Origin of the sequence: Agrobacterium sp. LR_9 (assembly GCF_041954855.1) — a bacterium.
Taxonomy (GTDB): domain Bacteria; phylum Pseudomonadota; class Alphaproteobacteria; order Rhizobiales; family Rhizobiaceae; genus Agrobacterium; species Agrobacterium leguminum.
Genome location: NZ_JAVAYA010000022.1, coordinates 1 through 57,671 on the forward strand (window position 1 = coordinate 1; position 57,671 = coordinate 57,671).

The window sequence follows — 57,671 nt, forward strand, 5'->3', positions numbered from 1 at the left end:
CATCCGGCCGGGCCGAACCCGCCTCCCACCACAGGGGCAGGGCGTCCTCATCCAGCCATTTGCGTAATCTTCCGATCTCTTCGGCAAGCGTCTGCGCGATGCTCGGAAATTGCAATGTCATGAGTCAACTCTCTGTTTTTACAGTTGAATAAAAAGCGGACCAATAAAAATACGTCATTATGGAGGCAAGTAGACCATGGGACATATTGCGCTGCAACCGTAAAATTATGGACCTGACAGAAAGCCAACCCCCAGCAGCGCGATTGGTTCCACCTTGTTCCATGGCGAACATGGGCGGAAATGGTGATTCGCTAGCCATAAAGTGTCAGAAATTACAACGCAAATTTGAGATTGCTTATTCGTAGTCCTCACGTATTTCGTAACAATGGTCTGCTCATTAGTGATTCGGTCTCCTTGTAACCTGGGCGGCGTTGGGGAAATAAAGGGGCGTAAGGCAGTGAATTTTTCTGCCTATACTTTATTGCTGTTCTCCATTGCGGTTCTGTCGGGCTGCAATACTCCCGCGGGCGTTCGGTCCTTCGGGGGATCCCAGATGCTGTCTCCTTCCGAGGCGCTGGTTTTCCCGCCGCCCGGTGGTCCTGAAATCGTGACCGTGGTCAACCGCACCTATTCCAATGCCGTGGCGCAGCAGGTCATCTTGCGCTCCGAGGCCACCACCCCCGGGCAGAACTACATCAAGGCGGAGTTTTTCGGCCCGCAACAGGCCGGCGATACCGATGGCGACGCTTTGGCTTTTTCCGGTTTCAGGGCATCTTCCGTCGCGCGGGAAATCCGCGCCGAGTTTCCGGGCGAAAATATCGCCATGTCGGCAAATTACCTGCAAAACGGTTATGGCGCGTTCTCCTATGCCGCCGGCAGCGGCCGTGGCGACGATACCTGCCTTTATGGCTGGCAGGACATACGCTCGCCGGAAAGCATGCGGCAGGATTTCCGCAATCTCGGGCGCATCAAAGTGCGGCTGCGCCTTTGCCAGTCGGGCGCCAGCGTCGAGCGGCTGCTGGCGGTCATGTATAATTACACGATCACCGGCACCTATGCCTCGCCCAGCTGGAACCCTTACGGCACGCCGCAGGCGGTGGATAAAAATCTCGGGCGTCCGGGCCACCCGGTCTATCCCATAAAGGCGGATGAGGTGCCGATGCGGCCCGGCAGCGAGGTGACCGCGAGCGTGCCGCCCCGGCCCGTTCGTCGCACGGCTGCCGTTGCACCGCCCGCCCAGCCGGAACCGCAGCCGCTTCCACCCGTTGCTGCAGTCAGTATCCCGTCGCCCGCATCGGCTGGCGCACCCCTCCAGCCTGCAAGGCCCACGGTGGCGGGCAGGCGCCTGGATGGTGTGCCGGCAGATAGTGGCCGGCAACCGTCGCAGGTCCCGCAGGTTTCCATTCCGTCGCCCGCATGTCTGTCCGGTTCGGGGGTGGCGTCAGGATGCAGGTGATCGCCGGAACCAGCGGGAAAGAGCACGCCAAGGCGCAGATCGCAAAAATTCCGGACCGAAATTCCGGGTGGGGAAGACAACGGAAAGTTTCTGGATGAGCAAGGCCATCACAATCATTGTCTGGTTACTTGTGTCGCTTTGCGTTCTGGCCATCGTCACGATGCCGGTCAGCCTGCAGACGCATCTGGTCGCCACGGCGATTTCGCTCATCCTGCTGGCGACGATCAAGAGCTTCAATGGGCAGGGGGCCTGGCGTCTGGTAGCGCTCGGTTTCGGCACGGCCATCGTGCTGCGCTATGTCTACTGGCGCACCACCAGCACGTTGCCGCCCGTCAACCAGCTCGAGAACTTCATTCCCGGTTTTCTGCTCTATCTGGCGGAAATGTACAGCGTTGTGATGCTGGCGCTCAGTCTCGTCATCGTCTCGATGCCGCTGCCGTCGCGCAAGACGAGGCCCGGTTCACCCGACTACCGGCCGACGGTCGACGTCTTCGTGCCGAGCTATAACGAGGACGCTGAGCTTCTCGCCAATACGCTCGCAGCGGCCAAGAACATGGATTATCCGGCCGACCGGTTCACCGTCTGGCTGCTGGACGATGGCGGCTCGGTGCAGAAGCGCAACGCCAGCAATATCGTCGAGGCGCAGGCGGCGCAGCGCCGCCACGAGGAGTTGAAGAAGCTCTGCGAGGACCTCGACGTGCGCTATCTGACGCGCGAGCGCAACGTCCACGCCAAGGCCGGAAATCTCAATAACGGTCTTGCCCATTCGACCGGCGAGCTCGTGACCGTGTTCGACGCCGACCACGCGCCCGCCCGCGACTTCCTTCTGGAAACGGTTGGTTATTTCGAAGAGGATCCACGGCTCTTTCTGGTGCAGACACCACATTTCTTCGTCAATCCCGATCCCATCGAGCGCAATTTGCGCACCTTCGAGACGATGCCGAGCGAAAACGAGATGTTTTACGGCATCATCCAGCGCGGCCTCGACAAGTGGAACGGTGCATTCTTCTGCGGTTCGGCCGCCGTGCTGCGGCGTGAGGCATTGCAGGATACCGAAGGTTTCAGTGGCGTCAGCATCACGGAAGATTGCGAAACGGCGCTGGCGCTGCATTCGCGCGGCTGGAACAGTATCTATGTCGACAAGCCGCTGATCGCCGGGTTGCAGCCGGCCACCTTCGCAAGCTTCATCGGCCAGCGCAGCCGTTGGGCGCAGGGCATGATGCAGATCCTGATCTTCCGCCAGCCCCTTTTCCGGCGCGGTCTCTCGTTTACGCAGCGTCTCTGCTACATGTCGTCGACGCTGTTCTGGCTGTTTCCGTTCCCGCGCACCATCTTCCTGTTCGCACCGCTGTTCTACCTGTTCTTCGACCTTCAGATTTTCGTGGCCTCGGGCGGCGAGTTTTTGGCCTATACGGCGGCCTATATGCTCGTGAACCTGATGATGCAGAACTATCTCTATGGCAGCTTCCGCTGGCCGTGGATTTCGGAACTTTACGAATATGTGCAGACGGTTCACCTCCTGCCTGCCGTCGTTTCGGTGATTTTCAATCCCGGCAAGCCCACCTTCAAGGTGACGGCGAAGGATGAATCCATTGCCGAGGCGCGGCTTTCGGAAATCAGCCGGCCGTTCTTCGTCATTTTCGCGCTGCTGCTGGTGGCGATGGCCTTTGCCGCCTGGCGCATCTACAGCGAGCCTTACAAGGCGGATGTCACGCTTGTGGTCGGCGGCTGGAACCTGCTCAATCTCATCTTTGCAGGCTGTGCGCTCGGCGTCGTTTCCGAGCGCGGCGACAAGTCGGCGTCGCGGCGCATCACGGTCAAACGGCGTTGCGAAGTCAAGCTCGAGGGTAGCGACGCCTGGGTGCCGGCTTCCATCGATAACGTGTCGGTGCATGGCCTGCTGATCAATCTCTTCGACAGCGCGACAACCATCGAAAAAGGCGCGACTGCCATCGTCAAGGTCAAGCCGCATAGCGAGGGCGTGCCGGAAACCATGCCTGTCAACGTGGTGCGAACGGTGAAGGGCGAGGGTTTCGTCTCGATCGGCTGCACCTTTTCGCCGCAACGCGCCGTCGATCACCGCCTGATTGCGGACCTGATCTTCGCCAATTCGGAACAATGGAGCGAATTCCAGCGGGTGCGCCGCAAGAACCCCGGCCTTATCCGTGGTACGGCCATCTTCCTGGCCATATCGCTCTTCCAGACGCAGCGCGGCCTTTATTATCTGGTCCGAACGCTTCGGCCTGCTCCCAGAGACGCCAAACCTGTCGGAGCGGTAAAATGATCGGCCGTAAACCCATCCGGGATTCTCTGGCAATGTTGGTATGGGGGGCCGTCGCCACGGGCGCGATGGCGCAGTCCTCGCCCTTCGACATGTCGCCGGAACGGCCCGCCCAGACGGCTCCGACACCCGTGCCGCCGTCCGCCGTCGCGCCTGCCGCGCCGCGTCAGCAGCCACCTGCCCAGATTCCGGCCCAAATTCCGGCCCAGACGCCGTCTCAGCCATCCGCCCCGCCGCCATTTGCGGTTCAGCCCGCGCCGCAGTCGCAACAGCGCCCAGCCGTTCCGTTGCCGCCGCTGGTTGCGGCTCCTCCGCGTCAGGAAGGCGCAAGACCTGTTCCTGCAACGGCCCCGTCGCTCAATGCCGACAGCCGCCGCCGATACATTCTGCCCTATGAAAAGCTCAGTCTTTCCGGGGAGATGGACCGGCGGCAATGGAGCATCTATCTGACGCCGGAGCAGGTAAACGCCGCCGTTTCGCTCAATATCGGGTATCAAAACGCCATCGTGGTCGCGCCGGAAAGCTCGAATTTTCAGGTCAGCCTGAACAATGTCGCGCTGGATCCGGCGCGTATCGAAGCGCCCGACAGCGAGGGCAATGTCTCCTTGAAGATACCGCCCGGCGTCTTGCAGGTCGGCTCAAATGTCGTGAGACTGGGCGTGCAGCAGCGCCACAGAACCGATTGCACGATCCAGTCCACCTACGATCTGTGGACCGATGTAGACCCTGCCAATACCTATATCGGCTTTAATGCGGATGTCGCCGGAAGCTTTGCCAATATCGACGATATTCAGGCAACGGGGCCGGATGGCAAGGCGATGACGTCTATCGAGATTGTCGCACCGGCGCTCGGCAATCCGGCATTTGCGGATTCTCTCCTGCGTCTTTCACAGGCGCTGGCGCTCAGAACCCAGATGCCGAACCAGACGATCCGTTTCGTGGCCGCTCCTTCCGCTGAACGCAAGGCGGGCACGCTGACGGTCTTCGTCGGAACGGCCCGCGAGATTGCCGGAATTGCCGGAACGCTGCCACCCGAGGCTTCGGCGGGGGCTTTTGCCGGCTTTGGCGCCGCCGCGCCGGGCGGTCTTTCGCCGCTTTTCGTCAGCGGCCCCACCCCGCAGGCGGTTCAGGCGGCAATTGAGACGCTATTTTCGTCGATATCGCGCACACCCGGTGCGCAGAGAACGACTTTTTCGACCCGAAGCTGGCATGCGCCGGATGTGCCGCTCGTCATGTCGGATCGCCGTATCGCGCTTTCCGAACTTGGTTTCGAAAGCACCGAATTTGGCGGCCGGCGTTTCCGCAACGAATTTTACGTCGGCATGCCAGCCGATTTTTATGCGTCGGCTTATGGTGAGGCGTCGCTTCTTCTCGATGCCGCCTATTCGTCGCAGGTATTGCCGGGCAGCCATGTCGATATCTACGTCAATGACCAGATCGCCTCGACCGTACCGATTTCCAACAATGGCGGCGGTATTTTCCGGCATCTGCCGATCAATGTGACGATGCGTCATTTCAAGCCAGGGCCGAACAAGGTGACCATCGAGGCAGTTTTGATGACGGCGCAGGATCAGGCCTGCGCGCCGGGCGCCCCTGCCAGCACAACGCCGCGTTTTGCATTGTTCGACACGTCGGAACTTCATATTCCGGACTATGCGCAGATCGGCCGCAAGCCGGATCTTGCCGCGATGGCGGGGGCCGGACAGCCCTATCGGACCGGCGGAGCGCCTGTTGCCCTGTCGCTCGACCGTTTCGATACCGATACCATGTCTGCGGCAGCCACGCTGATCAGCCGGCTGGCAAGCGTGGCGGGGCATCCCATCGACATCGAGACTGTCGCCTCGCCGCTGGTGATCGGCGATCGCGACGCGCTGTTCGTCGGTACGATTTCGCAATTCCCGCAGGCATTGATCGGCCAGTTCAATCTTGTTCCCTCCAGCCAGATATCCTGGAAAATGGGAACCGGCGTCCAGCCGCCCGCCCAGAGCAGCGAAACCCTTTTCAACGACTGGCGAGAGCGGGTGGACGGCGGTGTATGGGAGGGGCAGGTGTCTTCTCTCGAGGAATGGATGAAGCGGAATTTCGACCTGAGTTCGGATACGCTACGCTTCCTGCCGGCAGCCGAACAGCTCTATGCGCCGCCAAGCAATGTTTCTTTCATGCTGGCCCAGGGACTGAGCCCCTCCGGCGAAGGGGTGTGGACGCTTGCCACTGCACCAACGTCCGCGGAACTTCTTGACGGGATGGCGGCGATGACGCGGGAAAACCGCTGGCGTGGTGTCACTGGACGTGTTGCCGCTTACGATGCCGCTGCCGAAAAACTTGAAACGGTGGAGGTGGAACGGCCGTATTTTTACGTCACGCGGGCGTTTTCCTTTTCCAACTGGAGGCTGGTCGCGGCCAACTGGCTTTCTTCCAACGTTCTTTCCTATTCGCTGGCGTTCATCGGCTTCGTATCTCTCCTCGGCCTCGCCACTTTCACGATGCTGCGCATGATGGGACGGCATCGATGAAGAACGGGATCTCGAAACTGGCCGGCATTTTCTTCCTGTCCATGATGACGGTGATTGCAGGTATTTCCGTCAGCCGCGCCGCTTCGGTTTCGCCGGAGGCGTGGTCTGCCTATAAAGGCGCGTTTCTCGATCCCGGCGGCCGCGTCATCGATACCGGCAACGGCAATATCAGCCATAGCGAAGGCCAGGGCTACGGCATGTGGCTTGCCGTGCTTGCCGACAACCTGTCCGACTTCGAGCTGATCTGGAGTTTCACGCGCACCGAGCTTTTGGTGCGTGACGACGGGCTTTCCGCCTGGAAATGGGATCCGCGCACCAGACCGCATGTAACCGATATCAACAACGCTACGGATGGCGATATTCTGATCGCCTATGCGCTGGCGCTGGCGGCCGGGCAATGGAACCGGCAGGATTATGCCGAAGCATCCGCGGCCATCGCATCCGCCATTCTCAGGAAGACGGTGGTGCAACGCGGCGGGCGAACGCTGCTTCTGCCGGCGGCCAGCGGTTTCGACGAGGATGACCGGGAGGATGGGCCAGTGGTCAATCCTTCCTATCTGATTTTCGAGGCCTTTCCGGTGCTCAATCTTGTTGCGCCATCGCCGCTTTGGAAAGCGCTTGCCGATGACGGTTTGGCGCAAATCGGGACATTCGCTTTCAGCGATAGAAAACTGCCGGCCGACTGGGTATCGGTGAAGACGAAGCCGCAGCCGGCATCGGGCTTCCCGCCGGAATTCGGCTATAATGCGGTGCGCATACCACTTTATCTCGCAAGGGCGAATATGGGGTCGCCGGAGCTGCTCGCCCGGCTGAAAGGCGGCATGACGCTGGAAAGCGGCGCTGCCGGAACCTTCGACCTGAAGAGCGGAGCGGTCAAGGATGTCCTGTCCGATCCCGGCTATCGCATCATTCCGGCGCTCGCGGCCTGTGTCGGCGGCGGGCCGGCCGTTTCCGCCGAACTCAAAAACTTCCAGCCAACACTTTATTATCCTTCCACATTGCATCTTCTGGCATTGTCCTTTCTGGCAAGGAATAACGGGGAATGCCGATGAACAAGCCACTGTCGACCTCGGCTCTCATTCTGCTTCTGATAGCGCTCGCCGCCTTCCACTGGCGCGACAGCATTCTCGGGCGGGTGTCGGACGTGCATACCTCGGCGGTCGGCGACAACCGGGCGGTACAGCGTGTTTTGCCGACGGCGGCCAATCCGGCGCAGATCAACGCTTTCGTCAAGAACCGTGAAATGGCGCAGGTAACGCAGCCCGCTACACCGCCGGTCACGGTGCCCGCGACCGACCCGTTGCCGGTGACACAGGCTGGCGGGCAGGCGCCGCAAACACAGACGGTGCAGGCGCCGGACCCTCGCGCCACCCAGCCTGCATCGGCCGATATGCCCGAGGTCGATCTGAGTGCGTTGCGCTATTTCGCGGCGAGGGGCGATACGCAGCGTCTTGAGGCCGAAATCGCGCGCCTGCGCGCGCTTTATCCCAACTGGACGCCGCCTGCCGATCCTCTCGCCATTCCGGAAAACGGCGATCCACGGCTCGACGCCATGTGGCAGCTTTATACCGACGGCCGTTATGCCGAAGTGAGGAAGGCGATTGCCGACCGCCAGCAGGCGGAGCCCGGCTGGCAGCCACCCGACAATCTGACGGGCATGCTTTCCCTTGCCGAAGCGCGCCAGCGGCTCGTCAATGCTTCCGATCTCAAGCAATATACGACAGTGGTGGATACGGCCGCCAATAACCCCAGCCTGCTGACATGCGGCGAGGTCGATGTGCTGTGGCGGGTTGCCGATGCTTTCGCCAATACCGACCGGATGGGACGGGCGCGCGACGCCTATCTCTACATCCTCAACAATTGCACGGTCGCCAGCGACAGGCTCGCCACCGTGCAGAAGGCATCCGCGCTTTTGCCGGCGGAAATGATGGACGAACTGCTGGCCAAGGAAAAACCGGGCGCCGACGGTCAGCTGGAATTTGAACCGGTCAAGAACGATCTCGCCCGCCAGTTCGTGGCCAAGGCAGGGGAGAAGGAGGGCGTTGCCGTTCCTTCGGCCTATGTGATGCGGCTTCAGCGGCTTGCCGAGACCGATAAGCTTGCAAGCGACGCCCTGCTGCTCGGCTGGTACAATATCCGGCAGAAGAACATGGCGGAGGCGGAAAAATGGTTCCGCAAGGCGCGGGAAGAGGAAGACAGCGCATCGGCTTCGCAGGGGCTGGCGCTGGCGCTGATCGACCGTAACGAGCCGCTTGAGGCCGAGGACGTCATGTATAAATGGCGCAAGGCATCCGACGATGCGCTTGCGACCTATCTCGCCGCAACGGCCAATCTTCTGGCGCTGGAGCCGCCGGTCGTCCTGCCGCCGGAGGTGCTGCAACGTATCGCCGCCGAAACGGTGGCGCAGAAGGATGCGGCGACGGCGCAGCAATTCGGCTGGTATTCGCTTGCCTTCCGGCAGACGCCGCTTGCTTTGCAATGGTTCAGCACGGCCCTTGGCTGGAAACCCGATGATGAGCCGTCAGCCTACGGCATGGCGGTCAGCTATCACGATCTTCGCAATCTCGCCGGCCTGCGTGGCATCCAGCAGCAATGGGGAGGCCGTTCGCAACGTATCGCCGATGTCGGAACGGCGCGCATGGTGGACCAGCCCGGGCAGGCGGTTGCTCCCATAACCGCGCCGCCGGTTGTCGCACAGGTAACGGCGCCGCCCGTGCAGACCAGTGCACCGCAGGGTGAGACGGCGGTGGTTTATAACCCGCCTGTCGTCCAGCAGCCTGAGCCTTCGCGCAAGCAGGCGCGCCGCCCCGCGCAGGTGCAAAGGGAAGCCGGTGCTGCATCGCGCCCGCGTTCCTGCGCGGCCTATCCCGATCCGCAACGTCTGCCGCCACAGCAGGCGCTCGATCTCGGCTGGTGCCTGATGGAGACGAACCGTCCGGCGGAGGCTCTGAAAGCTTTCGAATCCGCGATTGAAAGCGGTCAGTCCAATGTCAAAAGCGATGCAGCCTACGGCCAGAGCCTTGCCTATCTGCGCATGGGCTTGACGGACCATGCAGCCGTCTCGGCGACGAAATCGCGTATGGATCGCCCACGCGCGACGGAGCTGCAGGTTTCGATCCTTGCCGATCGAGCGGTCTCTGCATTCGGGTCGAAGCGATATGCCGAAACGCTTCTCCTGCTCGACCAGCGGGCGCGGCTGGCGGATGAGCGAACGGACCTGATGGTGCTGCGCGGTTATTCCTACCTCGCCATGCGCCGTTATGGTGAGGCCGTCCAGATTTTCGAAAGCCTTACAGCTATCGGAAACAAGGATGGCATCCGGGGGCTGGCTGCGGTGCGCGCCGCCCGGCCGAGCAACGGTCCCCAGGGCGGCTGACGGGCGGCTGATCGCGGCTGGATATAGCAGCAGTCGCTGCTATCTCGCGTCGGTGAGGTTGCGCATGATGCGCATGAAGATGCTCGCGCCGGTGCCGATCAGCGCATCGGGAAAGTCGTAATCCGGATTGTGCAGGTTGGGATAGTCCCGGCCTGCGCCGAGAAAGAACATCGCCGATGACGAAACGGCGCGAAAGCGGCCGAAATCCTCCGAAGCCCGCATGGGCAGCCCCTCCGAACCGTGGGAGATTTTTTCCTCGTCCAGCGCGCGCCGGATATGCCCGACCGCGTCAGGCGCATTTTCGCAATGCAGGAAAATATCGTCATAGGTGATGTCGAGGGTCAGCTGCTGTTCGTCCGCCACCTTTTTAGCCAGAGTTTCCGCAGCCTCGCAGAGTTTTTCCATCCGGTCGTCGGTCAGTGTCCGCAGTGTCGCCCAGATTTCAGCATCGGCCGGGGAAATTCCGAAGGCGGCTTCGCCCATTACGGCATGGGTGATCGTCACCATCGAAAAATCGGGCTCTGGCGGAAAACCGGAGCCCAGTTCGGCCAAGGCCGGCATCAGCCGGGATATTGCCCGCATCGGGGAAATGCCATGTTCAGGTGAAGACGCATGCGCCGTCTTGCCGGAAAGGTGGATTTTGACCCCGCGCGACGCGCAGTTGACCGGTCCTTCCACCACGCTGACATGGCCGAAAGGCAGGCCGGGCAGGTTATGGAGCGAAAAGGAATAATCCGGCTTTATCTGCCCAAAACGCGGGTCGGCGAGGACGGCGGCGGCGCCCGCGCCGGTTTCTTCCGCCGGCTGGTACAGAAGGATGACGCGACCTGTCGCGGGCCGCTGCCGGGAAAGGCCGAGCGCCAGCGCCGTCAGAATGGTGGAGTGGCCGTCATGGCCGCAAAGATGGCCTTTGCCATCAGTGCCGGAGCGGTATTCGGCGTCACTCTTTTCGTGAATGGGCAGGGCATCGAGTTCCGAACGGATGAGGATCGCCGGGCCGCTTTTACCGCTGTCATAGACCGCAGCCACGCCATGGCCGCCGAGATCGGCGAAAAGCCGGTCGGGCTGCGCCTGCTCGAGGAAAGCGCGGATGCGCCGCGCCGTTTCCTTCTCCTCGCGGGAAATTTCCGGATGACGGTGAAGATCATGGCGAAGCTCAATGAGATCGAGCATGTCCTTGTTGGTCAAAAACATCAAAAATCCTTGCAAGTCGTCCGGCCGGTTTTTCCTGCCGCAACTTACAGGGCGTTGCCTTTAATGCAAAACCTTTGGCGGGTGCCAGCGTTTGCCCGTCGCTTTCGGCTTGATGGCGAGCGTGACGACATCGGGTGGCAGCGGAACCTTGGCTTTTGCCAGTTCCAGCCGGGCAAGAGCTGCACGGGCCTTTTCCGCATATTCCAGATGTGCCGCATCGTCCGAATGATAGTGCTGCAGCCTGTCGAGGATTTCCGCACCTTCCATCGTTCTTTCGGCGGCAATCAGCGCCACGGCGCATTTGTAAAGCGCTTCCCGGTGGAAGGGCGCGCGATTGGTCACCTGGCGGAAGGCCTCGGACGCCTCGTGGTAGTGCTGCTGCGCCAGCCGGGCCTCGCCGATACGCAGCCAAAGGACGACGGGTTCCTGCCCGGCGGCCAGAAGGCTGAGAAAGGCGATTTCGGCCTCGCGGAATTCACCCCGGTCGAACAACAGATTGGCGAGCCCGAATTGCGCGCCGAGATGGTCCGGTGCCGCAGTCAGCACCTGGGCGAAGGCAATATTGGCGGCCGCCTTCTGGCCGGTCTTATAGAGTTTGAGGGCCTGTTCGTAGACAAAACGGATGCTGCGCGGGTGCAGCGTGCCGCCGAGATTTTCGCCCGAGCGGGTGCGGAACAGCGTGCAGCTCAGCTTCTGCTCCTCCGGCCCAAAGAAATATTTGTAAGGCTCGTTGCCGCGCAGGAAATCATAGGTTTTGAAACCCTGCTCGATTGCCCTGCGAATGCAATGGCCATGCAGCACGAGCCCGGGGGAAGGGGTCTTCCAGTTCTCGTCGCGGCCGGTAATGTAGAACAGGACCGATTTCTTCTGGCGGTCGATGATATTGGCGAGCGCGCCGAGCGGCTGGTCGTCGAACCACAGCACCGGCACTTCCAGGTCGCCACGGATATAGACGTCCATCAGCATCTGCCGTGTCGCACCGATCAGGAGTTCCGTGCGTTCCTTGCCTTTGTGCGGCGCCCAGCGGATACGCCAGAAATCGAACAGGATGTCCATGTCCCGCTTGATTGTTTCCCTCGTTGCAAAGGTGATGCGATATTCGTCGCCGCCCTCCACTTTTCTCAGGAAACGCCTGAGCTTCTGCCGGGTCTGGCTGCTCATATGACTGTCGAGATAGCCGTCGAACGTGTCCGGCAGCGTCACCACCGGGCAGATGCAATTGTTGATGTTGTAGGGGTTGGTCGGCATGTTGTCGCGAAACATGACGAGCGGGCCCTGAAGTGCCCGGATCATCGCGTCGCGGCGTTCCGGCGGGCCGGAAAGATAATCGAGCTTCAGCTCGGTCCAGTTCTGCTTGCGGATATAGGAACAGAAACCGGCGACTGCGTGATTTTCATAGTCCGGCAGGGTGATGAAACCGGTGTAATCGGCCGCAGCATTGCCGGCCATGACGATGCTGTCGTGGAAGCGTCCGGTTTTTTTGTCCGGTTCGGTGACGATGCGCAGCGGGAAAAACGCCACATAGGGCGAGCCTTCCGCCCGTTCGCGCAGCGCAAGAATGAACCAGCGCCTGCGGCGCGGCATATAGTCCCTCAGCCACCCCCAGGAGAGGAAATGCCGGGCATGGGGATCGGCCATGAACACCGCATCCCAGTTTTCGCGGATCGCCTCGAAGCCGGCGTCCGTGTCGATGATATCGATACGCATTCGTCCCCCTCCCAATACTGATCACACATTCGGGAGGCTTCATTTTATGGGTAAACGGTCGGCTTCAAATATTCCCTTCGGGTGAAAGCCGTGCATCAAATGGGATTAGCCCGTCGCCGATCCGCCATCGCTGCGCCGCGACAAAAAAGACCTTGTCAGCCGGTGGCAGCGCTCTAACATGCGGGGCTGAATGCGCGGCCGGCTCAACGGTCCGCATGGCACAGGAGTTCTCATATGGCTGTTCCTTATATGCTTCTTACCGGCGCAAGCCGTGGAATAGGGCACGCCACCGTCAAGCTGTTTCAGGAAAAGGGCTGGAGGATTCTCACCGTATCGCGGCAACCTTTCTCCGAGGAATGCCGTTGGCCGTCGGCGCGGGAGAGCCATATTCAGGCCGATCTGGAGGACCTGTCCCGCATTGACGATCTGGCGGACGAGGTGCGTTCACGCCTGCCGGAGGGAAAGCTTGCGGCGCTTGTCAACAATGCCGGAATTTCGCCGAAGGGCGAGGGCGGAAGCCGTCTCGGTGTCATGGATACGACGGCGGAAATCTGGACGCGGGTGCTGAACGTCAATCTCGTTTCGACGGCGCTGCTCGCCCGCACGCTTTTGCCGGAACTGGAAGCGGCAAAAGGCTCCATCGTCAACGTCACATCGATTGTCGGCTCACGGGTGCATCCTTTTGCTGGCGTGGCCTATGCCACGTCGAAGGCGGCGCTTGCGGCGCTGACGCGGGAACTTGCGCATGAGTTCGGCCCGCGCGGCGTGCGCGCCAATGCGATTGCGCCGGGCGAGATCAACACCGCCATCCTCTCCCCCGGAACGGCCGAGCTGGTGGAAGCCCAGGTACCTCTTGGGCGGCTCGGCACCACGGCCGAGGTGGCGCAGACCATCTATTTCCTCTGCTCGGAGCAGTCGAGCTACATCAACGGCGCGGAAATTCACATCAATGGCGGCCAGCACGTCTGACACGCCGAGCATCAACCGAAAATGGAGCCTTCATCGATGACCATCCTGCCGAATTCCGTCGAGGCACGCGATATCGCCTATCAGATGCATCCGAACGTCAATCTGCGCAAATTCGAAAAGACCGGCGGTCTGGTGATCGAGAGCGGCGAAGGCATCTATGTAACCGACAGCAGCGGCAAGCGCTATATCGAGGCGATGGCGGGGCTGTGGTCGGTGGCGCTCGGCTTTGGTGAACAGCGGCTGGTGGACGCGGCGACGAAGCAGATGCAGAAGCTGCCCTATTACCACACCTTTTCCTACAAGACGCATGGCCCGTCGGTTGATCTCGCCGAGCTGCTGATCGAGCTTTCACCGGTACCGATGTCCAAGGTGCATTTCACCTCCTCCGGCTCCGAGGCCAACGATCTGGTCGCCAAGATGGTCTGGTATCGCTCCAATGCGCTGGGCAGACGAGACAAGAAGAAGATCATCGGCCGCATCAAGGGGTATCATGGTGTGACGATTGCCTCGGCCTCAATCACCGGCCTGCCGCGTAACCATGAAAGCTTCGACCTGCCGCTGGACCGCATGTTGCATACGGCCTGCCCCTCCTATGTGCATTTTGGAAAGGAAGGGGAAAGCGAGGCGGATTTCACCGCGCGTATCCTGAAAGAGCTGGAGGATTTGATTCTTCGCGAAGGCCCGGAAACCATTGCCGCTTTCTGGGGCGAGCCGGTAATGGGCGCCGGCGGCGTTCTTTTGCCGCCGGAAGGTTATTGGGCTGGCGTACAGGCGATCCTGAAGAAATACGATATTCTGCTTGTGGTGGATGAGGTGATCTGCGGTTTCGGCCGAACCGGCAAGATGTTCGCCTGCGAGACCTATGGCATCAAGCCGGATGTGCTTGTCGTCTCCAAGCAGATTTCGTCGTCCTATATGCCGCTTTCGGCTATCATCATGAATGACAGTTTCTACCAGCCGATTGCCGATGAATCCGACCGTATCGGCTCCTTCGGCCATGGTTACACCGCCTCCGGCCATCCCGTCGCAACAGCTGTGGGACTGGAAAACCTAAAGATCATTCAGGAGCGCGATCTGGTCGGTAACGTCGCCCGGCTGGAAGGCAAGTTTATCGATCATCTTAAGGCGCTCGCCGATCACACGCTCATTCATTCCTCGCGCGGTATCGGCCTGATCGGCGCGCTGGAGGTGAAGCCATGGGAGGGCATGAAGCCCGGCGATACGACGCTGGCTCTTGCTGCGGCCATCGAGGAGGAGGGTGTCATCACGCGGCCTATCGGCGAGTCCATCTGCTTTTGCCCGCCGCTCATCATTACGGCCGAACAGCTGGACGAGCTGTTTGCCGGTGTGAAGCGTGGTCTCGACAAGGTTGCGGCTGCCCGAGGCTGATAACTTCAGCGATTGTGCCGGCCGGTTTATCCGGCTGGCCTATCCCCGATAGGCCACAAGCACCGCGCCGCAGGCGATCAGCACCACGCCGAGCCAGTTGGGCAAAGACAGCCTTTCGCCCAGAAACAGCACCGCAAAGATGGCGACAAACACGACGCTTAGCTTGTCTATGGGCGCGACGCGGGCGGCGTCTCCGAGTTTCAGCGCCCGGAAATAACATATCCACGATGCGCCGGTGGCCAGTCCCGAAAGCACGAGGAACAGCCAGGTTTTACCCGAGATGGTGGAAGGCTGCTGCCAGTTGCCGGTGATGTAAACCATCAGGCCGGCGGCGGCGAGAATGACGACGGTGCGGATGAGAGTGGCGAAATCGGAATTGACGTTCTCGATGCCGACCTTCGCAAAGATGGCGGTGAGCGCCGCAAAGGCTGCCGATAGCAGCGCCCAGAATTGCCAGGCCAGAAACAGGTTCTTCATGCCGCCACTCCGCTTATCGCATTTGTTCCGCTTCGGCTCTACCGCATCTTCCGGCCGATAAAAACCCCGTTTAGTGGGCGCGAGCCTGAACAAAGAAAGCCCGGCGCATCCTGTCGATGCGCCGGGCTCTCCATATGTGCCTGCCCGGAGAAACCGGGACAGGCCGGACCTTGGGAGGTCTTATTATTCGGCGGGCTGCACCGAAGCCGGAAGCTGATCCACATCGGCGATGCCGGTGAATTCTTCCTGGCCGCTCAGAACGCGGGCAAGCTGATCCTGATCCAGTTCGCCTTCCCAGCGGGCGACGACGATGGTGGCAACTGCGTTGCCGACGAAGTTGGTGAGGGCGCGGCATTCCGACATGAAACGGTCGATGCCGAGGATCAGCGCCATGCCGGCGACGGGAACCGAAGGCACAACGGAGAGGGTTGCCGCGAGCGTGATGAAGCCCGCGCCGGTGATGCCGGCCGCACCCTTGGAGGAGAGCATGGCCACGAGCAGCAGCAGAATCTGTTCGCCGAAGGAGAGGTGAATGCCGGTCGCCTGCGCGATGAAGAGGGCCGCCAGCGTCATGTAGATGTTGGTGCCGTCAAGGTTGAAGGAATAACCGGTGGGGATGACGAGACCGACGACGGAGCGCTTGCAGCCCGCCTTTTCCATCTTGCTCATCAGGCCCGGCAGGGCGGCTTCGGAAGAGGAGGTGCCGAGAACCAGCAGCAGCTCTTCCTTGATGTAGCGGATGAGCGCGACGATGGAGAAACCGTTGTAACGGCATACCGCGCCGAGAACCACGAACACGAACAGGAAGGACGTGACGTAGAAGGTGCCGATCAGCATTGCGAGGTTGGTGACGGACGAGATGCCGTATTTGCCGATGGTGAAGGCCATGGCGCCGAAAGCGCCGATGGGGGCGGCCTTCATCAGGATCGCGACCAGTTTGAAGATCGGATACATCAGGGCGTGCATGAAATCGGTGACGGGCTTGCCCTTTTCGCCGACGATGCCGAGCGCGATACCGAACAGAACCGAGAAGAACAGCACCTGCAGAATGTCACCGCTGGCGAAAGCGCCGACGATGGTGGTCGGGATGATGTTCATCAGGAAGCCGGTGATGGTCTGCTCATGGGCCTTGTCGGCGTAGGTCGCGACTGCCTTTGCATCCAGCGTGGCGGGATCGATATTCATGCCCGCGCCCGGCTGCACGGTGTTGGCGACGATGAGGCCAACGATGAGCGCGAGCGTGGAGAATACGAGGAAGTAGATCATGGCCTTGCCGGCCACGCGACCCACCTTTTTCATGTCGTTCATGCCGGCGATGCCGGTTGCGACGGTGAGGAAGATGACGGGAGCGATGATCATCTTGACGAGGCGGATGAAGCCGTCGCCGAGTGGCTTCAGCTGTTCGCCGAAGGCCGGATAGAAATGGCCGAGCGCGATACCGGCGATGATGGCCACCAGAACCTGGAAATACAGGTGCTTGTAGAATGGCTGCTTGGCGTGGCCTGCGGCCACGGCTGTCGTATCGATCATGTTTTTTCCTCCTCGGCCTCACCCTGCCTTTATTGGCCTCCCGGGATCGCCGTGACGTTGACGGCTTCGCGCCGATTGCGGAGTCATGTGCAATACGCATGCCAGACTTGCTTATTTGGTGTAACTGGCTGATTTCAAAAGTAGTTTTTATTGGCGCTTCATTGGCCCACATGCATTTGTGTGGAATTCCGGACAAAATCTCTTGCGGTCTGTGCGTAAATCCGCACAATTGTCGCATGACCTATCAGGATCTGGCATCTCATTCCCATGCGAAGCGGCGGGCCCAATGGCTGGCGCTGGCGGGGCTGTGGCTGCTCGTCAGTCTTGGCGTTCTGCTGGTGGCCGATGAGTTCGCCCGCAATCAGGCGATGCGCATGGCCGGTTCCGAGGCCGCCACGGATGCCGAACTGAAGATCGCGCTCCTGAATGTCGCGCTGGAGCGGCCGCGCGCCATTCCGCTTGTCCTCTCCGGGGATCCCGATCTTGCTGCTGCGCTGGATGGCGGCGGTGCTCCTGCCCTCGACCGGTTGAACCGCAAGCTGGAGGGGCTGATCGAAGGCACACAATCCTCGGTGATTTATGTGACCGGGCCGACCGGATTGACCATCGCGTCGAGCAACTGGCGGCAGGATGACAGCTTTGTCGGCTCCAATTATGCTTTCCGCGAATATTTCCAGGCGGCGATGAAGACCGGCATGTCCGAACATTATGCTCTCGGCAATGTCAGCCGTCGCCCGGGTCTTTATATCTCCCGCCGCATCGATGCCGCCGATGGGCGGCCGCTTGGCGTCGTCATTGCCAAGGTCGAGTTCAACCGGCTGGAGACAGACTGGAACATCGGCGGCAAGCCGGTCTATGTGGTCGACAGAAACGGCGTTGTGCTGATGACCAGCGTGCCGGAGTGGCGCTTCAAGACCGTTGCGCCGATCGATGAGGCGCGGCGGAAAATCATTTCCGAGAGCCTGCAATTCGGCAATGAGGCGCTTTCAACGCTGCCGTTTCGCGCGGCGCGGCGCGCGAGCGAGGGTGTTCCGCTCATTCATGTCGATGAGCCGGGGAGGGAACGCGGCGATTATCTGCGGCTGGAAGTGCCGGTGCCGACCACGTCATGGACGCTGCACTATCTCCAACCGGTCGCGCCGGCGCTGAATGCCGCCATCCGCGAGGGCAGGGTGGTGGCGCTGGCGACGCTGATGCCGCTGATGGCGCTTTCGGCCCTGTGGCTGTGGCGCAGGCACAAGGCGCTCAAGGAAAAGGAAGAGGAGCAGCGTGCCCGCGCCGAGCTGGAGATGAAGGTGCAGGAGCGGACCCGCGACCTGACGAAGACCCGCGATCATCTGCAGGCCGAAATCGCCCTGCATGAAAAGACCTCGGGCGAGTTGCGCAATGTGCAGCACGAACTGGTGCAGGCCAACCGCCTTTCCATTCTGGGGCAGGTGGCGGCGGGCGTGGCGCACGAAATCAACCAGCCGGTCGCGACCATCCGCGCCTTTGCCGACAATGCCCGCACCCTGCTGAAACGCGACCGCATGTCCGAGGCGAACGAAAATCTCGAAAACATCGCGGCACTGACCGAGCGTATCGGCACCATTACCGGCGACCTGAAAATATTGGCGCGCAAGGGCCGCACCGCCGCCGAACCTGTCAGCGTTCGACTGGTCATCGAAGGTGCGGTCATGCTGTTGCGCAGCCGTTTTTCCGGGCAGATGGATGCGCTGGATATCGTGTTGCCCGATCAGGACCTGAAAGTGCTCGGCAGCCGTATCCGGCTCGAGCAAATTCTCATCAACCTTCTGCAAAACGCGCTGGAAGCCACTGAAGAGACTGGGGCGGCGCGTGTCGAAGTTCGTGTGCGCGAGGAAGGCGACATGGTCGTGCTTTCCGTCAGCGACAATGGCACGGGCATTCCTGAAGCCATCCGCGCCCAGCTTTTTTCGCCCTTCAACACCTCAAAGGAAAGCGGCCTCGGCCTCGGTCTCGTTATCTCCAACGATATTGCCTCGGATTATGGCGGGCGCATCGAGGTGGCGAGCAGCAAGGCGGGCACATGTTTTTCCGTATTTCTGAAGCGAGCATGACATGACGGTGGACGGAACCATATTCCTGGTGGACGACGACTCCCAGCTGCGCAAGGCGATGGTGCAGACGCTGGAACTCGATGGATTGCCGGTCACCTCCTTTTCCCGTGCCGAGCAGGCGCTGGCGGCCCTGAACGAGGATTTCGACGGCGTCGTCATCACCGATGTACGTATGCCCGGCATGACCGGGCTCGAATTTTTCGACCATGTTCGCAAGATCGATGCCGATCTGCCGGTCATTCTCATCACCGGCCATGGCGATGTGCCGATGGCGGTCGATGCGCTTCACAATGGAGCTTATGATTTCATCGCCAAGCCGTTTCCCGCTGAACGCATGGTGGAAAGCGCCCGCCGGGCGCTGGAAAAGCGCCGCCTCGTGCTGGAAAACCGGGCGCTTCGCCGGGCGGCGGGACAGGCTGAGGATGATTTACCGCTGATCGGCCAGACGCCCGCCATGGAGCGCCTGCGCACCACGCTCAGGCACATTGCCGATACGGATGTGGATGTGCTGGTGGCGGGCGAGACCGGCAGCGGCAAGGAAGTGGTGGCGACGGCCCTTCACCGCTGGAGCAAGAAACGCTCAAAGGGCAATTTCGTGGCCCTGAATTGCGGGGCGCTGCCGGAAACGGTGATCGAGAGCGAGCTCTTCGGCCATGAGCCGGGGGCTTTCACCGGCGCGCAGAAAAAGCGCGTGGGCCGTATAGAACATTCGAGCGGCGGCACCCTGTTTCTGGACGAAATCGAAAGCATGCCGCTTGCCGTACAGGTAAAGATGCTACGCGTTCTGGAAATGCGCGAGGTCTCGCCGCTGGGGTCGAATGAAGAGCGGCCGGTCGATATTCGTGTTGTCGCGGCGGCCAAGGTCGATCTTGGCGATCCGTCCGAGCGCGGCACGTTTCGTGAGGATCTCTATTACCGGCTGAATGTGGTGACGCTGTCCATTCCGCCGCTGCGCGAACGCAAGGCGGATATTCCGCTGTTGTTTTCCCATTTCGTCACCAAGGCCGCCAACCGTTTCAACATGGCGGTGCCGCAGATCAGCGCCGGCATTTCCCGCCGCCTCAATGACCATGACTGGCCCGGTAATGTGCGCGAACTCGGACATTTCGCCGAAAGGGTGGTGCTGGGGCTGGAGGCGGATCCGGCGACGGCGCCTGCGTTGCAATCCACAATCCCCGCTTCCGGAACGCTGCCGGAACGCATGGACGAGATCGAGGCGCGCATCATCCGCGAAACGCTGGAACAATCGAATGGCGATGTGGCGGAGACCATCGCCACACTCGGCATCGCCCGCAAGACCTTTTACGACAAGCTGCAACGCCATGGTATCTACCGGGCGGATTATGTGAGGAGCGGCACGGCGTAAGATGGCGCAAAGCGAGCATGAAAAAGCCGCGGACGTTTCCGTCCGCGGCCTGGCAATAACGGTAACCGTGTTGAAGGTTTTCCCGATCAACCCGCGACGCAGAAATGGCGCTGGCCGTCATAATCCGTATAGGTGCCGGTGCGGGTGTTGAAGCTCCGGTAACGCTGCGAGCAATAATCGTACCAGGCGTTGGTCCAGGGCTCGATGGTGCGATAGGTGCGGCGCTGGTTGTAGACCGGGCGGCTGTCGTAAACCGGCTGGGCGCGATAGACGGGGGCCGGGCGGTAAACCGGCTGAGGTGCTGCGCGATAATAGCGGTAATCCGGCTCTTCATCGATATAGCTCGGCTCGTCGACATAGACGCGCTCTTCGTAAGCTGGCGCCGGACGCGACATTGCGGAGCCCACGGCGACACCGGCGGCAAGGCCGAGCACGCCACCAAGAATGGCGGCATCGCGACGGTCGCGGCGGTCCCAGTCGCCAGCGGATGCGCTGCTCAAGGGAACAATGGTGGCGGCGGCGACGGCGACGGCCAGAACGGTTTTAGCTGCAAAGGACGACATGGTGTGTTCTTCCATACAGGTGGCAGGGCGCTGCCAGTTGCAAATTCGATGGTTAAGGAAATACAGCCCGGCTGCTGAACGGGCGCTGAATGAATTGTGGCAGACTGGCGGCGGCCCGCAATTCCTGTTTGCGCGCGACGCACTTCGCGCTAGAACTCAAGAACAAACAGGACGCACCGATGAGCCTTTCCCAGATAACCGTCAATTCCGACACCTCGCATGAAGACCGTGCCCAGGCCATTCGCGATACGCTGCGTGACGCCATTGTCGACCGGCGGCTGGCGCCGGGAACCAAACTGTCGGAATCGGAAGTGGGAACGCTGTTCGATGTCAGCCGCACGGTGGTGCGCGCCGCACTTCAGATGCTGGCCTATGAGGGGCTGGTGAAGGCCGAGCGCAACCGGGGCGCCTTCGTCTCCAATCCAACGCCGGATGAAGCGCGGCAGGTGTTCGCGTCGCGACGGTTGATCGAACCCGGCGTCGTGGATGCCGCGATCGAAAAAATCACGCCTGCGGCGGTGAAGCGGCTGCGTGAGCATCTGGTGCAGGAAAGCCGCCACCAGCATGAGCGCGGCCCGAGCGCCAGACGCGCGGAAATCAAGGCATCGGGCGATTTCCACCTGATGCTGGCCTCGCTTGCCGGCAACGCCATTCTGGAAAAATTTATGGACGAGCTGGTCGCCCGCTCGTCGCTGGTCATTGCGCTTTATGGGCGCTCTGGTGTTTCAAGCTGCGGCCACAATGATCACGCCGATCTCCTTGATGCGCTTGAGGCGAAGGATACGGCAAAGGCCCGCGCGCTCATGTTGCAGCATCTCGACCACATCGAGGCCGATCTCGACCTGCGCATGATGGAAGGTCTGGCGCTGAAGGATGCGCTGGCGCTCTGATTGACCGCCATCCCCGTCGCGGGACGGGAATGGCGGGTTGATTGCGCGTCAGGCGGCGTAACGGCTGATCGCCAGATCGTGCGTGTCGATCTCCGGCTTGTTGCCGCTGATGAGATCGGCAAGCACCCGGGCGGAGCCGCAGGACATGGTCCAGCCAAGCGTGCCGTGGCCGGTATTGAGATAAAGATTACTGTAGCGGGTGGCGCCGATGACAGGCGTGCCGTCCGGCGTCATCGGACGCAGGCCGCACCAGAATTTCGCCTGGGTGTGGTCGCCCGCGCCGCCGAACAGGTCTTCCACCGAGTGGGCCAGCGTTTCCTGCCGGGCCGCTGGCAAATCCTTGCTGAAACCGGCGATTTCCGCCATGCCGCCGGCACGGATGCGTGAGCCGAGGCGGGTAATCGCCACCTTGAACGTCTCGTCCATGACCGTGGAAACGGGCGCGCGCTCCTCATTTACGATCGGAACTGTGATGGAGTAACCCTTGACCGGGTAAACCGGCAGGGTAAGGCCAAGCTGGCGCACGAACTGCGGCGAATAGCTGCCCAGTGCCGCCACGAAAATATCGGCCTCCACCAGCCCGCGGGTGGTCTCCACAGCCTTGACGCGCCCTGCCTCGACGATGGGGCGCATGATGCCGGTATCGTAAAGGAAGGTAACGCCCGCCGCTTCGGCCATGCGGGCAAGTTCTGTCGTGAACATGAAGCAATCGCCGGTCTCGTCGCCGGGCAGGCGCAGGCCGCCGACGATCTTCTCCTTCGAAGGGGAAAGACCGGGTTCGATGGCGGCGCAGCCGTCGCGATCGAGAATCTCGAAAGGCACGCCGCCTGCCGTCAGCACGTCGACATCCTTGCCGATGGCATCGAACTGCTTCTGGGTGCGGAACACCTCCAGCGTGCCCTGCATGCGCTGGTCATATTCGATGCCGGTCTCTTCGCGCAGCGCCATCAGACAATCGCGGCTATATTCGGCAACGCGCACCATGCGGCTCTTGTTGATGGCGTAACGCGCCGAGGTGCAGTTGCGCAGCATCTGGCTCATCCAGCGCCATGCGGCCGGATCGGCAGTTGGGCGGATGATGAGAGGCGCGTGTTTCATGAACAGCCATTTCATCGCCTTCACCGGAATGCCGGGCGCAGCCCAGGGCGAGGAATAGCCGGGCGAAACCTCGCCGGCATTGGCGAAGCTGGTTTCGAGCGCTGCGGCCGGCTGGCGGTCGATCACCGTCACCTTGTGTCCGGCTTTGGCCAGATACCAGGCGGATGTCACGCCGACAACGCCGGCTCCGAGGATAGTGACGTTCATGATCGTCTCACTTGTGATTGACTGATGTTGAAGCGGCTGCCGGGGTTTCTCCCGGCTGAATATAAAGGCGTCGATAGCGGCGTCCGAGGCCGGTCAGGATTTCATAGGCGATCGTGCCCGCATCCTCGGCAATGTCTTCCAGCGTCTGGTCCGGACCGATCATCTGCACAAGGCTGCCCTGGGTCAATGTTCCTTCGGGCAGGGCGGATATGTCGAGAATGATGCTGTCCATGGAAACGCGTCCCGCAATCGGCAGTCGCACGCCGTTATACCACGCCGTGCCGCGATTGCTGAGCGAACGCGGCAGGCCGTCAGCGTATCCGGCGGCGATGGTTGCCAGACGCGTCGGCCCGGCCGCTTCGAAGGAGCCACCGTAACCGACCAGCGAACCGGCGGGAACGGTGCGGGTCTGGATGACGGCCAGATCGAGGCGAACGACCGGCTTCATCGGGTTGGGGCGTGCAACGGAGGGCGCGCCGCCATAAAGCGCGATGCCGGGGCGCAGCAGGTGGTTGTGGTAATCATTGCCCAGAAAGATGCCGCCGGAATTCGAAAAGCAGACGGGCGCTGCGGGAAAGGCAATGGCGGCTTTGCGCATCACCGCAAGCTGCGCGGCATTGGAGGCATGGTCCGGTTCGTCGGCGCAGGCGAGGTGGCTCATGACGAAGGTGATGTCGATACCATTCAGCAATTGCGGCCGGGAGGCTAGGATTTCAAGTTCTTCGGGAGAGAGGCCGAGACGGCACATGCCGGTATCGATCTGCACCGCGGCGGTGAGCGTCTTGCCAAGCTTCCTGGCGTGGGCCGACCATTGGGCGATCTGCTCCAGCGAATTCAGAACCGGAGTGATGGCCATGGCGGCGCAGGAAGTCTCGTTGCCGGGCTGAAGACCGTTGAGAACAAAAATCCGCGCTTCTGCCGAAAGCCGCAGTCGCAACGCCAACGCTTCATCGATATGGGCGACGAAGAAATTGCGGCAACCCGCCTCGAACAGGACCTGCGAGACGATATCCGCGCCGAGACCATATGCATCGGCCTTGACCACCGCTGCCGTCTGCGACGCAGGCGCCATGGCCGCAAGGGTCAGATAATTGTCGCGCAATGCGCCGAGATCGATGGTCAGATGACCGCTTGCACCACCGGCGGCCTGCTGGCGGCTGATCTGCATGTCCATGGTCGTTCACCCTCATTTTTATCCCATGAGGGTATTGCAACGATTGTCGAATTTCTTGGCGATTGTTCGAAGAAAATGCGATAGAATTCACAATGGCGCAATTTTCTTTTGCTGATTGGAATCTTCTATGTCGTCACTCGATGCGACCGACCGCCACATCATTCGCCTGCTTCGGCTCAATGCCCGCATCAGCAATGCGAAACTGGCGGCCGAAGTCGGGCTTTCCGCATCCGCTTGTCTGCGCCGGGTCGATATTCTCGAGCGGGAAGGGATTATCCGCGGATATACGGCGCTGACCAGCGGCCTTGCCGGCGGCGAGGTGATTTCGGTTATCGTCCAGATCACGCTCGACCGCCAGACGGAGGATTTTCTCAACCGTTTCGAAAATGCGGTGCGGCGCTATCCGGAAATCCGCGAATGTTATCTGATGACGGGCGGTTCGGATTATTTCCTGCGCTGCGAGGCGGAAAGTGCTGGGGATTTCGAGCGAATTCATAAGGAGATCCTGTCGAAGCTGCCCGGGGTTTCGCGCATTCATTCGAGTTTTGCGATCCGGAATGTGTTAGCGACGCCGAAGGCGCGGTAGCGTCGGAGCTCGCGGCCACCCCCCTCTGTCCTGCCGGACATCTCCCCCTCAAGGGGGGAGATCGACAAGTGGCTTGCCCACCACATTCAGCAACGTCACTTTATTGATAAGATGGCTGCGAGGGGACGAGCGGGCGCTCCATCCAATATCCCCCCTTAAGGGGGAGATGTCCGGCAGGACAGAGGGGGTAAGCCCCACGCTCCGCCCCTTCAAGTCACCCCCACCACCGATAAAAATGATGCACCGGCCCCCGCCCATGCCCAACAGCAAGACCTCGCCCGGCATCGAGCGCCCCATTCAGATAATCCTTCGCAAGCCCCACCGCCTCCCGCAACTCACGACCCTGTGCAAGATGAGCCGTAATCGCCGCCGCCAGCGTGCAGCCGGTGCCGTGGTCGTTCTTCGTCTCCACCCGTGCCGCGGAAAGCGCCTGCATGGCGCCATCCGCAAACAGATAATCCGTGCTCTCCGGCCCATCGCCATGGCCGCCCTTGACGAGCACGGCTTTTGCGCCCGCCTTCAGGATCGCCTCGGCCTGGCGAGCGATCTCCGTCTCCGTTTTCGCCATCGAAGACCCGGTCAGCAGCGCCGCTTCCGGCAGGTTCGGCGTAACGATGGTCGCGAGCGGCAGCAAGTCGCGCCGCAATGTCTCGATGGCGTCTTCATGCAGCAGCCTGTCACCGGAGGTCGCTACCATGACCGGGTCCAGCACCACCGGCTGCGATTGCCGCCGAAGCCGTTCCGCGATGGCGGCGATGGTTTCGATCCGCGAGACCATGCCGATCTTCACCGCATTGACAGCGAGATCGGAGAATACCGCATCCATTTGCGCGATAATGGTGGCGACCGAAATATCCTCAACCGCCGTCACACCCTTGGTGTTCTGGGCGGTGATGGCGGTGATGACGCTGGCGGCATAGGCGCCGAGCGCGGAGAAGGTCTTGATATCCGCCTGAATACCCGCGCCGCCGCCGCTGTCGGAGCCGGCAATGGTCAATGCAATGGCTGTCATGGCTGTCTCGCTTTCAGCGCGGCGTCAATCTTGGAGCGGAAGTCCTTAGTCGCACTGGCAATATCGCCCGCGCGGAAAATGGCGGAAATGACCGCGACACCATCCGCACCGGCGGCAATGACGGGTGGCACGCGGACAAGATCGATGCCGGCGATAGCGCCGACCGGCATATCCGGTTTCCACTCCTTCAGAAGGGCGCGCAGCGTGGTAAAACCGTCGATACCGACCGGCTTGTCCGGATTGATCTTGGAAACGGTTTCGAACACGCCACCAATACAGGCATAGTCGGCGGGCATGGAAGCTGCCCGTTCGGCATCGGACCGGTTCTTGACGGTAAGGCCGATGATCGCCTTTTCGCCGAGAATGCGCCTTGCGGTTTTGGCGTCCATGTCATCGACGCCGAGATGCACGCCATCCGCGCCCGAGGCGAGGGCCACATCCACCCGGTCGTTGATGACCAGCGGCACGCCTGTGCCGGCGATAGCCTCGTGAATGGCGCGGGCGTTTTCGATCATCTCGCGCGTCGAGCCGTGCTTGTCGCGATATTGCAGAATGGTCGCGCCATTCAGCGCAGCGGCGAGAGCAAGCTCCGGCAGCGGCGCGACATCGCCAAGGCTCGCATCGACCAGCGCGTTGAGGCGGTAATCAACCTTGTTCATGCTCTATCCTTGCGTGATTTGTGATGTCTTCACCGGAAATTTCGGAAAGCGCATCCAAAAATGCCGGTTCGAAGCTGCCGGGGCCTCTGGCGTGCTTGGCCGCAAGTTCGGCGGAAACGCCGGTGACGGCAAGGGCGGAGGCCGCCGCCGTCAGCGCGTCTTTTTCGACAGCCATGAAGGCGGCGATGACGCCGCCCGAAAGGCACCCCGTTCCCGTCACCTTCGCCATCCACGGATGACCGTTGACGATCCTGACGCTGCGGGCGGCATCGCGCAGATGATCGACCGGCCCGGTCTCAATCCGCACAGCATCCGGCACATCGCCGATCAGGCTCATTTCGGCGCGATTGCCGCGTACGACGGTGGGGGAAAGTGCAATCAGTTCGCGCGCGAATTCCAGCCGCGACGGGGAATAATCGCAATGCACGGGGTCGACGATCCATGGCTTGCCGGATGCATTGGCGATTTTGATCGCCAGCCGGATGACCTTTCGCCGCTCGGCGTCCAGCGTGCCGAGATTGACGGTCAGCGCATCCGCCTTGGTGACAAAACTCTCGATTTCCTCGAGCGAGGTGGTCATGGAGGGGATGCCGCCGACCACGGTGATGCCGTCTGCGGTGAATTTCTGCACCACCGTGTTCATCAGGCAATGCACGCGCGGGCGCGTCTGCCGCACGCGCTCCAGAATCTCGGCGGCCTTTGCCGCTGTCGGAAAAGTCGTCGTCATGGCTGCTGCAGCTCCACGGCGATGTCGTCCGCCGCCGGCGCCTGCTTGATCAGTTGCATTTCCTGCATGAAAGCGCCGAAACGGGCGTAGCGCGCGCGGTCGAGCGCGGCTGGGCGTTTGGCGAAACGCGGCAGCGTGTCGAAGAAGGCCTGCTTGTTCAGCGCATCGTCAAGGTTCGGATAGGCCTTGATGAAAAGCTGCCAGGATTCCTGCGGATGGTTGGTAATGAAGATAGCGGCCTGTTCAACGGCGGAGAGGAAACGCGGCAGGCGGTTGTCTTTTGCGAGATCGCGGTGCGTGACGAAGATCAGCTCGTCATAGGCCGGCACGCCGTGTTCCTCCGGGAAGAAGGAGCGGCCTTCATGTCCCTCGAGCTTCATCTGCGTCAGCTCGAAATTGCGGAAGCCGCCAAGCGTCGCATCCACCTTGCCGGCGATCAGCGACGGCGAGAGCGAGAAGTTGACGTTGATGAGTTCGACATCGTCCTTCGTCAGGCCGTCCTTTTCCAGCATGCGCTTCAGCATGGCATCCTCGAAGCCGGAAACGGAGAAGCCGACCTTCTTGCCCTTCAGGTCCTTCAGGCTCTTGATAGGCCCATCGGCCAGAACGGTGACGGTGTTGAGCGGGGTTTCGACCAGCGTGCCGAAACGCACGAGCGGCAGGCCGGCATCGTGATCGAGATAGAGGTTCGGCTGGTAGTGCACGCCTATATCGGCCTGTTTGGCCGAGACGAGACGCGGCACGGCGGTGGGGTCTGCGGGCGGAACCAGTTCCACCTCTAGCCCCGCATCGGCAAACAGGCCGCGTTCCTTGGCGATCACCATCGGCGCATGATCGGGGTTCACGAACCATTCGAGCAACACGGTCAGCTTGTCTGCCGCATGCGATTGCATGGGTGAAAGCACGCTTGCTGCCGCGACGACGAGGGAAAGAAGAGTTCGTTTCATGGTGCCGAAAGTCTCCGTAAAGATCTGAAAGGAATGGTGTGTTCTGTTTCCTTGGCCCAGGGGGCCAGATTGGCGGTCGCCCGGTCGACAATGAGCCGCAGCAGCACCGCCATGATGGCGAGAATGGCCATGGCGGCGAACATGGTGTCAGTCTGCATGCGGGCATTGGACTGGATCATCACGAACCCAAGCCCTGCCGAAGCGCCCACCCATTCGCCGATGACGGCGCCGAGCGGGGCAAGCGGCGCCGCGACCCTCAAGCCCGAAATCAACGATGGCAACGCCAGCGGCACGCGCAACCGGGTGAGGATCTGCCAGTGGCTCGCCTCAGTCAGCGAGGCGGCGTCGAGGATGGCACGATCGGTGCGGTTGAGCCCGTCAGTGAAAGCGGAGGCAACGGGGAAGAAGATGATGATCGCCGTCATGACCACTTTCGAAGCCATGCCGAAACCGAACCAGAGGACGAGGATGGGGGCGAGCACGAAGACCGGAAAGGCCTGCAACACCAGAACCATGGGCCAGACGAGGCGGCCGAGGCGCGGGATGGCGGCAATGGTGAAAGCGACGAGAATGCCGGCGGTGATGCCCGCCGCAAGCCCGAGCGCCATTTCACCGAGCGTTATCAGCGCCTGCCCGAACAGGAAGCCCGGCTGACGCCAGAAAGCGCCGGCAACATCGGCTGGCGATGGCAGGATGTAGCGGGGCGGTGAAAACAGCCACGTTCCCGCCTGCCAGAAAACCAGCAGAAGACCGACACCGTTCAGCGCATGGGTGGCACGCATGAGCCGGACCTCAGACGCAGACGCACCGTGTGCGAAGGGCGGAAGGGTTCAGCATCATCATTCGTCTCCAGATATGATAATCCCGGAGATCAGGCAAAGCGGAGAAGAGAAAGGGCAGCGCCTCCTGGCGCGGCAGTTCCGTTCCTACGCCGGCATGACCCGGATCAGGTTCAAGGGTCCGGCTCATCGCCATCTCAGCACCGTTCGGTGCTCCCCTCGGAAGAGTTTGTTTTGTAGGTCAAGTTTCATAAATGTCAACGTCCCGCCGGCGATCCGTCGTCAGGCGGGATCGTGAATGCCTGAACGGGCCTGCGCTGGTGCGCATCTCCCATTGGCGTATTAGTTATTAAGGAAATTAGATTTATCGAAAATTAGTTATCTCTTGAAACTGCCTTTCAATATTGTTCGGCTAACGTTCGCTCCGGGGAAAAGTTCCGGGGGCGAATTTGAAGAACATCTGGCAGGATAAATCGGGAAATTTCGGCATTCTCAGCGCCCTGTTGATGGTGCCGCTGATTGGGGCCGCCGGCGTGGCACTCGATGTGACGCATGGCATGGCCGTCAAATCGGACCTGCAGATGGCGGCGGATGCCGCGGCGCTTGCAGTGGTCGCCGATACGTCGGCGAGCGTTCAGAAGGCAAAGGAAATGTCGGGTGACGGTGTCATTTCGCTTGGCAGCAGCGAAGCCTCCGCATTCTTTGAAAGCAATGAGCGGGCCAATCCCGATTATAAGCTCCTGTCTCTTGATGTGTCGGTGATCAAACACGGTAACGCCATCGAATCCTCGGTCAGCTTCAAGGCATCCGTCGGCACCACGCTTTCACGGATACTCGGAGAGGATCTCATCACCATTTCGGGCAAGGCGACGGCAAAATACGAGACAGAAACATTCAGCGACTTCTATGTCCTTCTGGATAACACCCCCTCGATGGGTGTCGGCGCGACGCCAACCGACGTTGCTAAGATGGTTGCGAATACGAGCGACAAATGCGCTTTCGCCTGTCACATCGTGAAAGACGGGGTGGTGGATAAGAACAGCTATTACTACAAAGCCAAAAGCCTCGGGGTCACGACGCGCATCAATGTGGTGGCGCAGGCCACGGCAAGCCTGATGGATACGGCGAAGTCCATGCGCAAAAGCAGCAATCAATATCGTATGGCGGTTTACTCTTTCGGAGAGAAAGCGGAAGATACGAAGCTGCTCGAAGTCGTTCCCTTGACCTCGGATCTGGCGACTGCGAAGAAGAAAGCCGCTGAAGTCGACCTGATGTCGATCCCTAAGCAGGGTTTCAACAACGACCAGCAGACAGATTTTGACCGGGCACTGACCCAGATTGGCGACAGGATCGGCTCTTCGGGCACCGGTGCAAGTTCGGCGAGCCCCGAAAAGATCGTCTTCTTCGTGTCAGACGGCGTCGGCGACAGCTACAAGCCATCCTCCTGTACCAAAAAAACCACCAGCGGCCGCTGCCAGGAACCGATCGATATCAAATATTGCACGAAGCTGAAGGAAAAAGGCTTCCGCATAGCCGTGCTTTATACCACCTATCTGCCGCTGCCGACCAATGGCTGGTACAATAGCTGGATCGCTCCATTTCAGCCGGAAATCGGTGCACGCATGCAGCAATGCGCTTCGCCGGGCCTGTTCTTCGAGGTCAGCCCGTCACAGGGCATAAGCGAGGCGATGACCGCCCTTTTCAAAAAGGCCATCACATCACCCCGCCTGACGGGGTGATGGCAGGGACGATCTCGGCTATCTTTCAGCCGATGGTGCGAAGCTGTTCAAACAGCGGCCGATGGCTGCTATCTGCACGATAGAACGCCGCCGGCTCGCCGAGCGGCGTTTCGACTGTGACGTCCTGTCCGCCGGGATAATGCGCGCCGCTCCACAGGTGCACCCATTCACCGTCGCCCGGAAGATAGAGCGAGCGTTGCGTTTCGCCCGCTTTCCAGACGGGTGCGACAAGCATGTCCGCCCCGTAGAGATAGCAGTCCTGAATGGTATACGTCCGCCGGTCATTCTCGTAGTGAAGAAAGAGCGGACGCTGCACCGGCAGGCCCGTCCTGGCCGCTTCCGCCGAGAGCGATTTCAGATATGGGGCCAGCGCGACATAGATGGACGTCATTCGGGCGAAATGGGCAAGAACCGCCTCATCCTGATCGATCTGGAGATTGTCGCGCGGCCGGTTGCCCTCATGGGTACGCATGACCGGCGTGAAAGCGGCCATTTCCGTCCAGCGCATGATGAGTTCTGCGGTTCTGACATTGCCGAACAGGCTGGTGTAACCGCCAATATCGGAATGATGATAGGCATTGCCCATGAGGCCGGAGGAGAGCGCCCCGCAGATGACGGTGACCAGACCGTCGTGACGGGAGAAGTCGACAGACTGGTCGCCGCCCCAGATCAGTGGGCAATGGGCCTGTACACCGGTGAAGCCGGCGCGCATGAAGAACAGCGCTTCGCCGGTCTTGCCGCGACTTTCGACGGCCTTGGCGTTGACCTCGGCCCAGAGCGTTGGCCAGGCATTGTGCATCAGCTTGGCGTCGACACCGTTGGAAAGGGTAATGTCGATCGGCAGATATTCGCCGAAATCGGCCATCCAGCCGGAGAGGCCGAAATCGAGCATGTTCTTGCCGATGATTTCCTCGGCGAACCAGTCGGCGGCGGCCGGATTGGTGAAATCGACCACGCCGCAATCGAACTCGCCGAAATCCACCAGCGCCGTCTTGCCCTCGGCGTCAGTGGCGAAATAACCGGCTTTTTCGGCCACCGGGAACAGCGGGCCATCGACACACAGATAGGGGTTCACATAACCCAGAAAGCGGATGCCCTGATCGGAAAGCTCGGCGATCTTCTGGCGCAGATGCGGATAACGCGTGTCATTCGCCTGCCAGTCCCAGAAGAGGCGCGCGCCGAAGGATGTCTGGCGAAGACCCACCCAGTCTTCGCACCAGAGGCCGGACACCTTCGTTCCGGCCGCGCGGATTTTCTCCAGTCGCGCAAAGGAGTTGACGCCGTCCTTTAACCCGATGATCGCACCGTTATAGACCCACTCCGGCAGTTCCGGCTGGCGTCCGAACCGCAGCGACAGGGCGGAAACGATATCGGTGAAATGATCGCCGGCGAAGAATTCGATCTTTTCGGGTATGGCCCAGATTTCGATCTCGTGGAAATCGCCGTTGCGGAAATCGAAGACCGAATAGGCGCTTGTTTCCACATGGAGGGCGTATCTGCGCGACGACAGGTAAGTCGGCTGCGGGTAGTTGGTATTGTAATAATCACCGCCCGCCTTGCCGCTGACATCGGACTTGAAGGTGATCTCGGTGGTCTTGTCGCGGCCGACCCCCGGCTCGGAGGTCCACAGCGGAAAGCGGCGACCGCGCATGTCGAAATAGGACATCTGCTCGCCGCCGCCCCAGACGTGCTCATCCGTTTCCGCAACGACGCGCAGCCATAGGCGGTTGACGGTGTCATCCAGCGCCGTTAGCCGCATCGCGCTGCCATCGAGCGTCAGGCGAAGGCGCGGTGTCTGTCCCGGCGCGGATGAGAGCGTGATGCTCTCGCCGCTGACCTCGGCATGGCGCAGTGCGGTTCGTTCGATCAGGTAGTCCTCGATATCGAAGTTGCCGCGATACATATCCATCCTCTCCTTGCCGAAACCGGCGAAGAAGGCCGGGTTTTCGGATGAATGGGAAAGTACGGTGCGGTTGCCGATGGTGAGCGCAAAGCCGTCTTTGGTCTTTTCGAAATGCATGACTGTACCTGTTTAGCCCTTGAGACCGCCGGCGGTGAGGCCGGAGACAACCCGTTCCTGAAAGATGACGATCAGGATGGCGACCGGCACGATACCCACCACCAGTGCCGCCGAGATGACCGGCCAGGGGAAGGCGAATTCACCCTGATAAAGCTGGATGCCGACAGGAAGCGTGCGGAGCGCCGGATTGGAATTGAAGGAAAGCGCCAGCAGGAACTCATCCCAGGCATTCACGAAGGCAAGGATTCCGGCGGTGAAAACGCCCGGCGCGCAGAGCGGCACGACGACCTTGAACAGCGCGCCGATGCGGGTGCAACCATCGATCATGGCGGCGTTTTCGAGATCGCGCGGGATGCTTTCGAAGAAGGAGACCAGCATCAGCGTGCAGACCGGCAGCGACAGCACCGTGTAGGGCAGGATCAGCGCCGTCCAGCTGTTGAGCAGGTTCAAGGCGCGCATGATTTCGAACAGCGGCACCAGAAGCGTGACGAGGGGGAAGGTGGAGACGGCGATGATGAGCGAAAGGATCAGCGCACGATATTTGAGGTTCAGCCGCGCCAGCGCGTAAGCCGCCAGCACCGAAATCAGGATGGTGAGGGCGGTGGAAAGCAGCGCTACCATGAAGCTGTTGAACAGGAAGAGATGCAGCGGCTGGTCGGAAAAGGCCTGCATGTAATTGGCCAACGTCGGCGCGTGCGGAAACCAGGTGATTGGCTTGACCGTCAGTTCTGCTTCGGTCTTCAACGAGGTGAAAAGGATCCAGATCGCCGGAAACAGGCCGTTGACCAGAAGAATGGAGGCCGCGATGAAGCGCAGCGGCTTGCCGGAAAAGAAGGAGGACAGACCGGAATTCGCAACGGTGCTCATGGGATCAGTCCTTCGTCCTGATAATGCGGAGATAAACGGCGGTGACGCACATGGAAAGCGCAAACATCATGACCGCCAGCGCCGAACCGTAACCGAGATCGAGGAAGGAGACGGTGTTCTGGTGGATATACATGGCAAGCGTCGTGGTGGATGTGCCGGGGCCGCCGCCGGTCATCATGTAAGGAATATCAAAGGTCTGCAGCGCTGTGATGGTGCGGAAGATGAGCGCGACGACAATCGAGGGCTTGAGAAGCGGCAGGGTGATCTCGAAGAATTGCCGGATTTTGCCGGCGCCATCCACATCTGCCGCCTCGTAGAGCGAACGCGGAATGGTCTGCAGGCCGGCAAGGATCATCAGCGCCATGAAGGAGGATGTCTTCCAGATGATGGTCAGGCAGATGGCCGCAAAAGCCCAGTTCGGCGAATTGAACCAGATGATCCCTTCGAAGCCGAAACGGTTGAGCACATCATTGACCACGCCATATTCGTAATGGAAAAACCATGCGAAGATGAGGCCGGCAAAGGACAGCGGCAGCGCCCACGGGATCAGCAGCGAAAGCCGCATCGGCCACTGCATGGAAAAAGGCAGGTTGGCGAGCAGTGCGAGGCCAAGGCCCATGATGAGCGCGCCGGGAACGGTGATCAGCGTGATCAGCACCGTGTTCCAGGTCGTTTCCCAGAAGATCGGGTCGTCGAACATCGCCGTGTAGTTTTCAAAGCCGATGAATTCCGCCGGCAGGCCCGACGTCAGCGAAAGGCTGAAAAACGATGTGTAGACGAGCCACGCCACCGGATAGACGATGATGAGCGACAGCAGGATCGCCGCCGGCGCCAAGAGAAGCACGGCCAGCGGCCGGTCGCCGAGATCGAGCCACCGCGTCCAGCGCGGCTGCGGTTTCTCGTCCACCCGAACCATGGTTCTTTCCGGCATTGTCACGTCTGCCACTCCCGCAACTGGATTCACGTCGTCGTCTCCCGAGCGGACCGGTTCTACCCGGCCCGTTAATCGCGCCCTTCAGGCGGCCTTATTCCTGTCAGTCGAAGCGGCCGGAAAGGGCATGGCAGGCATGCCGCTTTCCGGCCCAAAGCTTAGCGCAGAACGCGCCGCAGACGGCTTTCCATCTGCTTTGCGCCATCCTCCGGCGTCATGACGCCGGCAAGCACGCCGTTGACGGTGGTGCGGATGGTTTCGCTGACCTCGTTGTAACGCGGCGTCACGGGGCGGGCCTTGGCAGTCTCGACGACGGGCAGGGCATCCGCGAACCACGGGATCGTCTTGGTTACCTCAGCATCCTTGTATAGTGCGGCATAGGTGGGCAGAAGCGCGGCGTTGATGGCCATGAACTTCGAAACATCCTGACCGGAGAGATATTCCACCAGCTTCTTGGCTTCCTCCTGCTGCTTGGAATAGGCGGAAACGCCGAATTCCCAGCCGCCGAGGCAGGTCGTCTGCTCGCCGCCCTTGACGGCCGGCAGGCGGGCGACGCCAACCTTGTCGTTCACCTGCGATTCCTTGCCCTGGAAATGGGTCCAGGCATAGGACCAGTTGACCGCGAAGAGCACTTTACCTGCCTGGAATTCCTTGCGGGTGTCGTCGGTCGCCACTTCCGAAATGTTCTTTTTGGAAATGCCTTCGTCCACGAAGCTCTTCCAGAGCTTCAGCGAATCCACCGCCGCCTTGTTGTCGAAATTCAGTTTGCCGTTTTCAACCAGCGACTTGCCTTCGCTCCAATAGGGCAGGAGGAAGGTGCAGACAGCGCCTTCGATCGCCTTGCCCTGGAAGGACAGGCCCTGAAGCTCGGGGTTCTTTTCACCCTCCATCACCTTCTTGGAGGCTTCCTTCAGCTCGTCCCAGGTGGTTGGCGGCTTGATGCCGTATTTTTCGAGCAGGTCCTTGCGGTAATAAAGGAACATGGAATCGGCAAAGGCGGGCAGCGCCACGATCTTGCCGTCCACCGTGTTGGCTTCGGCATAGGTCGGCAGATAGGCCGACATGTCCTTGCCGGAGAAATCGCTTGTCCAGCCAGCCGTGGCGAATTGCGCGGGGCGGATGACGTCGAGCATCAGCACGTCAAGGCTCGAATCCTTGGCCGACATCACGGTGTTTAGATATTGCGCCTGCATTTCCGAGGTGTTGCCGCCGGTCTCGATGACAACCTTCACGCCGGGCGTCTTGGCCTCATATTGATCGAGCGCCTTGCGCCAGACATCCGGCTGATGCTGGCTGGAAACGAAGATCTTCAGTTCGGCATCGGCAAAGGCCTGTCCCGAAAAGGCGAGCATGGTTGCGCAGAGCGCGGCACCCATGAGGGCTTTGCCCTTGATGGTTTTAAATGTCATGTGTTCCTCCCGTTATTAAACCTGTTGGCCGCAGCGTTTCCTCGCCCGGCGATCAGTGAATCGAGCGTTCCGTCGCGGCGTCGAAAAGATGGACCTTGGACGGATCGACGCCGATCTTCAGTTCCTCATTCGGCGCAGGCCGCAGATGCGGCGGCATGCGTGCGGTCAGCGCCGCATCGCCAAGGCTGAAATGGACGAGCGTGTCCGAGCCCAGCGGTTCCACTACCTGCACCTTGACCGCAAGCTGCGTGTCGAAGCCCTCGACGGGGCCGAAATGTTCCGGGCGAATGCCGACAATGACTTCGCGCCCTTCGAGACCCGTTTCGCGGGATGGCCGGATGGCTGCCATCGGCAGGGAATTGCCGTCGGAAAATGCCAGCCGGTCGCCGCTCACCTTTGCGCGGGCGAAGTTCATCGCCGGCGCGCCGACGAAGCCGCCGACGAAGACGCTTTCCGGACGGTTATAGACCTCGTCCGGCGTGCCGACCTGCTCGATATCGCCGCCCCGCAGGATGACGATGCGGTCGGCCAGCGTCATGGCCTCCACCTGGTCATGGGTAACGTAGATGATGGTCGTGCCGAGCTGCTGGTGCAGCCGCTTGATTTCCGTGCGCACCTGTCCGCGCAGCTTGGCGTCGAGGTTGGAAAGCGGCTCGTCGAACAGAAACACCTGCGGGCGGCGCACGATGGCGCGACCCATGGCAACACGCTGGCGCTGGCCGCCGGAAAGCTGTCCGGGCCGACGGTCGAGGAGGTGCTCGATACCGAGCATCTTCGCGGCTTCATCGATACTGGCATTGGCCTGGGAGGCGCTGACACCGCGTACCTTCAGGCTGAAACCCATATTTTCGCGCACCGTCTTGTGCGGATAAAGCGCATAGTCCTGAAAGACCATGGCGATGTCACGCTCGCGCGGCGGCAGCCGGTTGACGACGCGGTCGCCGATCTTCACTTCGCCGCCGGTAATGCTTTCAAGCCCGGCGACCATGCGCAGCGTCGTCGATTTGCCGCAGCCGGAAGGGCCGACGAACACGACGAATTCGCCATCGTTGATTTCAAGGTCTATGCCCTTGACGATGCGAAGCGCACCGTAACTCTTGTCCAGCTTGCGCAGGCTGACCGAAGCCATATTTTCCTCCTCACGACCGGCGCGTCCAGAATTCGGATGGACGCCATTGCCGGTATCAACCTTCAAGTTCCACGCATCGCATCGTCGAAAATCGATCCCGATTGTCTGGCGATATCGTGGGATGGCGAAAAACGCCTGTCTCCCTGAGGACTTGATATTACCTTTCAAAAAAAGGAAATCAATAGTGTATCAATTTTATTTCTGACAGAAATCAAAAACTATTAAGTCATTGATTTAAAGAAATATAGTCGCAAAACTGCCCGCAGGACAGGCCGCTGCTTGCTTGCTTGCCGTCAAATTTCTCCGTTCATCTGGACCACGCGAATTTTGTGTAGTCTCAACGTATGCGAGAAACGTATCGGGCAACGGTATGATCGAACCAGGTCCATGAAACTTCGGCCACCGCACCGTCCTGCGCTTGGCTCAGACGCAACACCCGCGGCACCAGCGCGCCTGATTTCTGACCGAAGGCCTCGGGTGTCCATTCGGGTACTTCGCCGAGATCGATGCGATCTTCCGCCTTCGATATCCAGAGGTTGAGGCGGGTGCGGTAATAGAGATAGAGGGATTCGGACATGTTCTCGATGGCGATGGTGTCGACGTAAGAACCGTCCAGCCAGATTTCTTCGATGGCCGCCGGTTTGCCGGCAATGCGCCGCAGGCGGCGAATCCTGTGTCCTTCGGTCGATGTGCCGAAGGCGGGCAGGTCGGCGGGCTTGGCAAGGCGGGCCACATCCAGAACCTCCGCCGTCGGCAGGCCGCCGCCCTCGATCAGTTCAAGCCGGAAGAAGGCGTAGACGCTTTGCGGATCGCTGACGGCGCGAATGTAGTTGCCTGAGCCCTGCACCCGCTCCAGCAGGCCGCGCTCCTGCAATTCGGCGAGCGACTTGCGAAGCGTGCCAACGGCGATGCCGAGGTCGGCCGCCATATCGCGCTCCGGCGCGAGCTTCTCGCCATCGATCAGCCGGCCCGCCGCCACTTCGCGCACAAGCATTTCCGCGATCTGCATATACATTGGCAGGCTGCCGCCAGTGTGTTTCATATGCCGTTTCCTCCCCCGAAACAAAAATTGATACATCATTGATTTACATATTTCTTGATGTTATGCAAGAAAAACGAGAGCGGCCCTGAGGAGGAATTGCATGACCGTCGTACCCGTTACATCCGCTGATCTCGATGCTGCCGAGGTCTCCTGGTTTTCCGCTTTGTGTTCCGATGACTACGCCTATCTTGGCGTGCCGGATGGCAGCCTGCGCTCCAGTTTCGAGCATTGTTCGAATATCGTCAAAAAGGCCGAAGAACTCGGTTTTCGCAACATTCTCTGCCCTTCATCCTATCAGGTCGGGCAGGATACGCTGAGCTTCGTCGCCGGCTGTGCGCCGATCAGCGACCGCATCAATTTTCTTGCTGCTATCCGCTGCGGCGAGATGCAGCCGATCATGCTGGCGCGCACGGTGGCGACGCTCGACCACATGCTGAAAGGCCGCCTGACGCTCAACGTCATCAGCTCGGATTTCCCTGGCGAAGTGGCCGATAGCGCGTTTCGCTACAAGCGCAGCCATGAGGTCGTTGAGATTCTGCGCCAGGCCTGGACGCGCGACACCATCGACCATGACGGGGAAATCTACCAGTTCAAAGGCGTCTCCACCGAGCCGGCAAGACCCTACCAGCAGAATGGCGGACCGCTCCTTTATTTCGGTGGCTATTCGCCGGATGCGCTCGAACTCTGCGGCGCGCAATGCGACGTCTATCTGATGTGGCCGGAAACGAAGGACCAGCTTGCAGACCGCATGCGTGCCGCAAATGAACGCGCCGCCGCCCATGGCCGCACGCTGGATTACGGCCTGCGTGTCCATATGGTGGTGCGCGATACCGAACAGGAAGCCCGCGAATATGCCGAGCATCTTGTCTCGAAGCTCGATGACGAATATGGGCAACTGATCCGCAACCGCGCGCATGACAGCGGCTCGCTCGGCGTATCGCATCAGGCGCGTGCCCGCGAACTCGCCGACAAGTTCGGTTATGTCGAACCCAATCTGTGGACCGGCATCGGCCGGGCGCGTTCGGGCTGCGGTGCGGCGCTGGTCGGTTCCACCGACAAGGTGCTTTCGGCGCTGGAAGAATACCAGAAGATGGGCATTCGCGCCTTCATCCTTTCCGGTTATCCGCATCTCGATGAGGCGGAGCACTTCGGCACCAAGGTTCTGCCGCAGATGAAAACCTGCTCCCTGCCGCATGCCTATGGCCGGGTGCCTTCTGAAACGCCGGCCACGCCGCTCGGCAAAGGGGAACGCCACTGATGGAACGCATCGCTCTTTCCGACAAACTCGAACTCAGCCGCATCGTCTACGGCATGTGGCGCATAGGCGACGATGCCGATACCTCGCCCGCCCACGTGCAGGCCAAGATCGAGGCTTGCCTCGCGCAGGGCATCACGACCATGGATCAGGCCGATATTTACGGCGGATACACGGCGGAAGCCATTCTGGGTGCCGGCCTGAAAGCCGCTCCGGGGCTGCGTGACAGAATAGAAATCGTCACCAAATGCGGCATCGTTGCACCCGCAGGCCGTCACGCCGCCGCCCGTGTCAAACATTACGACACGACGGCCGGCCACATCAACGCCTCGGTCGAGGCGTCGCTTCGCGACATGGGTACGGATCACGTTGATCTGCTGCTCATTCATCGTCCCGATCCGTTGATCGATGCGGAAGAAACCGGCAAGGCGCTCGATGCGCTGGTGGCATCCGGCAAGGTCAAGGCCGTCGGCGTCTCCAACTTCCGCCCGTGGGATTTCTCCCTGCTGCAATCGGCGATGAGTAACCGGCTCGTGACCAACCAGATCGAAATGAGCCTTCTTGCCACGGATTGCTTCACCAATGGCGATCTGGCCTTCCTGCAGGAAAAGCGCGTTTCTCCAATGGCATGGTCGCCGCTTGGCGGAGGCTCGCTGTTCTCCGGTGCTCATGGCGGCACCATGGCCGCCTTGCAGCGCATCGGCAAGGAGCAGGGCGTGGATGCCACGGCAGTGGCGATCGCCTGGCTTTTGCGGCATCCGGCCAAAATCGTGCCTGTGCTCGGCACCAACAATATCGAGCGTATCAGAACGGCGGCCGATGCGCTCAACGTGACGATGGACCGCCAGACCTGGTTCGAACTCTACACCCTTGCGATTGGAAAAGAGGTGCCGTGATGACAGTGGCAGAGGCGATCAAAATGCCCAATGAGCATGTATTCGTTCCCGGCGGCGAAAACAGCCGCAGCTTCCGCAATGCGCTCGGCGCTTTCACGACAGGTGTGACGGTGGTGACCGCCACGACGCCGGAAGGGCCGATCGGCATGACGGTCAACAGCTTTGCGTCTGTGTCGCTCGATCCGCCGCTGGTGCTGTGGTCGCCGGCCAAAAGCTCGTCGCGTTATCAGGCCTTCAGCGGTGCAACCCATTTCGCCATCCACGTGCTGAGCGCCGATCAGGATGTGCTAAGCGCCCGCTTCACCCGCAATGGCCGCGCTTTCGACGATCTCGACTGGGAAATGAATGACGAGGGCGTTCCCGTCATTCCCGGCACGCTTGCCCGGTTCGAATGCCGTCAGGCAGCGTCCCACGATGCGGGCGACCACACCATCATCGTCGGCGAGGTGCTGCGCGCCGCCCATCGCGACGGGGACCCGCTGTGCTTTTCGGGCGGAGCCTTTGGAAGGTTTTCGCGGCAGTAACAGACGCTGCCGGTTTGCCTTCCGGCTTCCGGCGAGACAATGTTACTCCAGCCGCCTTCTGAAATATTTCACGGAGCGCGCCATCGCGCTCCGTTTATATTTATTCAGTCAGTAAAAACGACATTTTACGCTCTTCATACTGGAAAATATCTTCCAAACCGGCCTAGTTTACCTTTACGCGCGAACGGTGATTCGTCGGATCGAAGGCCGCCGTCTGTGCGGGTAAGGGAGAGTGAATGTCCGCTTGTTTCTGCCATGTCCTGGAAGGCGAAAGCCGTCCGATAGCGGGGACAGGTCAGGAGCCACGACGCAAAGTCGTCATTCTCGACGCAAAGGGTCTTCTTGTCCTGTTGCTTTCAATGGTCCCGGCACATGTCGCCGTGGCGGAAACGCTGCGCTGGACGGGGCCTGATGGAGGTGACTGGTTCACCGCCACGAACTGGGGGCCAACGCAGCGCGTGCCGAATGCGGACGATGACGCCATCGTCGATAGTTTGGGGCCGGCGATAACGATCGGCAACAGCGGAAGCATTGGCGGATTGTCGGTCGGCCTCGGCGCCGGTGGCAACGGTACGCTTGTGGTCCGTGGTTCACTGGATACGAAATCGTTCTACCTTGGTCTAACGGATGGGGTCTCCGGTACGGCAACTTTTTCCAGCGCGACCTGGAGTAACAGCAATCTTCTTTCCATCGGTGGTAACGGCACGGGAACTCTTGTTCTGTCGAATGGTACAAGGGCGGCGTCGGGCGACATCCACATAGGCGGATTCGGGACAGGAAACGGCTCCCTCACGCTTGATAATTCATCCAGCCTCTCCAGTTCCAATACTATTATTGTCGGTTACGGCAACGGGACTTCGCTTGCGACCGGCCTCACAGGCAGCCTCAAGGTTTTGGCAGGCAGCACGCTGAAAAGCGTGAACAGCGTCATCGGCGACGATGTGGGCTCCCATGGCGTCGCTATTGTCTCCGGCGCCGACAGCCGCTGGGTGACATCGGACGAGATGGTGATCGGCGAAGCCGGTGTCGGCACTCTGACGATTTCGGGCGGCGGTACTGTTATCAATCGGACGACTGTCATCGCCAGTCTGGATTCGGCGGGCGGAAGTGGAGTGAAGGTCAGCGGTCGTGGTTCGTTATTGCAAAGCGATGGGGGGCTGAAGATCGGCGATGGCGGAGCGGGGACGCTTCTGGTTGAGGCCGCCGGAAAGGTCAAAAGCGGCGACGCCGTTATCGGCTTCCAATCGGCCAGTTCGGCAACGGTGACCGGGGATAGTTCCAGCTGGTCGACCGACGATCTGGAGATTGGCAACGGAACGCTTAACATTACGGCGGGCGGTTCCGTAGACAGCGCCAGAGCGCGTCTCGCTTCCGCTGCCGGGGCAACCGGTGAGGCCGTCGTCGATGGTGAGCGTTCCCTGTGGTCCGTGAAGGATGACATGGTGGTAGGCGAGAACGGCGCGGGCTCCCTGGTTGTCACCGGCGGTGGCCGTGTCGATGCCGGATATGTCGTTCTCGGCGAAAATGCCGGCGCGACCGGCTCAATCCGCATCGCTGGTGATGGAAGCATCTTGCGGAGCAAAAGCGATTTAGCCGTCGGTCATTCGGGCAACGGCTCGGCGGCGATCGAGGCTGGAGGTGCGGTGTTTAGCGACGATGGATATGTTGGGGAGCGAAATGGTTCCAATTCGACCGTCGCCGTGGCCGGCGACGGATCCCGCTGGACGATGACCGGAGAGTTTTTCGTCGGCTATGACAAAGGAGCAACCGGAAACGCCACGGTCAGTGCTGGCGGTGGTATCCGGGCGGCGAATATCGTGCTTGGCAATATCGACGGCTCCTCCGGCACGCTGACCGTCACCGGCGCGGGCTCGACCGTTACAGCCGCTTCCGCTGCGCCCGGTTCCGGCGCGATTTATGTCGGCTTTGGCGGTTCCGGCAGCCTGACGGTGACGAATGGCGCGTCACTCGATGCACATAACCTTTATGTTGCCAGTAAAACCGGAGCGGACGGCACTGTTCTGGTAACCGGCGTTGGATCACGGGCCACGGTGGGCGCGGGGATGGTCATCGGCGGTTCCGGAACCGGGGCGCTGGAGGTGACAGGCGGCGCATCCATCGCCACGCCCACCATCATCATCGCCATGTCGGCTGGTTCCACGGGGGTTTTGAACATCGGGGCGGCGGCGGGTCAGACGGCGCGTTCGGCCGGTGCCGTGGATGCGCGGACCATAAGCTTTGGCGCCGGCAATGGCAGCATCGTCTTTAATCATTCCGAGACCGGCTATCTTCTAACCGCCGATATTTCGGGGACGGGCAGGGTGGTGGCAGAGGCCGGCGTCACAACACTTTCGGGCAATAACAGCTATTCCGGCGGCACCACAATTTCGAGTGGTACGCTGAGGGGCACGGCGGGAAGTTTCGGCTCCGGCGGCATTGCCAATGATGCGCAGCTCGTTATCGATGGCGCGGGCACGCTATTCAATAGCATCAGCGGCACCGGCACCCTTAAAAAAACGGGAGATGGCAATCTCGTCCTGACCGGAAAAAGCACCTATTCGGGCGTAACCGAGGTTTCCTCGGGCAAGCTAAGCGTCAACGGCTCACTCGCAAGCATGGTGACCGTCGGCAGCGGTGCGGTGCTTGGCGGTTCCGGCACCATCGGCGGCCTGACCGTTGCTTCCGGCGGCACGCTTTCGCCTGGCAATTCCATCGGCACGCTCACCTCCACGGGCGATGTGACATTCGCCAGCGGTTCGGCCTATGCCGTCGAAATCGACGCATCAGGCAGTTCCGACAGGCTTGATATCAATGGCGCTATTACCATCGGTAACAATGTCAGTCTCGTCGTCACACCGCTGTCGAGCCCTTCGGCCTATAGTCTCGGCACCCCATATGCGATCCTGACGGCAACCGGCGGCATTAGCGGCGCATTTTCCAGCGTGGACGAAAATTTCGCCTACCTGATCGTCGGCGTCACAAAAAGCGCCGATAACAGCAAAGCCTATCTCTCTTTCAACCGTGTATCGCCCGAACCCGGGCTTCTTGCCGCGGCGACTTTGACGGAAAACGCACGCAGCGCCGCGAGGGCTGTTGAGGCGAGCGGGGATGCCTCACCGCTTTATCAGACGGCGGTGTTTCTCCAGTCAGACGAAACCCAATCAGCCTTCTCACAGCTTGCCGGTGAACTGCATCCTTCACTTGCGATGGCATTGATAAATCGCAGTCAGTTGACCCGTGATGTCATTCTCAACCGGTTGCGCAGCGCGTTCAAGGGTATCGATGCGCGCCCGATCCTGCCGGCTGTCGAAAGGGCGGGGGTATCGGATCCGATGAATATCGATGAAGGCTCCCTCACTTTCTGGTCAAATGGTTTCGGGTCGCGCGGACATATCGATGGCGATGGCAACGGCTCGTCGGTCAGTATGAAGGGTGGCGGCGTCTTTTTTGGTCTCGATGGTGATTGGGGCGACGGTTGGCGCACCGGTGTTGCTGCCGGTTATGGCCGTGATGTCATCAGCCAGAAGTCTTTTTTGGCGTCAGCAGATGTGGACAGCTATTATGCGGCTGCCTATGCGGGCGCGGCAATTGGCCCGGCCTCGCTGCGCTTTGGAGCTATTCACGCATTTCAGGACGTCGAAACCCGCCGGGCGGTGTCGTTTTCGACATTGCAGGAAAATCTGGCCGCTGGCTATGACGCCTCCACCACCCAAGTCTTTGCTGAGGCAGCCTGGCGTTTCGATTTTGATCTCGTCCAGTTCGAACCCTACGCCAATATCAGTTATGTGAATACGAAGACGGATGCCTTCGGCGAGAAGGGCGGCATGGCCGCCGTTTCTTCCGGCTCTGCCAGCCATGACCAGCTTTATTCAACGCTTGGTGCGCGTTTCAGCCGTGATATCGCATTTGAGGGTATGGCTGGGCAGGCGATGTTCGATATCGGCTGGCGTCATGCCTATGGCGATCCGGCGGTTGAGAACACCTTGTTCTACACGGGTGGCCAAGGCTTTTCTGTTACAAGTGCGGCGATGGCGCAGGATGCGGCGTTGATCAATCTGGGACTGCGCTACGACCTCAATCCCGCCGCCACTTTGACATTCCGTTATGGCGCTGTTTTCGGAGCAGGCATGCTGGATCAATCCGCCTCTGCCGAACTGGGAGTCCGTTTTTGATGAGGCGTTGTCAAAACTTGGTTGGGAAGACAGCCCTCGCTGCCTTCCTTTCCGCCAATGTTGCAGCGAGTGCGCTTGCGCAGGAGGCAGCGAAGGTTGCTGGGCTCATGCACGAGGTTTATGGAAGCTGGCAACTCGCCTGCGCGGCGCCAGCAAAAAAGGACGAGGCCGACCCGAACGCGCCAGTGGCGGCGGAAAAGCCGGCCTGCGCCATAGCCCAGGTCCAGCTTGAGGAGAAAACCCGCAAGCTTGTCGTCTCTGTCGAATTCCGGATTGATGATCCGAAAATGCCTGACAAATTGTCCGGCACCATCGTCATGCCTTTCGGCCTTGCCGTCACAAAGTTGTTTTCGGTGAAATCCGGAACTGTGCGGCTGCAGGAAGTGCAGGTTAGCACCTGCCTGCCCGTCGGCTGCATCGTGTCCTTCACGCCCTTTGTCGAGCTTGTCTCGGCGCTTGAGGCGGGAAAGACATTGACGATCGAAGCCCCCGATCTGCAGGGCCGCACGGTGTCGTTCCAGTTGCAGGCGGCGGGTTTTTCCGAGGCGCTGAAGCGCCTCGGAAATCTGCGTTAGAGCGTTTCCAGTAAAAGTGGAACGCTTTTACGTCCGGACAAGGCGTAAAATCAAAAACGATCTAGGCAGCGACGGAATCAGGTTCGCCTTCGCCCTCCGGCTTTTGCGGCTCGGCGTGCTTCCCGGCTGATTTCTTGCGGGAAAACAGCCCGGTGAGGAAGTGGCCGAACCGGTCCATTTCCACGAAGATAACGGGGGTGATGAACAGCGTCAGCAATTGCGACACGATAAGGCCGCCGACCACGGCGACGCCGAGCGGCTGGCGCAGTTCCGAACTTGCGCCCGAGCCGAGTGCGATGGGAAGCGCCCCAAGCAGCGCGCAGAAGGTTGTCATCATGATCGGCCGGAACCGGCGCACGCAGGCCTCGTGAATGGCGGTTGTGGGCGGCTCGGCCTTTTCGCGTATCAGTTCCACCGCGACATCGATCATCATGATCGCGTTTTTCTTGACGATGCCGATCAGCATCAGCAGGCCGATCAGCGCGATGATCGAGAAATCCATGCCCATCACCTTCAGCGCCACCAGTGCGCCGAAGGCCGCCGCCGGCAGGCCGGAGAGGATGGTCAGCGGATGGATGAAGCTCTCGTAAAGCACGCCGAGAACCACATAAATGGTCAGCACCGCCGCCAGAATGAGGAGGCCGGTATTGCCCTGGCTCTGCTGGAAGATCGCCGCCGTGCCGCCATAGCTGGTGAAGACATCCTGCGGCAGGCCTATCGTGCTCTTGATCTGATCGATCCGGCTTGTGGCATCGGAAAGCGCCACGCCGTCCGGCAGGTTGAAGGAGATGGTGGTGGAGACGAGCTGGCCCGTCTGGTTGATGGTGACAGGCGCCTGCGTACGGGTGAGGCTGGCGAAGTTTGAAAGCGGAACCAGAACGCCCGATTTTGCCGAAAGAATGTTGATATCGCTGAGGAAATCATCATTCCACGGTTTCGAGCTGTCGAATTCCACAATCACGTCGTAACTGTCGCCGGTGGACTGGATCTGTGCCGCCGTATAACCGCCAAAGGACATTTCCAGCGTCTTGCGCAACTGGTCGTTGGTGATGCCGAAGGCAGCCGCCTTTTCCGGGTCGACGGAAATCGTCGCGGCGATCGCGCCGTTCTGGGCATCTGAGGTGACGGAGGTGAAGGTGTGGTCGCGGCGCATCGCTTCCATCAGCTTGTTCGACCATTCATTGGTCGTATCGGCATTCAGCCCCTGAACGACGAGCTGGTATTGGCTGGCGGAGCTGCGCCCGCCGAAACGCAGGCTCTGCTGTGGATTGATATAGGTGCGGATGCCCGCCACCTTCGATGTGGCCTGCCCCAGTTCCGCCAGCACCTGGCTGAGCGGCGCGCGCTCTTCCTTAGGCTTCAGCTCAACGAACATCGAGCCGTTGTTCAGCGGATTGCGGGAATTGCCGCCAACTATGGAGGTGACGTGCACCACGGCCGGATTCTTGCGGATCTGATCGGCGACCTGAGCCTGGAGATCGCGCATCGCCGTATAGGAAATATCCTCACGCGCCTGCGTCGAAACCGAAAGACGGCCGATATCTTCCTGGGGAAAGAAGCTGGAGGGCAGCGTTTCGAAGAGATAGAGCGATGCCGCGACCGAGGCGAGAAACGATGCCAAAACGATGCGGCGATGGGAAAGGCACCAGCCGACGGCGCTGCCATAGGCGCGCAGCGTGCGTTCGAAACCCGCATCGAACCAGCGGATGATCGCCGGTGGTCTGGAGGAGTGGCCGGAGAGGCGCGAAGCGAGCATAGGCGTCACCGTCAGCGAGACCAGCGCCGAGGCCATGATCGCGAGCGTGACGACCATGCCGAACTCGTTGAAGAGCCTGCCGATGACGCCGCCCATCAACAGGATGGGGATGAAGACGGCCACCAGCGAGATGGACATGGAGAGAATGGTGCTGCTGACCTCTGCCGCGCCCTGAAGGGCCGCTTCGCGCATGGGCAGGCCTTTTTCATGCAGGCGCAGGATGTTTTCCAGCATGACGATGGCATCGTCCACCACCAGCCCCACCGAAAGTGTCAGACCGAGCAGCGAGATATTGTCGATGCTGTAGCCCAGAACATACATCATGCCGAAGGCGGTGATGAGAGACAGGGGGACTGCAAGACCCGGAATGACGGTCGCCGTCAGGTGCCCGGTGAAGAGATAGATGACCGCAACCACCAGCCCGATGGTGAGAAACAGTGTGAACTGCACGTCCGAAATCGCGTCCTTGATGGCGGTCGAGGCGTCATTCATGACGTTGATATTGACCGAAGGCGGCAATTGCTGGTGAAGCGCCGGCAGCTTGGCTTTGATGGCGTCCACCACGTCGACCGTATTGGCGTCCGGTTGACGCTGGACGGCGAGAACGATGGCCTGTTCACCGTCGAACCAGCTGCCGGCATTGGTGTTGTCGATGCTGTCGGTGACATTGGCGATATCGCCGAGATGGATCGGCGCGCCATTGTTCGTCGAGACGACCAGCGAGCGGAAGGCGGCCGCATTGGTGCGCTGGGTATCGGCCTCGATCGTCAGGCGCTGATTGTCGTTCTGCAAAGCCCCGACGGGCACCTGATTATTCGCCTGGGCTATGGCCGTGGTGACGGTGTCGACGCCGAGCCCTCTTGCCTGAAGCTGGGTCGGATCGAGGCCGATACGCACCGCATAGGTCTGCGCGCCATAGATGCTCACCTGCGCGACGCCCGATATGGTGGAAAGAAGCGGAGAAATGATGTTCTCGGCGATTTCGTCCACCTTGCTGGTCGGCATCTCCTTGCTGTTGACGGCCAGCAGCAGCACCGGTGCATCGGCCGGGTTGGTCTTGCGATAGCTCGGTGTTGTCGTCATGTTGCTCGGCAATTGCCGTTGTGCGCGGGAAATCGCGGCCTGCACATCGGCCGCCGCTGCATCGATATCGCGGTTAAGATCGAACTGCAGCACGATCGAGCTGTTGCCGAGCGTATTCGTGGCGCTGATTTCGCTGACGCCGGGAATGGTCTCGAATTGCTTGACCAGCGGTGTGGTGACCGATGTGGCCATGGTTTGCGGCGAAGCGCCGGAAAGCGACGAGGAAACGTTGATCGTCGGGAAATCCACCTTCGGCAGGGCGGCGACGGGCAGCAGGCGGAAGCCGGCAAGCCCGGCCAGCACCAGGCCGATGGCGAGGAGCGTGGTGGCGACGGGCCGGTTGATGCAGAAATTCGGGATCATTGGTCGCCAACCTTTTCCTGCGGAATATTGGCGGCCAGATTGCCGGCCGCACCGCCCTTGTCGGAAAATTGCTCGACCACGAACTGGCCGTCGGCAAGTTCGGATTGACCCTCGATAATCACATGCTCGCCGCCATTGAGACCGCTTGCGATGGCGGTAAGATCGCCATTCGAGCGGGCGACTTCCACCGGCGTCATATGGGCATGATGCTCGCTATCGACGGTATAGACGAAATTGCCCTTCGGTCCCGGCCGCACGGCAACCGTCGGTACGACGATCATTTCATCGTCCGAAACGAAGTGCGCGGTGACATTGACGGACTGGCCTGGCCATAAAAGACCGCGATCGTTCTTGAATTCCGCCTTGGCCAGCACCGTGCCGGAGGTCTGGTCCACCGTATTGTCATAGAACCGCAGCACGCCGCTCATCGGTTCGCCCCCCGTCGCCGCGGGGTCGACATCGACTGCGGTATTCTTCGCCACGCCTTCTCGCAATTGCGGCAGATAGCGCTGAGAGAGCCGGAAACTGACCGAAATCGGATCGTATTTGGTGATCGTCACGATATTGACGCCGGCGCTGAGATAGGCGCCGGGGCTGACACTGATATCACCGAGCCGCCCATCGAAGGGGGCACGGATTTCCATGTGCTCGAACGTCACCTGGTCGGAGGCAAGCGTTGCCTTGTCGGCATCGATCTTGGCGCTGGCGCTATCCCGCGCCGCCCTTGCCTGATCCAGCACCTGCTGGGATTCCGCGCTCTGCTTGACGAGATTGGCGGCGCGCTGGAAGGCGGCCTCCGTCTGCTCCAGCGTTGCCTGATCGGCGGCGATATTGGCCTTGTCCTTGTCGACAGCGGCGCGGGCGATGCGGTCGTCCATCTTGAGGATAAGGTCGCCCGCCTTGATATGCTGACCGTCCTTCGCCTCGATTTCCATGACGAGGCCGGCCTGAAGCGGCGCGATATTGGTGATGTCGGCCGCAACGGCCCAGCCCGTCGCCGTTGCATCCATTGGCAACGTCGCCTTGCCGACGGCGATGGTGCTGACGGTGGGTGGCCCGCCATTGCGCCGCCCTCCACCCTGTTTTTGTCCCTGCTGCCGGGCTGGTTGGCCGCTTTGGGAGGACTGCGTCGCCGTTTCGGCGTCGGCCCTGGGAGACACGCTGGCAAATTGCTTGATATAGGGGACTTGATCGAGCGGCAGGCGATCCTTGAAATACCAGGCACCGGCGGCTGCGATGGCAAGAACGCTGAGAGCGGTCCAGAAACGTTTCATCTGACGATTCCGCGTAATGAGAGCGATACATGTTTCCCGAACATGTGCGGTAAGCCTTGGGAGCAGCTTTCCCCCACAAGACACCCAATGCGCTGCGAAATCACCTTAAACTTTTGTAATGGCGGCGACAATGACCGTCGCTATATCGCTTGCCTCTCAGGAGGCAGGCGGTTTCGGTTCATGCCCCAGGCAATGCTTGATCATGTCCCCGTTTCGCCGCTGGTTCCGGCCAAGGAAAAAAGCCGCCTCGTTTACGGGGCGGCTTTGGTATGAACGGCGAGAAGCCGCCGATTAGAAGGCCCGGATGGCGTTGCGGGTTGCCAGCACGTCCTCGGCGACATTGCCCGTCGTTGCCGGTACGGAGCCGACGAGATCCAGGAACTTGTAAAGTTCGGTGGCCTGCGAGTTGGTGACATAGATGATGTCGCGATCCTGCATCGGGAACTTCGTAGCGGCGAAGAAGGTCGACGGATCGCGCAGATTGGCGCGGAAGATGACTGGAACGTCCTGTCCGGGGAACTTGGACGTATTGATGCCGAGCTTCACGAGAAGATCGCGCTTGACGATACGATAGACATAGACCTGAGCCGGGTCGGCACGGGAATCGAGCAGTCCACCCGCTTTGCCGAGTGCATCCGAAAGCTTGAGATCGGCATCCTCGAACTCGAAACGTCCGTTGAGGCCCGAAGCGCCGAAAGCAAGATAAGTGCGGCGCTCACGCTCCACCATGATCGTGTCGCCCGGAACCACATAGATGTTTTCGGACGGCGTGCTGACGAGGTGGTTGTAGTTGACGCGGGCGGTCTTGCCGCGACGGATCAACGTGACATAGGATTCGATATTCGGGGCGCTGAGGCCCTTTGCATAGGAGATGACGTCGAGAACCCGATCGCCCGCTTCCGAAAGCTGAACCTTCGTCGGTTCCTTGACATCGCCCAGCACGGAAGCCTGTGCGGAGCGGCTGGAAATCTTGGTGATAAGAACCTGCGGCTCGATGGCGCGGTTGGCGAGCCGTTCCTCGATTTCGCTCTGCACATCCTCGACATTGCGGCCGGTGGCGCGAATCTTGCCCGCATAGGGAACGCTGATATTGCCTTCCCGGTCCACGGTCTGGTTCGGCAGGCTGATGAAGTTTCCGGGACGGCTGCCCGCGTCGTTCGGAATGAACAGGCCGCCGGCCTGGCTTTCAAAGATCGCGACTTGCACCACGTCGCCGACACCCATCGGCAGCGCCGGAACACCGCCCTTGCCGCCGCCGAAACTGCCGAGCAGGGTGGTGGTTGTGGTGTCGCCGACGTAATTGAGGACGGAGCTGTTGATGTCGAGCAGCGCGTAGTCGACACCGGCGGTTTTCTGCTTGTCTTTGGACGCGAATTTCACGGAAGCGTTAGATTCGATCGAGGCTGCATCGGGGCCGGAGGCCGCAGTAACCGTGCAACCCGCCAGTGCTGCAGAGGCAAGCAGAATCGAAACATTCAATAAACGCATTTGGTCCTCGAAATGAATGCCGTCCGAAAAGCAGAAATAATTCGGACATCGTATAAGTTTTTAAAAATAAGCACTTCATAAATGACACCGGTAAAGGAAATCCAAACCGGCATTACATCCGTTCAGCGGAATCGCATCCCCGGATGTTTACGTCCCCTGTCAGGCATATGCCCAATTTCAGACGATGCTTCAAGTTCATCATCGCTCAACTGCGCCGAAAAATTCCGGGCGAGGCACGATGTTTGAATCCCCCGATGGTGTCAGTATTGTTGCGCTTCAATATTCAGTTGGATGCCATAATCTCTTTGATTGCTGCATTGCGCTAGTGCAGTTTTGTCACGCTTGCACGGTTTCTTTTGTCGTTGACTGACGCGAAGAATAATCAATTGTTTTATAAATGTTTTTATGTGCCTGTCATGCCCGCTCAGCCAGTGCGAAATTCACCGTGTCCGCGAATTCACGCAGGAAACGCTCGCGTGAGAAGCGGGCGGCATTGTTGATGCAGGCGTTCTTGTCGAAGCGGTCGGAATTGTCGACGAATTCCTGCACGGCGGCGCAGATTGCCTCCGGTGTCTGCTCACCGAAATAAAGGCCGGTCGGATGGTTGGAGGCGCCAAGCGGAACAACGGTTTCCAGCACGCCGCCCTTGCCATAGGCGATGACCGGTGTGCCGAGCGCCTGGGATTCGACGGGTACGATGCCGAAATCGTCTTCCGCTGCAAAAACAAAGGCTTTTGCCTCGGCCATGTATTTGTGAAGCTCGTCATTGCCGACGAAACCGAGAATTTCGACATTCGGCGTGGCGATTTCGCGGATGCGTTTCATGTCCGGCCCGTCGCCGATGACGACCAGCCGTTTGTCGGGCATCTTTGCAAAAGCTTCAACGATCAGGTGCACTTTCTTGTAGGGCACCAGCCGCGATGCCGTGACGAAATAGTCACCCTTAAGCTCGGACGGAGAAAGATGGGACGTGTCCACCGGCGGATAGATCACGGTGGAATCGCGGCCATAACACTTGCGCACCCGGTTACGGATGAATTTGGAGTTGACCGTCATCAGGTCAACGCCGTTGGCGGTGCGGATGTCCCACATGCGGATATAGTGAAGAATGGCGCGCGCGATCCATGAGGTGAAGCCGCGCGTCAGTCTGGTTTCCTTGAGATACTGGTGCTGGAGGTCCCACGCGTAGCGGATGGGGCTATGGATATAAGAGACGTGAAACTGGCCCGGGCCGGTGATGACGCCCTTTGCGACCGCATAGCTCGAGGAAATCACCAGATCGTAGCCGCTCAGATCGAACTGCTCGATGGCGAGCGGCATCAGCGGCAGATAGGAGCGGTATTTTTTTCGGGCGAAAGGCAGCTTCTGGATGAAGGAGGTGTTGACGGGACGGCCGCCGAGAAACCCCCGGTCGCGCTCGCTCATGAAATCGACAAGGCAGTACAGATCCGCGTGAGGATAAATTTCAAGAAGGTTGTGAAGTACTTTTTCGGCCCCGCCTCTGTCGGTGAGCCAGTCATGCACGATTGCCGTCTTCATAATTTCCTCAACAATTTCAACGTAATAAAAATTTATGTTCCGCCCTGGAATGAAGTTGGGCGGTTTAGAATATCAGGTCTGTCTGCAGCCCTTGAAAATACGGCTGACGGCGTCAAATGGCGTAACGATTAATAAGAATATGCGGGTATGTCTGTGGTGGCCTAGCGTTAGTCCGCTCTTTAATAGCACTTTGTTCGCAAATGCGAAATATCCAACCTTCTTAATTCCCTTTCTTCCTTTGCAGTCAAACGCCAGTCGTCATTCCCTCTCTTCCAGCCGGAAAGAGATGGATACCACGGCACACCGGTTTTTTGGCGAAACTCCCGTTTTTTCACTGCCTTAAACGGTGCTGCCACCTCTCCTGAAGACTTGTCTTGCGTTTTGCCGATCATGGAAACCCATCATCGCGCCGCATTGTCATTGACAAGGCGTCTTATCGAGATATTCTGTTATAAAGATGCATATAACATAATAATGGAACGCATAAGAGCTGGGAGCTTGACCATGAGACGTAAACTTGCATTTCTCGCCACCGCCGCTTTGATGTTGGCGCCGGGTGTAATGATGGCTGCGGAGAAGGGCGGTGTTATCAATGTCGCCACGATCGGCGAGCCGCCGACCCTCGATCCCATGGCGTCTACTGCCGATCTCGTCGGCATCGTCACGCAGCATATTTTCGAAACGCTCTATACCTTCGACAAGGGCTGGAAGGTGACACCGCTTCTGGCGGAAAGCCTGCCCGAGATCAGTGCGGACGGCAAAACCTACACGATCAAGCTCAGGCAGGGCATCAAGTTCCATGACGGCAGCGACATGACATCCGAAGATGTCGTCGCTTCGCTCGGCCGCTGGATGAAGATCGCCTCGCGCGGCAAGCAGGCAGCCGGCTTTATCGACAATATCTCCGCGCCGGACGCCGGAACGGTCACGATTGCCCTCAAGCAGCCCTATGCGCCGCTCGCTTCGCTGCTCGCTTTCAATAATTCCGCAGCCATCATCCTGCCCGCCGAAAAGCAGGCGGAGCCGATGGCCGAATTCATCGGTACCGGGCCCTATATGCTGAAGGAACGCAAGGCCGACCAGTATATCCAGCTCGTCCGTTTCGATGGCTACAAGTCCCGCGATGGCGAAAGCGACGGTTATGGCGGTGCACGCCACCAGTATCTCGATGAAATCCGCTTCGTTCCGGTGCCTGATCCGAATACTCGCGTCGAAGCCGCCGTTTCCGGGCAATATGATTACGTCGATTCCATTCCGGTGGAATCCTTCGACAAGGTGAAGTCGTCGTCTGCCTCGCAGCCTTTGATGCTGAAGCCTTTCGGTTATCCGGTCTTCGTGTTCAACACGAAGGAGGGGCTTTCTTCCAAGCTGGAGGTCCGCAAGGCGGTGACCGAAGCGCTGAACATGGAAGACATGTTGGCGGCCGCTTTCGGCAGCACGGATTTCTATGCGCTCGATGGCGCCTATTATCCGTCCAATTTCTCCTGGCATTCGGAAGAGGGCGTCAAGGGCACTTACAACGTCGGCAACCCGGAAGCTGCTGCCGAAAAGCTGAAGGCTGCCGGTTATAATGGCGAGCCGCTGCGCATCCTCACCAGCCGGCAGTATGAGTTCCACTACAAGATGGCGCAGGTTGCTGCGGAATATCTGAAACTTGCCGGTTTCAAGGTGGATATGCAGGTGGTGGACTGGGCGACGCTGACGCAGCGCCGCGCCGACCCGAAGCTCTGGGATATCTACATCACCCATAGCCCCTTCCTGCCGGAGCCGGCGCTGATCGGTGCGCTCTCCACCGGCTCACCGGGCTGGTGGGATACGCCAGCGCGCAAGGCGGCGGTTGACGCCTTCACCTCGGAAGCCGATCCGGACAAGCGCATCGCGCTCTGGGCCAATGTGCAGAAGACGATCTATGCCGAGCTGCCGCTCATCAAGATCGGCGACTTCAATGCCGTGGCGGCCAAGTCCAACAAGCTGGAAGGCGTCGAGCCGGCTCCCTGGCCTTACTTCTGGAATGCATCGGTTACGAAATAAGGCCGGCACCGCACGCCGTCACCCCGGCCTTGAGCCGGGGTCCAGCGCGATCAAGTCCTTGATCGCAAGAGACCTTTTCACCACGCGGACGCTGGTGGCTGGATGCCGGATCAAGTCCGGCATGACGGAAGTGAGCAGTGGATCTTTAAGCAACCCGGTTCAACCGTCGCCTGATAGCGGCAATCACGCGCTTCGGAGCCTTCATACGTGATACGGTATATTTTCCAGAGACTTGCGGGAATGATCGTGGTGATGTTCCTCGTCGTCACCATCGTTTTCGTCATCCTGCGCGTAACACCCGGAGATCCGGCGGCCGTGATGCTGGGGCCGGATGCCTCGGCGCAGGATATTGCGGAGCTGCGCGGCCGGCTCGGCCTCGATCAATCGCTCGGCGTGCAATATGTCTATTATATAGGGCAATTGCTGAAGGGCGATCTCGGCCAGTCGATCTTTCTCAACATGCCGGTTGGATCGGCGCTGCTGGATCGGGCCGAACCGACCTTCTTCCTGACTATCTTTTCGCTGCTGATCGCCAGCGTCATCGCCCTTCCCATCGGCATCTACGCCGCTTACCGGCGGGGCTCTTTTGTCGATCAGGCAGCGACCACGGTGGCGATGCTGGCTGCAAGCATTCCGAGCTTCTGGCTTGGCCTTATCCTCATGCAGGTCTTCGCCGTGCGGCTCGATATGTTCCCGGTATCGGGTTATGGCGGTCCGGGCGCGAGCTTCTTCGAGCGCATGTATCACCTGACCCTGCCGGCAATCGCGCTCGGCCTCGTTTCCTCCGCCCTCATTTTGCGCTTCACCCGCGCCTCGATGCTGGATGTTTTAGGTGACGACTATGTCCGCACCGCCCGTGCCAAGGGCGTCAAGGAGCGCCGCGTGGTGATGAAACATGCGTTGAAAAACGCGCTTATTCCCATCCTCACCGTGCTCGGACTTACCGCCGCCGTGCTGATTTCCGGCGCGGTCGTCACGGAAACCGTTTTCGGTCTGCCGGGCGTCGGCAATCTCGTCGTCTCGGCCGTTCTCAGGCGCGATTATCCGGTCATTCAGGGCGCGCTTCTCGTCATCGCCGGGCTTTACGTGCTCATCAATTTTGCAATCGACATGCTCTATCTGCTGGTCGATCCGAGGGTTCGTTACTGATGGCCGATATCGTTTCCACCGCTCCGCCGGCACGCAACCCGACCGTCCTGTTCATTCGGCGCCTCGTGAAGCGCAAGACGGTCGCTGCCGGTCTCATTGTGCTGCTCGTCTTCGTGCTGCTCGCGGTTTTCGCGCCGATGATTGCGCCCTATTCGCCGTCGAAACTGTCGATCGTGAACCGCCTGAAGCCGCCAAGCGAGCTTTACTGGTTCGGCACCGACGAGTTCGGTCGCGACGTCTTCTCGCGCACCATCTATGCCGGAAGGCTGTCGCTTCTGGTCGGCGCCGCCGTGGTGGCGCTTTCGGCGCTGATCGGCATCACCCTTGGCCTGCTCGCCGGCTTCTTCCAGAAATTGGATACGCCGATTGCGCGGCTGATCGACGCGATGATGGCCTTCCCGGATATTCTGCTGGCGATTGCGCTGGTTGCAGCACTCGGCCCGTCGCTGACGACGGTGATCATCGCACTTGCCGTGGTCTATTCGCCGCGCCTTGCCCGCATCGTGCGCGCCTCGACCCTGGTGATCCGCGAATTGCCCTATGTGGAGGCGGCGAAGGCGCTTGGCATTTCCACCTTCCACATCATGACGCGGCATGTGCTGCGCAATCTGGTCTCGCCGATCCTCGTTCAATGCACCTTCCTTTTTGCCAGCGCCATGCTGGCCGAGGCCGGCCTGTCGTTTCTGGGGCTCGGTGTCAGCCCGGAAATTCCGACCTGGGGAACCATGATCTCCGCCGGTCGCCAATATATCGGCCAGGCCGACTGGATGACCTATTTCCCCGGCTTTGCCATCATTCTTTCCGTGCTGTCGCTGCAAATGGTCGGTGACGGGCTGCGGGACATGCTCGACCCAAGACTGCGAAGGGATTTGTAATATGACGTCCGGTGAACAGGCGAAAACGCCTCTTCAAGCTCCCATTCTTCTCACCAATGTCAAACCCGTCGGTTTCGAAAAGGGTGCACCACAGGCTTCGACCGATATCCTGATCGGCGGCGATGGCAGGATTGCTGCGGTTGGGCTTGGCCTTCAAGCGCCTGCTGATGCGCAGCGCATCGATGCCAAGGGTGCCTTCGTCTCGCCCGGCTGGGTCGATCTGCACGTGCATATCTGGCATGGCGGCACCGATATCTCCATCCGCCCCTCGGAATGCGGGGCCGAGCGCGGCGTGACCACGCTGGTGGATGCCGGTTCGGCGGGTGAGGCGAATTTCCACGGTTTCCGTGAATATATCATCGAGCCCTCGAGGGAACGCATCAAGGCCTTCCTCAATCTCGGTTCCATCGGTCTCGTCGCCTGTAACCGCGTGCCGGAACTGCGCGACATCAAGGATATCGATCTCGATCGTATCATCGAATGTTACGCCGAAAACAGCGAACATATTGTCGGCCTCAAGGTGCGGGCGAGCCATGTTATCACCGGCTCCTGGGGTGTTACGCCGGTCAAGCTCGG

Annotated in this window: 44 protein-coding genes, 1 pseudogene and 1 riboswitch (1 of these 46 running past the window's edge); of the genes and pseudogenes, 21 read left to right on the forward strand and 24 right to left on the reverse strand. The window is 60.3% G+C overall.

Features of this window, described 5'->3' with window-relative positions; translation table 11 throughout:
* Window positions 1-121: pseudogene (locus RAC79_RS20735) on the reverse strand (mannose-6-phosphate isomerase); the annotation flags it as partial.
* Between the two features lie 432 nt (window positions 122-553).
* Between RAC79_RS20735 and bcsN the strand changes: the two are divergent.
* From bcsN to RAC79_RS20760, 5 genes are all read left to right on the forward strand, one after another.
* Complete coding sequence (gene bcsN, locus RAC79_RS20740; protein WP_078052597.1) at window positions 554-1,456, forward strand: cellulose biosynthesis protein BcsN; 903 nt, start codon at window positions 554-556, stop codon at window positions 1,454-1,456.
* A gap of 94 nt (window positions 1,457-1,550) precedes the next feature.
* Entirely contained in the window at window positions 1,551-3,740 is a 2,190-nt protein-coding gene (gene bcsA / locus RAC79_RS20745; protein WP_065655596.1) for a UDP-forming cellulose synthase catalytic subunit, read from the forward strand.
* Window positions 3,737-6,250: a cellulose biosynthesis cyclic di-GMP-binding regulatory protein BcsB gene (locus RAC79_RS20750; protein ID WP_174039888.1), complete on the forward strand. Its 2,514-nt coding sequence runs from the start codon at window positions 3,737-3,739 to the stop codon at window positions 6,248-6,250. The genes bcsA and RAC79_RS20750 overlap by 4 nt, the downstream gene beginning before the upstream one ends.
* Window positions 6,247-7,302, forward strand: a complete 1,056-nt coding sequence (locus RAC79_RS20755; RefSeq protein WP_080857269.1) for a glycosyl hydrolase family 8 — start codon at window positions 6,247-6,249, stop codon at window positions 7,300-7,302. Before RAC79_RS20750 ends, RAC79_RS20755 begins: the two co-directional genes overlap by 4 nt.
* On the forward strand, window positions 7,293-9,626 hold the full coding sequence (locus tag RAC79_RS20760; RefSeq protein WP_174039887.1) for a cellulose synthase: 2,334 nt from the start codon (window positions 7,293-7,295) through the stop codon (window positions 9,624-9,626). The genes RAC79_RS20755 and RAC79_RS20760 overlap by 10 nt, the downstream gene beginning before the upstream one ends.
* Before the next feature lie 39 nt (window positions 9,627-9,665).
* Here RAC79_RS20760 and RAC79_RS20765 read toward each other — a convergent pair whose 3' ends face one another.
* The gene (locus RAC79_RS20765) at window positions 9,666-10,820 is read right to left on the reverse strand and encodes an amidohydrolase (protein WP_374997489.1); all 1,155 of its coding nucleotides are present in this window, start codon (window positions 10,818-10,820) and stop codon (window positions 9,666-9,668) included.
* A gap of 60 nt (window positions 10,821-10,880) precedes the next feature.
* Complete coding sequence (locus tag RAC79_RS20770) at window positions 10,881-12,527, reverse strand: GNAT family N-acetyltransferase (RefSeq protein ID WP_174045187.1); 1,647 nt, start codon at window positions 12,525-12,527, stop codon at window positions 10,881-10,883.
* A gap of 234 nt (window positions 12,528-12,761) precedes the next feature.
* Here RAC79_RS20770 and RAC79_RS20775 point away from each other — a divergent pair, with 234 nt between their 5' ends.
* Together RAC79_RS20775 and RAC79_RS20780 are read left to right on the forward strand one after the other, a co-directional pair.
* Window positions 12,762-13,496, forward strand: a complete 735-nt coding sequence (locus RAC79_RS20775) for an SDR family NAD(P)-dependent oxidoreductase (RefSeq protein WP_003524050.1) — start codon at window positions 12,762-12,764, stop codon at window positions 13,494-13,496.
* A 36-nt stretch (window positions 13,497-13,532) separates the two neighbouring features.
* The gene (locus RAC79_RS20780) at window positions 13,533-14,885 is read left to right on the forward strand and encodes an aspartate aminotransferase family protein (RefSeq protein ID WP_374997490.1); all 1,353 of its coding nucleotides are present in this window, start codon (window positions 13,533-13,535) and stop codon (window positions 14,883-14,885) included.
* Between the two features lie 39 nt (window positions 14,886-14,924).
* On the opposite strand, the gene RAC79_RS20785 is transcribed toward RAC79_RS20780, so the two are convergent.
* Both RAC79_RS20785 and RAC79_RS20790 read right to left on the reverse strand, forming a co-directional pair.
* A complete protein-coding gene (locus tag RAC79_RS20785; RefSeq protein WP_065655604.1) occupies window positions 14,925-15,362 on the reverse strand; it encodes an EamA family transporter in 438 nt (145 codons plus the stop codon).
* Between the two features lie 183 nt (window positions 15,363-15,545).
* The gene (locus tag RAC79_RS20790; RefSeq protein WP_003519920.1) at window positions 15,546-16,892 is read right to left on the reverse strand and encodes a dicarboxylate/amino acid:cation symporter; all 1,347 of its coding nucleotides are present in this window, start codon (window positions 16,890-16,892) and stop codon (window positions 15,546-15,548) included.
* A 236-nt stretch (window positions 16,893-17,128) separates the two neighbouring features.
* Here RAC79_RS20790 and RAC79_RS20795 point away from each other — a divergent pair, with 236 nt between their 5' ends.
* Window positions 17,129-18,970, forward strand: a complete 1,842-nt coding sequence (locus tag RAC79_RS20795) for a sensor histidine kinase (protein WP_220318552.1) — start codon at window positions 17,129-17,131, stop codon at window positions 18,968-18,970.
* 1 nt (window position 18,971) lies between these two features.
* Window positions 18,972-20,336 (forward strand): sigma-54 dependent transcriptional regulator, encoded by a 1,365-nt coding sequence (locus RAC79_RS20800; protein WP_174039882.1) that lies wholly within the window; start codon window positions 18,972-18,974, stop codon window positions 20,334-20,336.
* An 86-nt stretch (window positions 20,337-20,422) separates the two neighbouring features.
* On the opposite strand, the gene RAC79_RS20805 is transcribed toward RAC79_RS20800, so the two are convergent.
* On the reverse strand, window positions 20,423-20,899 hold the full coding sequence (locus RAC79_RS20805) for a BA14K family protein (protein ID WP_078052553.1): 477 nt from the start codon (window positions 20,897-20,899) through the stop codon (window positions 20,423-20,425).
* Between the two features lie 179 nt (window positions 20,900-21,078).
* Here RAC79_RS20805 and RAC79_RS20810 point away from each other — a divergent pair, with 179 nt between their 5' ends.
* The gene (locus tag RAC79_RS20810) at window positions 21,079-21,789 is read left to right on the forward strand and encodes a GntR family transcriptional regulator (protein WP_003519916.1); all 711 of its coding nucleotides are present in this window, start codon (window positions 21,079-21,081) and stop codon (window positions 21,787-21,789) included.
* A 48-nt stretch (window positions 21,790-21,837) separates the two neighbouring features.
* Here the strand turns inward: RAC79_RS20810 and RAC79_RS20815 are convergent, their stop codons facing one another.
* The gene (locus tag RAC79_RS20815) at window positions 21,838-23,094 is read right to left on the reverse strand and encodes a D-amino acid dehydrogenase (protein WP_374997491.1); all 1,257 of its coding nucleotides are present in this window, start codon (window positions 23,092-23,094) and stop codon (window positions 21,838-21,840) included.
* A 7-nt stretch (window positions 23,095-23,101) separates the two neighbouring features.
* Window positions 23,102-24,268 (reverse strand): alanine racemase, encoded by a 1,167-nt coding sequence (gene alr, locus RAC79_RS20820; protein ID WP_078052555.1) that lies wholly within the window; start codon window positions 24,266-24,268, stop codon window positions 23,102-23,104.
* A gap of 127 nt (window positions 24,269-24,395) precedes the next feature.
* Between alr and RAC79_RS20825 the strand changes: the two genes are divergently transcribed.
* The gene (locus RAC79_RS20825; RefSeq protein ID WP_003500727.1) at window positions 24,396-24,854 is read left to right on the forward strand and encodes an Lrp/AsnC family transcriptional regulator; all 459 of its coding nucleotides are present in this window, start codon (window positions 24,396-24,398) and stop codon (window positions 24,852-24,854) included.
* A 214-nt stretch (window positions 24,855-25,068) separates the two neighbouring features.
* Here RAC79_RS20825 and thiD read toward each other — a convergent pair whose 3' ends face one another.
* The 5 genes from thiD to RAC79_RS20850 are packed head-to-tail and all read right to left on the reverse strand — an operon-like array spanning window position 25,069 to window position 28,981.
* The gene (thiD, locus tag RAC79_RS20830; protein ID WP_078052556.1) at window positions 25,069-25,866 is read right to left on the reverse strand and encodes a bifunctional hydroxymethylpyrimidine kinase/phosphomethylpyrimidine kinase; all 798 of its coding nucleotides are present in this window, start codon (window positions 25,864-25,866) and stop codon (window positions 25,069-25,071) included.
* On the reverse strand, window positions 25,863-26,525 hold the full coding sequence (gene thiE / locus RAC79_RS20835) for a thiamine phosphate synthase (RefSeq protein ID WP_078052557.1): 663 nt from the start codon (window positions 26,523-26,525) through the stop codon (window positions 25,863-25,865). The genes thiD and thiE overlap by 4 nt, the downstream gene beginning before the upstream one ends.
* Complete coding sequence (locus RAC79_RS20840) at window positions 26,512-27,252, reverse strand: hydroxyethylthiazole kinase (RefSeq protein ID WP_078052558.1); 741 nt, start codon at window positions 27,250-27,252, stop codon at window positions 26,512-26,514. Before RAC79_RS20840 ends, thiE begins: the two co-directional genes overlap by 14 nt.
* On the reverse strand, window positions 27,249-28,199 hold the full coding sequence (locus RAC79_RS20845) for an ABC transporter substrate-binding protein (protein ID WP_174039880.1): 951 nt from the start codon (window positions 28,197-28,199) through the stop codon (window positions 27,249-27,251). Before RAC79_RS20845 ends, RAC79_RS20840 begins: the two co-directional genes overlap by 4 nt.
* Window positions 28,196-28,981 carry an ABC transporter permease gene (locus tag RAC79_RS20850; protein WP_065655614.1) on the reverse strand — a complete coding sequence of 262 codons (786 nt, stop codon included), beginning with the start codon at window positions 28,979-28,981 and terminating at the stop codon, window positions 28,196-28,198. The genes RAC79_RS20845 and RAC79_RS20850 overlap by 4 nt, the downstream gene beginning before the upstream one ends.
* Window positions 28,982-29,105: 124 nt before the next feature.
* A riboswitch (TPP riboswitch) is annotated at window positions 29,106-29,208 on the reverse strand.
* 219 nt (window positions 29,209-29,427) lie between these two features.
* On the opposite strand from RAC79_RS20850, the gene RAC79_RS20855 reads away from it, so the two are divergent.
* Entirely contained in the window at window positions 29,428-30,717 is a 1,290-nt protein-coding gene (locus RAC79_RS20855) for a pilus assembly protein TadG-related protein (protein WP_078052559.1), read from the forward strand.
* Window positions 30,718-30,742: 25 nt separating this feature from the next.
* Here RAC79_RS20855 and RAC79_RS20860 read toward each other — a convergent pair whose 3' ends face one another.
* The 6 genes from RAC79_RS20860 to RAC79_RS20885 all read right to left on the reverse strand — a co-directional run bounded on the left by RAC79_RS20860 (window position 30,743) and on the right by RAC79_RS20885 (window position 38,115).
* Window positions 30,743-32,737: an alpha-glucosidase gene (locus RAC79_RS20860; protein WP_174039879.1), complete on the reverse strand. Its 1,995-nt coding sequence runs from the start codon at window positions 32,735-32,737 to the stop codon at window positions 30,743-30,745.
* Window positions 32,738-32,749: 12 nt separating this feature from the next.
* Window positions 32,750-33,604: a carbohydrate ABC transporter permease gene (locus RAC79_RS20865; protein WP_003519886.1), complete on the reverse strand. Its 855-nt coding sequence runs from the start codon at window positions 33,602-33,604 to the stop codon at window positions 32,750-32,752.
* A 4-nt stretch (window positions 33,605-33,608) separates the two neighbouring features.
* Window positions 33,609-34,520, reverse strand: a complete 912-nt coding sequence (locus RAC79_RS20870) for a carbohydrate ABC transporter permease (protein WP_174039995.1) — start codon at window positions 34,518-34,520, stop codon at window positions 33,609-33,611.
* A gap of 173 nt (window positions 34,521-34,693) precedes the next feature.
* Complete coding sequence (locus RAC79_RS20875; protein ID WP_142844610.1) at window positions 34,694-35,944, reverse strand: ABC transporter substrate-binding protein; 1,251 nt, start codon at window positions 35,942-35,944, stop codon at window positions 34,694-34,696.
* 52 nt (window positions 35,945-35,996) lie between these two features.
* Window positions 35,997-37,073, reverse strand: coding sequence for an ABC transporter ATP-binding protein (locus tag RAC79_RS20880; protein WP_080857259.1), 1,077 nt, complete (start codon window positions 37,071-37,073; stop codon window positions 35,997-35,999).
* 337 nt (window positions 37,074-37,410) lie between these two features.
* Complete coding sequence (locus tag RAC79_RS20885; RefSeq protein WP_174039878.1) at window positions 37,411-38,115, reverse strand: GntR family transcriptional regulator; 705 nt, start codon at window positions 38,113-38,115, stop codon at window positions 37,411-37,413.
* Window positions 38,116-38,215: 100 nt separating this feature from the next.
* Between RAC79_RS20885 and RAC79_RS20890 the strand changes: the two genes are divergently transcribed.
* From RAC79_RS20890 to RAC79_RS20910, 5 genes are all read left to right on the forward strand, one after another.
* Entirely contained in the window at window positions 38,216-39,373 is a 1,158-nt protein-coding gene (locus tag RAC79_RS20890; RefSeq protein ID WP_174039877.1) for an LLM class flavin-dependent oxidoreductase, read from the forward strand.
* A complete protein-coding gene (locus RAC79_RS20895) occupies window positions 39,373-40,266 on the forward strand; it encodes an aldo/keto reductase family oxidoreductase (RefSeq protein WP_065655621.1) in 894 nt (297 codons plus the stop codon). The genes RAC79_RS20890 and RAC79_RS20895 overlap by 1 nt, the downstream gene beginning before the upstream one ends.
* Entirely contained in the window at window positions 40,266-40,790 is a 525-nt protein-coding gene (locus tag RAC79_RS20900; protein ID WP_003519878.1) for a flavin reductase family protein, read from the forward strand. Before RAC79_RS20895 ends, RAC79_RS20900 begins: the two co-directional genes overlap by 1 nt.
* A gap of 236 nt (window positions 40,791-41,026) precedes the next feature.
* A complete protein-coding gene (locus RAC79_RS20905; protein ID WP_174039876.1) occupies window positions 41,027-44,962 on the forward strand; it encodes an autotransporter domain-containing protein in 3,936 nt (1,311 codons plus the stop codon).
* Window positions 44,962-45,537: an invasion associated locus B family protein gene (locus tag RAC79_RS20910; protein ID WP_142844608.1), complete on the forward strand. Its 576-nt coding sequence runs from the start codon at window positions 44,962-44,964 to the stop codon at window positions 45,535-45,537. The genes RAC79_RS20905 and RAC79_RS20910 overlap by 1 nt, the downstream gene beginning before the upstream one ends.
* A gap of 61 nt (window positions 45,538-45,598) precedes the next feature.
* On the opposite strand, the gene RAC79_RS20915 is transcribed toward RAC79_RS20910, so the two are convergent.
* The 5 genes from RAC79_RS20915 to RAC79_RS20935 form a co-directional block, all read right to left on the reverse strand.
* The gene (locus RAC79_RS20915; RefSeq protein ID WP_142844607.1) at window positions 45,599-48,739 is read right to left on the reverse strand and encodes an efflux RND transporter permease subunit; all 3,141 of its coding nucleotides are present in this window, start codon (window positions 48,737-48,739) and stop codon (window positions 45,599-45,601) included.
* A complete protein-coding gene (locus RAC79_RS20920; RefSeq protein ID WP_374997492.1) occupies window positions 48,736-50,013 on the reverse strand; it encodes an efflux RND transporter periplasmic adaptor subunit in 1,278 nt (425 codons plus the stop codon). The genes RAC79_RS20915 and RAC79_RS20920 overlap by 4 nt, the downstream gene beginning before the upstream one ends.
* A 291-nt stretch (window positions 50,014-50,304) precedes the next feature.
* Window positions 50,305-51,501, reverse strand: coding sequence for a polysaccharide biosynthesis/export family protein (locus RAC79_RS20925; protein ID WP_003519875.1), 1,197 nt, complete (start codon window positions 51,499-51,501; stop codon window positions 50,305-50,307).
* Between the two features lie 414 nt (window positions 51,502-51,915).
* A complete protein-coding gene (locus RAC79_RS20930; RefSeq protein ID WP_003519874.1) occupies window positions 51,916-53,040 on the reverse strand; it encodes a glycosyltransferase family 4 protein in 1,125 nt (374 codons plus the stop codon).
* Window positions 53,041-53,219: 179 nt separating this feature from the next.
* Window positions 53,220-53,432, reverse strand: coding sequence for a hypothetical protein (locus RAC79_RS20935; RefSeq protein WP_125146320.1), 213 nt, complete (start codon window positions 53,430-53,432; stop codon window positions 53,220-53,222).
* A gap of 112 nt (window positions 53,433-53,544) precedes the next feature.
* On the opposite strand from RAC79_RS20935, the gene RAC79_RS20940 reads away from it, so the two are divergent.
* The 4 genes from RAC79_RS20940 to RAC79_RS20955 form a co-directional block, all read left to right on the forward strand.
* Window positions 53,545-55,071 (forward strand): ABC transporter substrate-binding protein, encoded by a 1,527-nt coding sequence (locus RAC79_RS20940; RefSeq protein ID WP_374997493.1) that lies wholly within the window; start codon window positions 53,545-53,547, stop codon window positions 55,069-55,071.
* Window positions 55,072-55,278: 207 nt separating this feature from the next.
* Window positions 55,279-56,220, forward strand: a complete 942-nt coding sequence (locus RAC79_RS20945) for an ABC transporter permease (protein WP_174039873.1) — start codon at window positions 55,279-55,281, stop codon at window positions 56,218-56,220.
* Window positions 56,220-57,095 (forward strand): ABC transporter permease, encoded by an 876-nt coding sequence (locus tag RAC79_RS20950; RefSeq protein ID WP_125146319.1) that lies wholly within the window; start codon window positions 56,220-56,222, stop codon window positions 57,093-57,095. Before RAC79_RS20945 ends, RAC79_RS20950 begins: the two co-directional genes overlap by 1 nt.
* A gap of 1 nt (window position 57,096) precedes the next feature.
* Window positions 57,097-57,671, forward strand: partial view of an amidohydrolase/deacetylase family metallohydrolase gene (locus tag RAC79_RS20955; RefSeq protein WP_174039872.1) — the 5' end (the start) only. 649 nt of this gene lie beyond the right edge of the window; 575 of the gene's 1,224 nt are visible here — the first part of the coding sequence; its start codon is at window positions 57,097-57,099; the stop codon falls past the right edge of the window.

What these genes read in the sequence shown, in the direction of transcription:
- RAC79_RS20800 (WP_174039882.1), top strand. Translation starts at nt 18,972, where the DNA reads ATGACGGTGGACGGAACCATATTCCTGGTGGACGACGACTCCCAGCTG.
- RAC79_RS20925 (WP_003519875.1), bottom strand. Translation starts at nt 51,501, where the DNA reads ATGCGTTTATTGAATGTTTCGATTCTGCTTGCCTCTGCAGCACTGGCG.
- RAC79_RS20755 (WP_080857269.1), top strand. Translation starts at nt 6,247, where the DNA reads ATGAAGAACGGGATCTCGAAACTGGCCGGCATTTTCTTCCTGTCCATG.
- RAC79_RS20815 (WP_374997491.1), bottom strand. Translation starts at nt 23,094, where the DNA reads ATGAACGTCACTATCCTCGGAGCCGGCGTTGTCGGCGTGACATCCGCC.
- RAC79_RS20770 (WP_174045187.1), bottom strand. Translation starts at nt 12,527, where the DNA reads ATGCGTATCGATATCATCGACACGGACGCCGGCTTCGAGGCGATCCGC.
- RAC79_RS20865 (WP_003519886.1), bottom strand. Translation starts at nt 33,604, where the DNA reads ATGAGCACCGTTGCGAATTCCGGTCTGTCCTCCTTCTTTTCCGGCAAG.
- alr (WP_078052555.1), bottom strand. Translation starts at nt 24,268, where the DNA reads ATGGACATGCAGATCAGCCGCCAGCAGGCCGCCGGTGGTGCAAGCGGT.
- RAC79_RS20905 (WP_174039876.1), top strand. Translation starts at nt 41,027, where the DNA reads ATGTCCGCTTGTTTCTGCCATGTCCTGGAAGGCGAAAGCCGTCCGATA.
- thiE (WP_078052557.1), bottom strand. Translation starts at nt 26,525, where the DNA reads ATGAACAAGGTTGATTACCGCCTCAACGCGCTGGTCGATGCGAGCCTT.
- RAC79_RS20785 (WP_065655604.1), bottom strand. Translation starts at nt 15,362, where the DNA reads ATGAAGAACCTGTTTCTGGCCTGGCAATTCTGGGCGCTGCTATCGGCA.
- RAC79_RS20845 (WP_174039880.1), bottom strand. Translation starts at nt 28,199, where the DNA reads ATGAAACGAACTCTTCTTTCCCTCGTCGTCGCGGCAGCAAGCGTGCTT.
- RAC79_RS20825 (WP_003500727.1), top strand. Translation starts at nt 24,396, where the DNA reads ATGTCGTCACTCGATGCGACCGACCGCCACATCATTCGCCTGCTTCGG.
- RAC79_RS20890 (WP_174039877.1), top strand. Translation starts at nt 38,216, where the DNA reads ATGACCGTCGTACCCGTTACATCCGCTGATCTCGATGCTGCCGAGGTC.
- RAC79_RS20900 (WP_003519878.1), top strand. Translation starts at nt 40,266, where the DNA reads ATGACAGTGGCAGAGGCGATCAAAATGCCCAATGAGCATGTATTCGTT.
- RAC79_RS20915 (WP_142844607.1), bottom strand. Translation starts at nt 48,739, where the DNA reads ATGATCCCGAATTTCTGCATCAACCGGCCCGTCGCCACCACGCTCCTC.
- RAC79_RS20875 (WP_142844610.1), bottom strand. Translation starts at nt 35,944, where the DNA reads ATGACATTTAAAACCATCAAGGGCAAAGCCCTCATGGGTGCCGCGCTC.
- RAC79_RS20790 (WP_003519920.1), bottom strand. Translation starts at nt 16,892, where the DNA reads ATGATCGATACGACAGCCGTGGCCGCAGGCCACGCCAAGCAGCCATTC.
- RAC79_RS20810 (WP_003519916.1), top strand. Translation starts at nt 21,079, where the DNA reads ATGAGCCTTTCCCAGATAACCGTCAATTCCGACACCTCGCATGAAGAC.
- RAC79_RS20950 (WP_125146319.1), top strand. Translation starts at nt 56,220, where the DNA reads ATGGCCGATATCGTTTCCACCGCTCCGCCGGCACGCAACCCGACCGTC.
- RAC79_RS20895 (WP_065655621.1), top strand. Translation starts at nt 39,373, where the DNA reads ATGGAACGCATCGCTCTTTCCGACAAACTCGAACTCAGCCGCATCGTC.
- RAC79_RS20840 (WP_078052558.1), bottom strand. Translation starts at nt 27,252, where the DNA reads ATGACGACGACTTTTCCGACAGCGGCAAAGGCCGCCGAGATTCTGGAG.
- bcsN (WP_078052597.1), top strand. Translation starts at nt 554, where the DNA reads ATGCTGTCTCCTTCCGAGGCGCTGGTTTTCCCGCCGCCCGGTGGTCCT.
- RAC79_RS20795 (WP_220318552.1), top strand. Translation starts at nt 17,129, where the DNA reads ATGACCTATCAGGATCTGGCATCTCATTCCCATGCGAAGCGGCGGGCC.
- RAC79_RS20885 (WP_174039878.1), bottom strand. Translation starts at nt 38,115, where the DNA reads ATGAAACACACTGGCGGCAGCCTGCCAATGTATATGCAGATCGCGGAA.
- RAC79_RS20760 (WP_174039887.1), top strand. Translation starts at nt 7,293, where the DNA reads ATGCCGATGAACAAGCCACTGTCGACCTCGGCTCTCATTCTGCTTCTG.
- RAC79_RS20805 (WP_078052553.1), bottom strand. Translation starts at nt 20,899, where the DNA reads ATGTCGTCCTTTGCAGCTAAAACCGTTCTGGCCGTCGCCGTCGCCGCC.
- RAC79_RS20935 (WP_125146320.1), bottom strand. Translation starts at nt 53,432, where the DNA reads ATGATCGGCAAAACGCAAGACAAGTCTTCAGGAGAGGTGGCAGCACCG.
- RAC79_RS20860 (WP_174039879.1), bottom strand. Translation starts at nt 32,737, where the DNA reads ATGCATTTCGAAAAGACCAAAGACGGCTTTGCGCTCACCATCGGCAAC.
- bcsA (WP_065655596.1), top strand. Translation starts at nt 1,551, where the DNA reads ATGAGCAAGGCCATCACAATCATTGTCTGGTTACTTGTGTCGCTTTGC.
- RAC79_RS20850 (WP_065655614.1), bottom strand. Translation starts at nt 28,981, where the DNA reads ATGCGTGCCACCCATGCGCTGAACGGTGTCGGTCTTCTGCTGGTTTTC.
- RAC79_RS20780 (WP_374997490.1), top strand. Translation starts at nt 13,533, where the DNA reads ATGACCATCCTGCCGAATTCCGTCGAGGCACGCGATATCGCCTATCAG.
- RAC79_RS20940 (WP_374997493.1), top strand. Translation starts at nt 53,545, where the DNA reads ATGAGACGTAAACTTGCATTTCTCGCCACCGCCGCTTTGATGTTGGCG.
- RAC79_RS20920 (WP_374997492.1), bottom strand. Translation starts at nt 50,013, where the DNA reads ATGAAACGTTTCTGGACCGCTCTCAGCGTTCTTGCCATCGCAGCCGCC.
- RAC79_RS20775 (WP_003524050.1), top strand. Translation starts at nt 12,762, where the DNA reads ATGGCTGTTCCTTATATGCTTCTTACCGGCGCAAGCCGTGGAATAGGG.
- RAC79_RS20765 (WP_374997489.1), bottom strand. Translation starts at nt 10,820, where the DNA reads ATGTTTTTGACCAACAAGGACATGCTCGATCTCATTGAGCTTCGCCAT.
- RAC79_RS20930 (WP_003519874.1), bottom strand. Translation starts at nt 53,040, where the DNA reads ATGAAGACGGCAATCGTGCATGACTGGCTCACCGACAGAGGCGGGGCC.
- RAC79_RS20880 (WP_080857259.1), bottom strand. Translation starts at nt 37,073, where the DNA reads ATGGCTTCGGTCAGCCTGCGCAAGCTGGACAAGAGTTACGGTGCGCTT.
- thiD (WP_078052556.1), bottom strand. Translation starts at nt 25,866, where the DNA reads ATGACAGCCATTGCATTGACCATTGCCGGCTCCGACAGCGGCGGCGGC.
- RAC79_RS20750 (WP_174039888.1), top strand. Translation starts at nt 3,737, where the DNA reads ATGATCGGCCGTAAACCCATCCGGGATTCTCTGGCAATGTTGGTATGG.
- RAC79_RS20910 (WP_142844608.1), top strand. Translation starts at nt 44,962, where the DNA reads ATGAGGCGTTGTCAAAACTTGGTTGGGAAGACAGCCCTCGCTGCCTTC.
- RAC79_RS20870 (WP_174039995.1), bottom strand. Translation starts at nt 34,520, where the DNA reads ATGGTTCGGGTGGACGAGAAACCGCAGCCGCGCTGGACGCGGTGGCTC.